This is a genomic window from Mycobacterium sp. DL (genome assembly GCF_039729195.1).
Lineage (GTDB): Bacteria > Actinomycetota > Actinomycetes > Mycobacteriales > Mycobacteriaceae > Mycobacterium > Mycobacterium hippocampi_A.
In genome coordinates this window covers 1480085-1537755 of the sequence record NZ_CP155796.1, presented here as the reverse complement: position 1 = coordinate 1537755, position 57671 = coordinate 1480085, and the positions used below count along the sequence as shown (strand labels likewise).

The 57671-nt window shown below is 62.4% G+C and carries 49 protein-coding genes (2 of these 49 running past the window's edge); 15 read left to right on the top strand and 34 right to left on the bottom strand.

Translation table 11 applies throughout. From position 1 onward, the window contains the following. Positions 1-215, top strand: the final stretch of a protein-coding gene (locus ABDC78_RS07495) for a GtrA family protein (RefSeq protein ID WP_178360954.1). It extends 463 nt beyond the left edge of the window; 215 of the gene's 678 nt are visible here — the last part of the coding sequence; its start codon lies beyond the left edge, outside the window; it ends in the stop codon at positions 213-215. Positions 216-244: 29 nt separating this feature from the next. Here the strand turns inward: ABDC78_RS07495 and ABDC78_RS07490 are convergent, their stop codons facing one another. The 6 genes from ABDC78_RS07490 to ABDC78_RS07465 all read right to left on the bottom strand — a co-directional run bounded on the left by ABDC78_RS07490 (position 245) and on the right by ABDC78_RS07465 (position 4599). Further along, positions 245-676, bottom strand: coding sequence for a TA system VapC family ribonuclease toxin (locus ABDC78_RS07490; protein WP_178360955.1), 432 nt, complete (start codon positions 674-676; stop codon positions 245-247). Then, the gene (locus ABDC78_RS07485; RefSeq protein WP_178360956.1) at positions 673-915 is read right to left on the bottom strand and encodes a CopG family transcriptional regulator; all 243 of its coding nucleotides are present in this window, start codon (positions 913-915) and stop codon (positions 673-675) included. The genes ABDC78_RS07490 and ABDC78_RS07485 overlap by 4 nt, the downstream gene beginning before the upstream one ends. A gap of 72 nt (positions 916-987) precedes the next feature. Then, positions 988-1506, bottom strand: coding sequence for a PH domain-containing protein (locus ABDC78_RS07480; RefSeq protein WP_178360957.1), 519 nt, complete (start codon positions 1504-1506; stop codon positions 988-990). Positions 1507-1745: 239 nt separating this feature from the next. Further along, entirely contained in the window at positions 1746-2252 is a 507-nt protein-coding gene (locus ABDC78_RS07475) for a hypothetical protein (protein ID WP_178360958.1), read from the bottom strand. Continuing rightward, entirely contained in the window at positions 2249-2449 is a 201-nt protein-coding gene (locus tag ABDC78_RS07470; RefSeq protein WP_178360959.1) for a hypothetical protein, read from the bottom strand. Before ABDC78_RS07470 ends, ABDC78_RS07475 begins: the two co-directional genes overlap by 4 nt. Beyond that, positions 2446-4599, bottom strand: a complete 2154-nt coding sequence (locus ABDC78_RS07465; protein ID WP_178360960.1) for a hypothetical protein — start codon at positions 4597-4599, stop codon at positions 2446-2448. The genes ABDC78_RS07470 and ABDC78_RS07465 overlap by 4 nt, the downstream gene beginning before the upstream one ends. Positions 4600-5545: 946 nt before the next feature. Here ABDC78_RS07465 and ABDC78_RS07460 point away from each other — a divergent pair. Then, positions 5546-6316 (top strand): glycoside hydrolase family 16 protein, encoded by a 771-nt coding sequence (locus ABDC78_RS07460; protein WP_347133362.1) that lies wholly within the window; start codon positions 5546-5548, stop codon positions 6314-6316. Here ABDC78_RS07460 and ABDC78_RS07455 read toward each other — a convergent pair. The 10 genes from ABDC78_RS07455 to ABDC78_RS07410 form a co-directional block, all read right to left on the bottom strand. Further along, entirely contained in the window at positions 6313-7629 is a 1317-nt protein-coding gene (locus ABDC78_RS07455; protein ID WP_178360962.1) for a lipopolysaccharide biosynthesis protein, read from the bottom strand. The two genes, ABDC78_RS07460 and ABDC78_RS07455, sit on opposite strands and share 4 nt — an antisense overlap. Beyond that, positions 7626-8882 (bottom strand): glycosyltransferase family 2 protein, encoded by a 1257-nt coding sequence (locus tag ABDC78_RS07450; RefSeq protein ID WP_178360963.1) that lies wholly within the window; start codon positions 8880-8882, stop codon positions 7626-7628. Before ABDC78_RS07450 ends, ABDC78_RS07455 begins: the two co-directional genes overlap by 4 nt. Beyond that, positions 8879-9841: a glycosyltransferase family 2 protein gene (locus ABDC78_RS07445; protein ID WP_178360964.1), complete on the bottom strand. Its 963-nt coding sequence runs from the start codon at positions 9839-9841 to the stop codon at positions 8879-8881. Before ABDC78_RS07445 ends, ABDC78_RS07450 begins: the two co-directional genes overlap by 4 nt. Next, positions 9838-10665, bottom strand: coding sequence for a glycosyltransferase (locus ABDC78_RS07440; RefSeq protein WP_347133361.1), 828 nt, complete (start codon positions 10663-10665; stop codon positions 9838-9840). Before ABDC78_RS07440 ends, ABDC78_RS07445 begins: the two co-directional genes overlap by 4 nt. 95 nt (positions 10666-10760) lie before the next feature. Beyond that, a complete protein-coding gene (locus ABDC78_RS07435) occupies positions 10761-11660 on the bottom strand; it encodes a glycosyltransferase family 2 protein (protein ID WP_178360965.1) in 900 nt (299 codons plus the stop codon). 457 nt (positions 11661-12117) lie between these two features. Then, positions 12118-13503, bottom strand: a complete 1386-nt coding sequence (locus ABDC78_RS07430; protein WP_178360966.1) for an FAD-dependent oxidoreductase — start codon at positions 13501-13503, stop codon at positions 12118-12120. Between the two features lie 9 nt (positions 13504-13512). After that, the gene (locus ABDC78_RS07425) at positions 13513-14166 is read right to left on the bottom strand and encodes an undecaprenyl diphosphate synthase family protein (RefSeq protein ID WP_347133360.1); all 654 of its coding nucleotides are present in this window, start codon (positions 14164-14166) and stop codon (positions 13513-13515) included. Positions 14167-14319: 153 nt separating this feature from the next. Then, the gene (locus tag ABDC78_RS07420; RefSeq protein ID WP_178360968.1) at positions 14320-15855 is read right to left on the bottom strand and encodes a sugar transferase; all 1536 of its coding nucleotides are present in this window, start codon (positions 15853-15855) and stop codon (positions 14320-14322) included. A 145-nt stretch (positions 15856-16000) separates the two neighbouring features. Further along, the gene (locus ABDC78_RS07415; RefSeq protein WP_347133359.1) at positions 16001-16720 is read right to left on the bottom strand and encodes a GAF domain-containing protein; all 720 of its coding nucleotides are present in this window, start codon (positions 16718-16720) and stop codon (positions 16001-16003) included. A 33-nt stretch (positions 16721-16753) separates the two neighbouring features. Beyond that, on the bottom strand, positions 16754-17821 hold the full coding sequence (locus ABDC78_RS07410; RefSeq protein WP_178360969.1) for a hypothetical protein: 1068 nt from the start codon (positions 17819-17821) through the stop codon (positions 16754-16756). A 77-nt stretch (positions 17822-17898) separates the two neighbouring features. Between ABDC78_RS07410 and ABDC78_RS07405 the strand changes: the two genes are divergently transcribed. Genes ABDC78_RS07405 through ABDC78_RS07395 form a run of 3 tightly spaced genes read left to right on the top strand, consistent with a single transcriptional unit; the run spans position 17899 to position 21041 of the window. Beyond that, positions 17899-18519, top strand: a complete 621-nt coding sequence (locus tag ABDC78_RS07405; protein ID WP_178360970.1) for a TetR/AcrR family transcriptional regulator — start codon at positions 17899-17901, stop codon at positions 18517-18519. 9 nt (positions 18520-18528) lie between these two features. After that, positions 18529-19641 carry a glycosyltransferase family 1 protein gene (locus tag ABDC78_RS07400; protein WP_347133357.1) on the top strand — a complete coding sequence of 371 codons (1113 nt, stop codon included), beginning with the start codon at positions 18529-18531 and terminating at the stop codon, positions 19639-19641. Further along, positions 19641-21041 carry a right-handed parallel beta-helix repeat-containing protein gene (locus ABDC78_RS07395; RefSeq protein WP_178360972.1) on the top strand — a complete coding sequence of 467 codons (1401 nt, stop codon included), beginning with the start codon at positions 19641-19643 and terminating at the stop codon, positions 21039-21041. The genes ABDC78_RS07400 and ABDC78_RS07395 overlap by 1 nt, the downstream gene beginning before the upstream one ends. Here the strand turns inward: ABDC78_RS07395 and ABDC78_RS07390 are convergent. The 4 genes from ABDC78_RS07390 to ABDC78_RS07375 are packed head-to-tail and all read right to left on the bottom strand — an operon-like array spanning position 21029 to position 25825. Continuing rightward, entirely contained in the window at positions 21029-22348 is a 1320-nt protein-coding gene (locus tag ABDC78_RS07390) for an O-antigen polymerase (protein ID WP_256736308.1), read from the bottom strand. The two genes, ABDC78_RS07395 and ABDC78_RS07390, sit on opposite strands and share 13 nt — an antisense overlap. Then, entirely contained in the window at positions 22345-23514 is a 1170-nt protein-coding gene (locus ABDC78_RS07385; RefSeq protein WP_178360973.1) for a hypothetical protein, read from the bottom strand. The genes ABDC78_RS07390 and ABDC78_RS07385 overlap by 4 nt, the downstream gene beginning before the upstream one ends. An 11-nt stretch (positions 23515-23525) precedes the next feature. Then, positions 23526-24638 (bottom strand): glycosyltransferase, encoded by a 1113-nt coding sequence (locus ABDC78_RS07380; RefSeq protein WP_178360974.1) that lies wholly within the window; start codon positions 24636-24638, stop codon positions 23526-23528. After that, positions 24635-25825, bottom strand: a complete 1191-nt coding sequence (locus tag ABDC78_RS07375) for a hypothetical protein (RefSeq protein WP_178360975.1) — start codon at positions 25823-25825, stop codon at positions 24635-24637. The genes ABDC78_RS07380 and ABDC78_RS07375 overlap by 4 nt, the downstream gene beginning before the upstream one ends. A 271-nt stretch (positions 25826-26096) precedes the next feature. Here ABDC78_RS07375 and ABDC78_RS07370 point away from each other — a divergent pair, with 271 nt between their 5' ends. Beyond that, positions 26097-28037, top strand: coding sequence for a hypothetical protein (locus tag ABDC78_RS07370; protein ID WP_178360976.1), 1941 nt, complete (start codon positions 26097-26099; stop codon positions 28035-28037). A 212-nt stretch (positions 28038-28249) separates the two neighbouring features. Here ABDC78_RS07370 and ABDC78_RS07365 read toward each other — a convergent pair whose 3' ends face one another. The 4 genes from ABDC78_RS07365 to ABDC78_RS07350 form a co-directional block, all read right to left on the bottom strand. Further along, positions 28250-29740: a sugar transferase gene (locus tag ABDC78_RS07365; protein WP_178360977.1), complete on the bottom strand. Its 1491-nt coding sequence runs from the start codon at positions 29738-29740 to the stop codon at positions 28250-28252. A 233-nt stretch (positions 29741-29973) separates the two neighbouring features. Next, positions 29974-30522: a low molecular weight phosphatase family protein gene (locus ABDC78_RS07360; protein WP_178360978.1), complete on the bottom strand. Its 549-nt coding sequence runs from the start codon at positions 30520-30522 to the stop codon at positions 29974-29976. 1706 nt (positions 30523-32228) lie between these two features. Further along, a complete protein-coding gene (locus ABDC78_RS07355; RefSeq protein ID WP_178360979.1) occupies positions 32229-32921 on the bottom strand; it encodes a nitroreductase family protein in 693 nt (230 codons plus the stop codon). Positions 32922-33230: 309 nt separating this feature from the next. Next, positions 33231-34439, bottom strand: coding sequence for a polysaccharide pyruvyl transferase family protein (locus ABDC78_RS07350; protein ID WP_178360980.1), 1209 nt, complete (start codon positions 34437-34439; stop codon positions 33231-33233). A 342-nt stretch (positions 34440-34781) separates the two neighbouring features. Here ABDC78_RS07350 and ABDC78_RS07345 point away from each other — a divergent pair, with 342 nt between their 5' ends. From ABDC78_RS07345 to ABDC78_RS07330, 4 genes are all read left to right on the top strand, one after another. After that, on the top strand, positions 34782-35924 hold the full coding sequence (locus ABDC78_RS07345; protein WP_178360981.1) for a methyltransferase domain-containing protein: 1143 nt from the start codon (positions 34782-34784) through the stop codon (positions 35922-35924). Positions 35925-36214: 290 nt separating this feature from the next. Beyond that, positions 36215-38371 (top strand): alginate lyase family protein, encoded by a 2157-nt coding sequence (locus ABDC78_RS07340; protein WP_347133355.1) that lies wholly within the window; start codon positions 36215-36217, stop codon positions 38369-38371. A 5-nt stretch (positions 38372-38376) separates the two neighbouring features. Then, entirely contained in the window at positions 38377-39480 is a 1104-nt protein-coding gene (locus tag ABDC78_RS07335; RefSeq protein WP_178360983.1) for a glycosyltransferase family 4 protein, read from the top strand. A gap of 1067 nt (positions 39481-40547) precedes the next feature. After that, positions 40548-40763 carry a hypothetical protein gene (locus ABDC78_RS07330; RefSeq protein WP_178360984.1) on the top strand — a complete coding sequence of 72 codons (216 nt, stop codon included), beginning with the start codon at positions 40548-40550 and terminating at the stop codon, positions 40761-40763. A gap of 636 nt (positions 40764-41399) precedes the next feature. Here the strand turns inward: ABDC78_RS07330 and ABDC78_RS07325 are convergent. The 5 genes from ABDC78_RS07325 to ABDC78_RS07305 form a co-directional block, all read right to left on the bottom strand. Continuing rightward, entirely contained in the window at positions 41400-42215 is an 816-nt protein-coding gene (locus ABDC78_RS07325; RefSeq protein ID WP_178360985.1) for a heparin lyase I family protein, read from the bottom strand. A 203-nt stretch (positions 42216-42418) separates the two neighbouring features. Next, on the bottom strand, positions 42419-43462 hold the full coding sequence (locus ABDC78_RS07320; RefSeq protein ID WP_178360986.1) for a glycosyltransferase family 4 protein: 1044 nt from the start codon (positions 43460-43462) through the stop codon (positions 42419-42421). Positions 43463-43601: 139 nt separating this feature from the next. After that, complete coding sequence (locus ABDC78_RS07315; protein ID WP_178360987.1) at positions 43602-44312, bottom strand: class I SAM-dependent methyltransferase; 711 nt, start codon at positions 44310-44312, stop codon at positions 43602-43604. A gap of 184 nt (positions 44313-44496) precedes the next feature. Further along, positions 44497-45720 (bottom strand): glycosyltransferase family 4 protein, encoded by a 1224-nt coding sequence (locus tag ABDC78_RS07310; protein ID WP_347133354.1) that lies wholly within the window; start codon positions 45718-45720, stop codon positions 44497-44499. Beyond that, positions 45717-47030, bottom strand: a complete 1314-nt coding sequence (locus ABDC78_RS07305; RefSeq protein WP_178360989.1) for a nucleotide sugar dehydrogenase — start codon at positions 47028-47030, stop codon at positions 45717-45719. Before ABDC78_RS07305 ends, ABDC78_RS07310 begins: the two co-directional genes overlap by 4 nt. A 916-nt stretch (positions 47031-47946) precedes the next feature. On the opposite strand from ABDC78_RS07305, the gene ABDC78_RS07300 reads away from it, so the two are divergent. Beyond that, positions 47947-49305, top strand: coding sequence for an O-antigen ligase family protein (locus ABDC78_RS07300; protein WP_178360990.1), 1359 nt, complete (start codon positions 47947-47949; stop codon positions 49303-49305). Between the two features lie 251 nt (positions 49306-49556). On the opposite strand, the gene ABDC78_RS07295 is transcribed toward ABDC78_RS07300, so the two are convergent. From ABDC78_RS07295 to ABDC78_RS07280, 4 genes are all read right to left on the bottom strand, one after another. Then, the gene (locus ABDC78_RS07295) at positions 49557-51035 is read right to left on the bottom strand and encodes a polysaccharide biosynthesis tyrosine autokinase (RefSeq protein WP_178360991.1); all 1479 of its coding nucleotides are present in this window, start codon (positions 51033-51035) and stop codon (positions 49557-49559) included. Positions 51036-51231: 196 nt separating this feature from the next. Continuing rightward, the gene (locus tag ABDC78_RS07290; protein WP_256736343.1) at positions 51232-52953 is read right to left on the bottom strand and encodes a DUF4012 domain-containing protein; all 1722 of its coding nucleotides are present in this window, start codon (positions 52951-52953) and stop codon (positions 51232-51234) included. Positions 52954-53187: 234 nt separating this feature from the next. After that, the gene (locus ABDC78_RS07285; protein WP_178360992.1) at positions 53188-53613 is read right to left on the bottom strand and encodes a hypothetical protein; all 426 of its coding nucleotides are present in this window, start codon (positions 53611-53613) and stop codon (positions 53188-53190) included. A gap of 290 nt (positions 53614-53903) precedes the next feature. After that, a complete protein-coding gene (locus ABDC78_RS07280) occupies positions 53904-54245 on the bottom strand; it encodes an endonuclease/exonuclease/phosphatase family protein (RefSeq protein ID WP_178360993.1) in 342 nt (113 codons plus the stop codon). Positions 54246-54369: 124 nt separating this feature from the next. Between ABDC78_RS07280 and ABDC78_RS07275 the strand changes: the two genes are divergently transcribed. From ABDC78_RS07275 to ABDC78_RS07260, 4 genes are all read left to right on the top strand, one after another. After that, positions 54370-54519, top strand: a complete 150-nt coding sequence (locus ABDC78_RS07275) for a hypothetical protein (protein WP_178360994.1) — start codon at positions 54370-54372, stop codon at positions 54517-54519. Between the two features lie 212 nt (positions 54520-54731). Beyond that, the gene (locus ABDC78_RS07270) at positions 54732-56357 is read left to right on the top strand and encodes an acyl-CoA carboxylase subunit beta (protein ID WP_178360995.1); all 1626 of its coding nucleotides are present in this window, start codon (positions 54732-54734) and stop codon (positions 56355-56357) included. Positions 56358-56403: 46 nt separating this feature from the next. Then, positions 56404-56685 (top strand): acyl-CoA carboxylase subunit epsilon, encoded by a 282-nt coding sequence (locus tag ABDC78_RS07265; RefSeq protein ID WP_178360996.1) that lies wholly within the window; start codon positions 56404-56406, stop codon positions 56683-56685. A 28-nt stretch (positions 56686-56713) separates the two neighbouring features. After that, the gene (locus ABDC78_RS07260) at positions 56714-57379 is read left to right on the top strand and encodes a nucleoside triphosphate pyrophosphatase (protein ID WP_178360997.1); all 666 of its coding nucleotides are present in this window, start codon (positions 56714-56716) and stop codon (positions 57377-57379) included. A gap of 9 nt (positions 57380-57388) precedes the next feature. Here the strand turns inward: ABDC78_RS07260 and ABDC78_RS07255 are convergent, their stop codons facing one another. Then, positions 57389-57671 carry the 3' portion of a hypothetical protein gene (locus tag ABDC78_RS07255; protein WP_178360998.1) on the bottom strand. The gene runs 80 nt beyond the window's last position, so 283 of the gene's 363 nt are visible here — the last part of the coding sequence; the start codon falls outside the window, past its right edge — the gene reads right to left on this strand; it ends in the stop codon at positions 57389-57391.

Genomic DNA, 57671 nt, shown 5'->3' with positions numbered 1-57671 from the left:
TCGTGTTCCCCGACGAGTTCGCGCGCAACCCGGAGAAGGCTCTGGAGTCCACGCTCACCGGCGGCGGCTTCGCCGAGGCGTACGAAGACGGCTACGAAGCTCGCCACCAGCACGACGACGACCAGGGCACCGTCACCCCGATGCGGCAGTCACGCCGACGGTCCCGACGTCAGCTCGGCGATTCCTCGGACCCCAGGGTGTCGAAGACGTCCTGAGCCGACCGGCGGGCCGGGCGATGATGGGCTCAGATCACGACCAGGTGGTCCGGGCTGGCGTGTCGGACAGCGTCCAAGGAGATCGACTGGTCGAGAGTCACGAAACGTCCGCCATTCGCGGTGGCGAGGGCAAGGAGATATGCGTCGGTGACCTGGCGGTGGCCGTGCAGACGCGTGTGATCGATGAGGTCTTCGTCCAGGAGACTGACCGAGCACGGCCAGTACTCGTGATGCTCGGTCGCTGCGGCGCGCGCCAACGTGCTGATCGCCTGGGCGGGCGGCACGGGGCTGGGGTATCGAGGCTGGCTGACGATGCGAACGAAGCCGTTCTGGGTGATGGCGCAGGACGCCCAGCCAGCGTGGATCTCGGCAGCTATCCACTGACGTACGCGCTCGTGGTCGACGTGGTCGCTGTCCAGCAACGCGATCAGTACGTTGACGTCCAGAAGGGCGCGGGTCACACTGCGTCTTCGTCGCGCAGTCGATCGACGAGCGCATTGGACACAGCGGGTCCGCGATGCTCGAAGGGCTCAAAGCCGTACACGCTCTTCGAAGTTGTCCGCGGCCCGGCCGTCGGTTGTTGGGTCAGCGCTTGTCGGGCCAGATCGGACAGCACATCGCCGACGGTGCGCTTCTCCCGGCGGGCGCGTTCCTTGACCGCAAGCAGGACATCTTCATCGATGGACAATGTGGTGCGCATGCATCTGATGCTAATGCATCAGATGCATGCTCCGACGAACAAGTCGCGGCAGTCACGCCGACGGTCGCGACGTCAGCTGGGCGATTCCTCGGACCCCAGGGTGTCGAAGACTTCGTGATAGAGCAGCGAGTGGACACGTTCCACTTGCGGGATGTCCTGGAACTCGAGCGGGTCCTGCGACGCTGATTCGATGATCAGCGTGCCGGTGCGCAGCATCCGGTCGATGAGGCCGTGCCGGAACTCCACGCTGTTGATCCGTGCCAGCGGGATGTCGATTCCCTGCCGGGTGATCAGACCGTGGCGGAACATCACTCGACGGTCGGTGATGACGAAGTGTGTCGTCCACCAGTTCAGGAACGGCCACACGGTGAGCCAGCCGACGAGGATGAGCCAGATCGCGCCGATGACGAGGAAGACGATGTTCTTGGCGTTGGCTTCCCATTGCAGCGTGTTGACGTAGCCGGCGACGAACGCGGCGGCGGCTGTCGTGAGGATCAGCACCAGGGCGGGGATCATCAGTCGCCCCCAGTGCGGGTGGCGATGCAGGACTACGTGTTCGTCCTTGGCCAGCACGTTCTCTGGATAGCCCACGGCAGCACTTTACTCAGCTGTGGGCGGCGGATGCGGCCCCAAAGCCAAACCTCCCAGCACAAGGTCAGTCGAGGTCGAAATCCTCCCTTATGGGCGGCAGTGGGCTGATTGGCCTGCTCCACGCGAGATCGACGTCAGGGCTGCCAGTAAGTCCAGGAAGCTCCTACTGAACAGCCCTGGTGTCGATGTGGACGCGAGGGGCGTAGCGGTACGTCCACCCCCGACGCCGAAACCTGCTTTTAGCGCCCGCCGTCGCCGGGGTTGCTCGGACGAGCCAGGTACTCGCCGCAGTCCGCCGCGGACCGCAGGGTCTGCTCCATGCAGATCGCCAGCGCGGGGTCGGGCGACGACGACACGAGCTCGCCGGGGATCAGTGACCACAGATAGGTGTCGGTGGATTGCAGTGGCACGCAGTAGGCCACCGATCCATCCGCGGTGACGCCGTCGGTGCTCAGCGGCGCACAAGGCGTGGCGATCACGGAGAACTCGGGGACCGCGACGACGGCCGGCGCCTCAGCCGGCGCCTCGGGCGCCGCGGCGGGCGATGACGCCATGGTCGTCTCGGTGGTCACCGCCGCCAGCCGGCCGCTGAGGCCCGACAGCCGCATCACGACGTCGCCGACCCCCAGACCGACGAGCAGCACGGTCACCACCCCGGTCGACACGACGACCCACAACGGCACCCGCCGCGGTGCGGGCGTGTCGTCGGTCACCGACGTCGACGACCGCTCCAGATACGTGGTCACGACGGCACCACCAGCACGACCATCTCGACGGCCGACACCAGCACCGCGGCGATCGTCAGGCAGATCGTGCTGAGCATCAGCAGCGACGTCCGCCGGTCCGGGCTCCGAACTCCCTTGCTGTCGACGGTCTGTTCGCGCCAGTACCCGGCCAGCAGATAGGACGCCGCGGCGGCGATCAGCAGCACCACCCCGATCATCGGACGCCCTCGAGCGACAGCACGGGCGCATCGCCGCGCCGCAGCACGGTGACGTCGTCTCCGTCGTACATGACCGCGTATCCCTTTTCGGTGGTGAGGATGGTGACGAGTTCGTCGATCTCCGGCGCGCTGAGGCCATACCGGAACTGCATGTACATCTCGTCTGCTGCGGTGTCGACGAGGTAGGCGGGGTTCTTCGCGACGGTGCAGTCGGCCAACTCCGTCGGCGTGGCGTAGCAGCTGTCCTCGACGTCGAAGACGAGCGGCACGTTGAACGCCGATCCCTGCCCCCAGTAGGCGATGTCGGTCGGGTCGGCGAGTTGTTGGATCTGCTTGGAGATCGACAGGGTTTCAGGTGGTGTCTGCTCGAAGCTGGTGTTGAGACCGCGGTTGGTGGTCAGCACCACCGCCAGCGTGAAGAACACGAGGAACGTCAGGGTCGCACCGGCCCGCCAGTCGCGTTTGAGCAGCGGCAGCACCACCATCGCCGCCAGCGGTGCCATCACCGGTGAGGCGTAGAGGAAGCAGCGGATCACCACCTCACCGCCGTAGCTCTGCATCAGCACCAGGCTGAACGGGGCGAGAACCAGACCGGCGCCGATCAGTCCGAATGTGCTGCGGCGCAACCGGAAACAGCCGAACAGCGCGATGAAGAACAGCAGTATCGAGGCGCCCATGCGCAGGTACTGCATGCGGCCGTAGACCGGGTCGCCGGTGATGCGGTCCGCGACTCCGGAGGTGAGGTTGCCGTCGACGCCGCCGATGTCGGACAGCACGTCGAGCAGGTGGCCGTGCCAGTAGCCGTAGGCGCCGTAGTGGAACCACGCGATGAACAGCACGATCGACGCCAGCCACAGCAGTTTGTAGCGGGTCAGGCCCAGCACCGAGAACAGTGCGAGCATCACGATGGCCACCAGCGGGGTCAGCTGGTGCGAAACCACAAGGGCCGCAATGATCATCAGCAGTAGCGCCTCGACCGCCATGGTCCAGCGGCCGTCCCGGCCGGGCACCCGGCCCGGGATCCGCCGCCAGGTCGCCCAGCCGTCGAGGACGGGCACCTCGGATCGGCGCAGTTGCCACAGCAGCACCGCCACGATCGTCGCGTAGAACTGCAGTGCCACGGCCTGCGGCGCGAAGTAGTCCTGCTGGTACCAGTTGAACAGCACGTAGACGGTCACGCCGAGCCATGCCACCCGCTGGTTCTCGGTCAGGGCCATCCCGATGGCGTAGACGGGATAGATCATCAGGATGCTGAACACCAGCGAGGCACTGGTCAGGAAGACCTCGCTGTCGGTCAGCCCGGCGATCTGCATCAGGTGCGCGGTGGCGGAGAAGAAGCCCGCCCAGCTCATCCGGGCGTCGACGGCTGCCGGCAGGGCACCGATGTCGGCGATCCAGTTGATGATGAAGCGGTGCGCGAACGCGGTAGGGAACGGCGCACTGCCGGTGGACCACGCGACCGGCATCGTCAGGTACGCCATCAGGGCGATGGTGGTGGCCGCGGTCATCGCGGGGTCGAACGCGGCGCGGCGGTATTCAAGAGCCAGCAGCAGCGTGATGAGAGCCAGGCCTACGAAGTAGTCGACGCCGAGGATCTCGACGAGACCGAATCGCCCTGCGGCGCCGGGGTTCAGCCGCAGCACCGCCGAGGCGAACAACACGGCGGCCGCGGCCAGCACGGCCACGGCGAATCTGCGTCGGCTGATGCCCTCGATCACCGTGGACACCACAGACCTGACCGGGGCGCCGTCCGCGGGGGCGGGCCGTCGAGCCAGTGCCACCGCCGCGGCGCCGGACAGGGCCAGAATCACCGCTTGGGTCAGGTGGTACTGCTGCAACCCGGTGACGATGTTCAGTTGGGCCAGAAGAATGTTGGTGGCGACCGATGTCGCAACGGTGACGCTGCCGTAGACACCGTTGAGCGGGAGACGCAACAGCGCCGCGACGGGCAGGCCGGGCATCGTCACTGCGACGAGGCAGACGAGCAGGGTGCGTACCCCGCTGGGTAGGACGTCGGCGGCTCCGAACGATGACAGCGTCATCAGCAGCAGCGAGACGCCGATCAGCACGGCCGACGCGACGAGCACCGGCCGCGTCGGGGCGGTGGAATCGACGGCGACGGTGCCGCTCTGGACGGCGGGTTCGCTCACCGCGCGGCTCGATCCGCGGGTGGGGAGGTCAAGGCGATGCACCACGTGATCAGGCCACCCGCTGACAGGAATGCGGTGCAGCAACCCCGTTGGCCAACGGTCCCGCGCCCGTCCGGGAAAGATCTGCACATAGCCGAAGCGACCAGCGCGCGGATGCGGCGTCTGACGAACACACGCTCACTGACCCCTCCTGCGCTTCGTGGTACCCGACGTCGGCCAGGCCCTCCGGCGAACCCCCATACCGTGGTCCGGCAGCTGAAAACCGGCTTACTGGACTTTGCCATAACTGCACGCTCGGGTCGAGTTCTCGGCAGTAAATGAGACATAAACAACTCTTTTTTGATGTCATGCAACGCGCAAACGACCTTCGCCATCGGGGGTATCGATCCGCTGCACCCGGTTGATGCGCACGACCCGGGGCGTCGTCGGTGCCACGCCCCGTGCGACTACCTGTAGCCTGAGGACAAATTCAGTGAGGTGATGGTGTCCAGGAAGTCGTTGGCGTTTGCCAAATCTACAAACCGACGTCGCTCTGTCGTCATCCCCGCGGACTCTGGCGAAAGGCCGGTGTGGTCGCGGACGGAGCAGTGTGACGGACCCGTGGAACGTCCGACACGAAACGTTCACCAGATTTGCTGGGCGGGCGGAGGGGACGGCGTATCTTCTATCCGATGGAAGGCGCTCAATGTCGGTGCGGCCACGACCGTTCGACGCACGATCATTACCGCGCCGGAACGGATTGTGGTGCGTGTGAGTGCCCCCGGTTCCAGCCGGGCGGCAGCGGGCTCCGCGCCCGTGTGGACCGGTTGGCCGCTCGACTCCTCGGTCGCTGAGCACCGGACCCACCCCCGCCGAACCCTCCCCCGCCGGAATTGCATTCCAGCAGGTCTTCACTCGAACTTCGGCTGCTGGAATGCAATTCCGGCGACGACGAGAGGGGCAACGCGTGTCTAGAGCCAGGCGTGCCAAGACGCCGTACAAGACCGCGTTCCTCGTCGCCACCGCGGCCGCAGTGGTGAGCTCCGGAATCCTGGTGGCCAACACCGTGCTCCCGTCGGCGACCGCGCAGGACGCCAACTGCGCCAACACCGCCGCTCAGGCGTTCAACTGGGGCAACCCCAACCGGGAGGACGGCTTCAACAGCCCGGCCTCGTTGAACGGGTGGTCGATCTATGACGGCCCGGGCCACAACGGCAACGGCTGGCGCACTCCGCTGGCGGTCTCGGTCGCCGACGGCACCCTGACCATCACCGGCGACGCCCACGGGAACTCGGGTGGCATGTCGTGGAATCCCGGTCAGCTGCACGGCCGTTGGGAGATCTGCGCGCGCTCGCTGCCGTCGGCGGAGACGTACCACTCGGTGGCGCTGCTCTGGCCGAGTGCCGAGGACTGGCCGATCGGCGGTGAGATCGACTTCATGGAGATCTCCGACCCGGCGCGCCGACACGTCGAGGGCTTTCTGCACTACGGCCCCGAGAACAATCTCGAGCAGGGCAGTGTGGCCACCGACGCCGCGCAGTGGCACAGCTGGGCGGTGGAGTGGACTCCCGAGTCCATCACGTACTTCCTCGACGGCAACCCGTGGTGGGAGACGCGCAATCAGGCCGCGCTGCCGCCGCGGACGATGCACCTGGCCCTGCAACTCGACAACTTCGGCGGCGACACGTCGGCCGGTGGTCAGACCCAGTTCGACTGGGTGCGTCAGTATTCGCTCTAGCTCACGGGTTGGGCTGAGGGCTGCGGCGTGAGCCAGGCCGGGTCGGCCTTGACGCGCCGGATCCACCGGATGACGGGCACCACGAGCACCAAGGCGCACAACCCCTCGGCCACCAGGTAGGCCCAGCCGATGCCGGTGACGCCGTACATCGACGTGGCGACCACCGAGCCGCCGATGATCATCACGGTGCCGGCGAAGCGCACGGCCATCACCACGCCGAGCTTGCGGCGCACCCGCGCGAAGCCCTCGTAGACGCCGGTGACGGCGGACAGCGGAACGAACAGCGCCGCGAGATACAGCAGGCTCTGGCCTTCGACGCGGTAGTCCCCGCCGACGAGGCCGAGCACGAACGGGCCGACGGCGACCAGGCCGAGGCCGCCGATGACGTTGACGCCCACCATGGTTGCGACCATCCGCCGGGTCAGTGAGGCGACCTTGTCGGGGTGCGCGGCGACCTCGGAGACATACGGGCTCAGGATCAGGTGCACGGTGGTGTAGAACGCGTTGACGATCGCCCAGGTCACCGCGAAGTGTGCGTTGGCGACCGCGCCGAACTGGCTGAGCACGATGAGTGGAACCACCAGCGGTCCGATGATCCAGGTGGCGGTGAGGCCGAACGACGATCCGAAGTACCGCCAGATCTCCGGCTTGCTCGGCAGCGCCGGCGGTACCAGGAACTGCGGGTCGGTCCGGAGTCGGCGCCGGATCGCCATGACCAGGACCACCACGGCCACCGCGGCGGTGCCGACCCAGGCGAGCACGATCGATTCCGCGCTAGCGGTCCAGGCGAACAGCAGCAGGACAACAAGTTTGGCGACCGAGTGCACGGAGTTCTTCATCGCCGCCCAGCGGGCCACCCCGAGACCCGCGGTGGTGCGGTCGAGCACGGTGTAGAGCGCCAGCACCAACACCAACAGCGGGTAACTGGCCAGTTGCCAACCGGATTCGAACATCGCGTCGCGCGGGCCGAACAGCACCAGCCCGATCCCGGCGAGCACCGACACCACCGTCACCACCAGGAATCCGAGCGCCAGCAGCGGCCCGGCGCGGTATCCGGCGACGGGCAGGAACCGTTCGTAGAGGGTGTCGATGCTCAGCATCGCCAGGATCGCCAGCATCATCGCCGAGGAGATCACCGCGGCGCCGACACCGACCGCTTCGGTCGGGTACAGCCGCGCGGCGGCGGCCCAGAACACCAGTCCGAGAAGCCCGGTCAGCAGGTTGGACGCTATCAGCGAGAACGTGTTGATCCGCAGGTTGCGCTGCGCGGGCGCGTCATCGCCAGCCGACGCCCTCCGGTTGAGCAGCGTCATGTGCGGGCGAGTTCGCGGCGGGTGCGCAGCCGGGCGCGGCCGTACTCCCACGCGCCGCGCATCATCATGGTCGGTGCGATGGCGTGCGACTCGGTGCCCAGGTGCCGGCGCAGGGCCGGTCCGCGGGTGACGACGACCTTGGCGGCCAGCGCCGCGGTGGCGGGGTTGCCGGCGATCTTCGCCAGCCACGCGCCGAGTCCCATTCCGTAGCCGCGCATCTGGTCCTCGAGTGACGCGTCGCTGTCGCGGTGCCGGTGCCACGCGACCGCGGCCGGTTCCAGGACGAGTTGGTGGCCCGACCTCAGCACGCGGAAGAAGATGTCGAGGTCCTCACCACCACAGGTGGGTGCCCCAGCGCCGAGGTGCGGGTCGAATCCGCCGAGCTGCAGCGCGGTCTCGCGGTCGAGCGCGAAGTTGGCTCCGGTGCCGTACTCCCCCACTGCGAACGGGAAGAGCGGGACGTCCTGGGGCGGGGAGTTCCAGTCGAACACCCGGGCAGCAGACGCGGTCGACCAGTTCACCCGTCGTTCGAACTCGGCCTGCGCCGGGGTGCGGATCTCGCCGGCAGGCACCAGCCCGGACACACACCCGACCGATCCGGCGCGGTCGAATCCGGCCATCAGCGCGGTCAGCCAGTAGCGGTCGACCACGGCATCGTCGTCGACGAACGCGACGATGTCGCCGGTGGCTGCGCGCAGACCGGTGTTGCGGGCCCGGGCGACGCCGGGGTTCGGCTCGCACACCAACCGGACCCGCGGATCGGCGTGTCCCTGCACGTGGTCGCGGGTCTCGGAGGTGGCCGACGCATTGTCGACGACGACCACGTCGAAGTCGGGATAGTCCAGGGCGAGAACGGCGTCCAATGCGGTGGCGAGCAGTTGCGGGCGGTCCCGGGTGCAGATCACCACGGTCACCGTCCGGGATCGGCGTGCGCTGTCCTCAGCCGAGCCGGCGTCCACGGCGCGGGCGACGTGCTGTGCGAGGTCGGCGAAATCCAGTTCGCCGTTGCTGATCTCGAGGTCGATGAAGCCGTGGATCCGCCCCGGGGAGCGCACCAGCAGTCGCGCGCGGCCGTACCCGTCGGCGTTGTTCAGTCGGCAGCACACCGGCTGTCCGGTGGTCTCGCTGTCGTGGTGCAGCGCCTCGACGCGGTCACGCCACACCTCGCCGATCCACACCGAACCGGGCCAGGTGGTGTGTGCCGGGGGTGTCAACACGGGCGACAACTCCAGACGCAGCGGTGTGCTGATCATCGAAAGGCTCCTCTGGCGATTCGGCGGCTGACCTTGGCAACCAAGTAACCGGCGGTGGTGACACACAGGCCGAGAACGATGACGCCGGCCCGAGACCATCCGGCGGTGTTCATCGAGGCGAGTTCGCGCAGGACCGCGCGGGGCAGGACATCGCGGACGTAGGCGCTCTCGCTGCTCAGTGCGGTGTGTCCGCCACCGAGCGACGCGACGACGGCTTTGGACAGCCCTTCGTGGTAACACCGGCGGGTGAAGTACCGCAGCGCAACGCGGTCCGGCGAAACACGATGGCGCACAGACATCTGCGGGTCGAGCAGGATGCGATGTGTGCTGTCGTGGGCGCCGATGCGGATGCAGAGTTCGGTTTCCTCGCCACCCACCGGGGTGGTGCCGACGCGGCCCACCTCGGAGCGGAATCCGCCGACGGCGTCGACGATCGAGCGGCGCAGCGACATGTTGCAGCCGATCGGGTTGCGCACTGCCGCGACGGTGGTGGGTTGGCCGGTGTAGCTGCAGCCGACGACCCAGTCGAACTCGCGGGGCATCCAGGAGGGCCGGGTTCCGCTGGGCCAGACGGGTGCAGCGTGGCCGCCGACGCAGGCGACGGTGTCGTCGCGGTAGTGGTTGAGCAGGGTGGCTGCCCAGTCGGGGTCGGCGGTGGCGTCGTCGTCGAGGAATCCGACGACGTCGCCGCGTGCGACGGACACCCCGGTGTTACGCGCTCCGGAGAGCCCCTGGGTCTCGGTGTTGCGCACGATGGTGATCCGGCCGCCGAACCGCTGGAACGCCATGTCGTACAGGTTGTTGTTGTGGTCGATCACCAGGATCACCTCGAACGCGGACGACACATCCTGTGTCAGAACCGATTCGACGGCTGCGCAGACGTCGTCCCAGCGGCGGGTGGTGTAGGCGCAGATGACAACCGACAGCGCCACCTGGGTGGTGGGGGCGGCGGCGGTCACGCCGCACCGCGCCGTCGGCGGGCGTCGCGCCGCTTGCTGATCTCGAACAGCACGATGCGTCGCAGTTGCTTGTCGAAGGCGTTGACGCGGCCGATCATCCGATCGGTACGGGTGACGCCCCACCGGCGGTCTTCGCTCAACGCGCGGACGAGGGCTCTCTGCTGGGAAAGCTGAGAGCGGGCCGCAGTCGCCGCCGAGGCGGTGTCGCTGCCGATGCGGAAGGACGCGAGCGTCCACGGCACACCGTAGAACTCGCCGTGCTGCAGCAGTCGCACCCACAGGTCGGTGTCGCTGACGAACAACAGGTCGTCGCGAAATCCGCCGCACCGCACGAAGTCTGCGCGGCGGAACATCGCGGCCACCGGCGGTCCAATCGGGTTGGTCCCACTGCGCACGATCTGCCGGACCACCCGCTCGGCGCGCTGCCGACGCGCGATGCCGCGCAGCCCACGGGCGGATCGCAACAGGGTGGTCTCGTCGTCGACGAAATCGGTCTGGACGCCGACCAGCGAGACGTTGGGGTGAGCCTCGAGGATCGCGGCCTGCACGCCGATGCACTCGGGATGGAGGATGTCGTCGGCGCACACGAGTTTGACGTACTCGCCCCCACAGAGGCTGACGGCCAGGTTGAAGTTCTCCACCATCGACAGCGTCGTGTCGTTTCGGATGACCCGAATCCGACTGTCGTCCAAGTTCTCAAGGATGTCTGCGGTCTGATCTGAGCTGTGATTGTCGACGACGACGATCTCGACGGCGTCGTAGTTCTGCGCCAGCAGGCTCTCGAGGGTGCTGCGCAGGTGACGCTCGGCTTGGTAGGCGGGCACGCACAGCGACACCGTCGGCCATGGCTGTTCTCCCGACTCTGACGACTGTTGACGTCGCGAGGCATGTCCCCCCCGTCGGGACTGAGCCACGACGGTCACAACGCGCGCTCCTCGGCGATCCGCTCGAAGGACACCTCGTGGACCGCGAGTCGGCGCCGCGACCGAAGCCGACGCAACGCGCTGAGTGGAACCACGTTGGAGACCACGTCGACGTCGGGCATCGGGGCGCTGGGCCGGGTGAATCTGACACGCAGAGCGAAGAACTCGCGGCGGATGGTGCGCAGCACCCGCAGACCGTCGCTCACGGCGTTGAGGTTGCTCTCCCCGTGGATACGGTTGGCCTCGTAGCTGTGCACCTCGGCGATCTTCATGCCGTGGGCGGCGACGCGGACGTTGATCAGCGTCTCGATCTCGAATCCGTCACCCCACTGCGGTTCGGTGGTGGCGATGTCGGGCAGGTTGATCGGGTCCAGGCAGTGCCGCCAGAACGCGTTGTAGCCGTAGCACAGGTCGGTGTACCTGGTGGTGAACAGCACGTTGACCAACGCGTTGAGGCCCCAGTTGCCGGCGCGGCGGATCCGGGTGATGTCGTCACTGCCGCCGCCGGAGATGAAGCGCGAGCCTTTGGCGAAGTCGGCGCCGGCGACCAGTGCGGCGACAAATCGCGGGATCTCGGCCGGGTCGGTGCTGCCGTCGGCGTCGATCATCACGATGATGTCGCCCGAGGCGGCGGCGAAGCCACAGTTCAGCGCGTTGCCCTTGCCTTTGCGGGTCTGGCGCAGATGCACCCCGTCGGGCCACAGTTCCCTGGCCACGGCGACCGTGTCGTCGTGAGAGCCACCGTCGACGAAGACGATCTCGTCGATGTCGGCGGGGATCCGCGCGGCGACGTGCGGAAGGTTCCGCGCCTCGTTGAGCGCGGGGATGATCACCGAGATCGTGGGGCGGGGCAGGTGAGGGGGCACCACGTCGCGAATGCTGACGGGGACTGTCATTGCGGGCTCTTCCATCGAGTTATCAGGACGTCTGGCGTTCGGATGCTCGGTCGGTTCAGCGGCCATCACGGTGCGCGCGGCCGCTTCTTGACCTTCGACCAACCCGCGACGGTTCGGCTTTTGAGTTCGCTGGTTGATGGCGCAGCTAATTCTTAGCACGTCCTCACGTCGATCGGCACCCCGGGAACGCAAGTCATGACACAGATCACACTCAGGTCACCTAGATAGATTGCCAAAATTGCTCTGCTCCGACATGTAAATGTCTAACTGTGCAGTTCGGATGCAGTTATAACCACTTCGTAAGATTTAGCCTACTGGTTGCCAAATCTGCAGTCTGTGTAGTGAAACTGAGATCCGAAAGCCCCCGGACGGCCAATTTCGGCCGCTAAAACAACCCAGTGGATGAGATTTGAGCACGCTTTTACGACGATGCTGGCACGTCAAGGAGAGACGGAAGTCACGCTTTCAGCACTCCGGACTCGTGGTAGCCACGGTCCGTGTTGACCTGCCACGGGTCCACGTTCTCGCCGAAGTATCGGCCGACGCTGCGCAAGGCGCTGAGCATCGCGTGGTCCTGGTTGTCGTAGTGGTGCATGCCGTTGCGTCCGATGGGATGCAGCGACGGGTACTCGCGCCGCAGGAAATCACGGATCCGGGCGACACTTCTCTCCCGGGCCGGGTCGTACACCGGGTACGCGAACTCGGACCGGACGATCATCACCCGTTGCACGGCGGAGTCGTCGACGCCCAGCACACGAAGGTCGGCTCGCACGACGCTCTCCAGTCGATCGTCGTCGGCGGTCCACAGTTCGCCGCCCGGACCGACGAAGTACTCGAATCCCAGGAAGGTGCCGTCCCAACCCTGCGGCGCGAGGTCCCGCGACCAGCGCCCGTAGTTCTGGATGCGCCCCGCTGTGAACGTGGCGCTGGGGGTGTACACCCAGTTGTAGGGAATGTCGTAGGACTTGCCCAGGGCGACGGCGACGGTGATCAGCGCGCGGTGCCCCAACGCCGCGGCGACGGCCTGGATGTGTCGGGGCGGTGCCGGGTCGAGGGCTTCGACCAACAACCGCAGCGGCATGCTCGAGAACAGCGCATCCCCGGACACCGTGTCGCCATTGTCGAGTTCCAGCGTCCACATCGTGCCGTCGAAGCGCACCGCGCCGACCCGGGCATCAAGAGTGGGCACCACTCCCATGCCGGCCAACGTCGACGCGGCGGCTTCCCAGAGTTGACCGGGACCGAGGCGCGGATACCGGAACACATCCTGGTCGACGGATTCCGCGGTCTTCGAGCGCCAGTCGATCGGCTTGATCCGTTGGTTCGCCCACTCGCTGGTGATGTGATCGGGGTCGGCGAGCCAGGTCTTGCGGATGTAGCCGTCGAAGAACAGGTCATACCAGTAGCGGCCGAACTCGAACGTGCCCCATTCGCGGAAGCTGGACGACTCGACCGCCTGGCCCCGAATCCTCGACCACACCAGGCTGCTGAGCCCACGCAGGCCGCGCCGATATCCCATCTGGTTCAGCAGGTCCCGCCCGACGAGCGGGTACTGCACGTAGTGCCCGTCGACGAGCATGGCCGAGCTGCGCTGCACCGAGATCCACTGGTCGGGCGGCAGCAGTGACTTCCAAAGATCAAGGACCTCTTCGCTTCTGGTGAAGAAGCGGTGACCGCCGGCATCGACGCGCCAGCCGCCGTCATCGGGTGTGCGCGCCAGGCCACCGACGTGTCCCGACGCTTCGTAGACCCGCGGCTTCGCCGCCTGTTTCGCCAACGCGAGCGCAGCGGTCAGCCCGGCCGGTCCGGCGCCGATGATCAGCGGCGTCCTACTCGCGTCCATGGTCAGCGCCTATCGGCCGTGGAGTTGGGGATAGCGCCGGAAGTTCTTGACCAGATCGTCGATGTCGCGGCCGGTCAGTTCGTTGAGCGGCGTCGTCAGGAAGACCAGGTGCGCGTATTGGCTCTGCACCGGCAGGAAGCCGCTGAGCAATTGCTCGGGAGTGGTCCGGATGACCATGTCGACATCGCCGATGGCGAACGCGGATTTGATGTCGCAGCCGTCGCGCTGGGCTTTCTCATGGGCGGCTTGCATCTCGTCGTTCGCGTCATACGCGGCAAGGACGTTGATGCGGAAACCGTCACCGGTCATCACCTTCTCCGCGGCGCACGCCGCAGCGAGGTAGTCGTCGGGCAGCAGATCCCGGTCGCCATGCAGCCGCACACTGCAGACCGCGGGATCAAAATGCTCCGGGATCAGCGACGAGAAGAAGTGGACCGATGCCGCGTAGACCCCGACCAACTCGACGTCGGTGCGGAGAAGGTTCGCGCGGCTCAGGTTGTACACCGTCACCGTCTGCACGCCGTTGCGCTGCAGCGCCAGCAGAATCTCGATGACCTTCTCCGCGCCCCGAAGGTACGCGTCGACGAAGGTCTCGTCGTTGGTGTTCGCCCAGCGTCGCAAGCCGTCGGGAATGAGACCCACGTGAGCTGGTACGTCGTACACGAGATCCCCTAGCTGATAGCGCTGTACAGCAAACTTAGTCCTACTAGCGTCAATTAGTCGATGAACAGTGAGAATCGTTCTCCGGCAGGGAAATCAACTCCCGCTGTGCCCGGCGCCGGGACGTGCACACGCAAATTCAACGGCCGACACCGCTCAGTCCTCCGCGGATTTCAGCACCGCCAGGATGGTCAGAATCAGTATTTTGAAGTCGAGATTCAGCGACCAGTTCTCGATGTAGTAGTTGTCGAACTCGGCCCGGTCGGCGATGGAGGTCTGCCCCCGCAGTCCGTGCACCTGCGACCACCCCGTGATGCCGGCCTTCACCCGGTGCCGGTCGCCGTAGCGCCGGATCTGCATCTCGAATAACTCGACGAACTCCGGCCGTTCGGGTCGCGGCCCGACCAGGCTCATGTCACCCTTCAGCACGTTGACCAACTGCGGCAGTTCGTCCAGCGAAGTCTTGCGCATGATCTTGCCGATCTTGGTGCGCCGATCCTCTCCTTCCACGCCCCCGGGTGCGGCCCCTTCCTTCAGTTCGAAGTCGGCCTTGGCCGGATCCAGCGGGCGCATGCTGCGAAACTTCAGGCAGCCGAACACCTTTCCGTCGCGGCCGATGCGTTCCTGGCTGAAGAAGATGGGGCCCGGTGAACTGAGCCTCACCAGCAACGCGAGGGTGAGGAACACCGGCGAGATCAGCAGCAGTCCGAGTGCGGCAGCCGTCCGGTCCATGGTGTGTTTGACCGCGAACTGCCATCCCTTCGGGTCGGTGCGGGTGAGCACGATCAGCGGGACCCCGCCCAGGTGCTCGACGCGGGCCCCACTGCCGACGGCGTCCATCAGCCGGGGCACCACCCGCACCTGCATGCCAAGGTTCTGCGCCAATTGGGCGGTGCGCGCGAGTTCCTCGTCGGACACCGACGACGGCGCGATGATCAGATCTCCGGCACCTGTTGCCCCGGCGGCGATCTCGAGGTTGGCGGTGGTCCCGAAGTAGGCCACGTCGAGCGGGTCCCCGTCCGCCGGGCGCGTGTCGTCGAGCAGGCCGACGGGATGCAGGCCGTAGTCGGGGACCTGACGCATCCGGGTGACGAGTTGGTGGGCGATGGGCCCGGATCCGATGATCAGCGTCGGTGTCCCGAACCGGTGCTTGCGCCGCAGATACCGCTGCATCAGCGAGCGGGTCAGTCGGACCAACGGGATCAGGATCACCGCACACGCCCAGACCCGGATCATCAGGTCGCTGGGTCGGACGTAGGGCACAACCGTCTGGCCGGTCTCGAACGGCGGCACCAGGATCAGCATGATCGTCAGCGTCGCCAGCGTGGCCACGGCAACCGAGGTCATCACCGGTTCGAACTCGTCGAGGAAACTGTGGTTGAGCCTGCGTCGGTACACCGACCGGGTGGCGAGAATGACGACAAGCAGGGGTATGAACGCCCACGAGACCAGGGCGATGTTGCGCTCTTCGACGGGCCCCGCGACCCACCACTGTGCGAACAGCACCGCCCAGAACGCCGCCCACACGTCAAGGCCCACCGTGATGGCCACGTATCCGGATTCGTGGCGTAGGCGATCCATGAAGCCGGATTTCGATTCGGCTTCAGCGCGGATCGGCGACACAGCCTTCAGGCGCGGCGTCGTGGCGCGCGTGCTGGGCGTGTAACCCGTCGTCTTGGTGTCTAGCTGCATTGCGTGGGGCCCCCGGGGATGACTCTCAGGGGTCCAACTTTAGGTGTGCTGGTGGGGTGATGCGCTCAAATCAACCGGCTGGTCACAGAATTTGCTCAAGTCGTTAGCAACGTTTAGGGACCCGAGTTTGCTACGCGTGCGCCGCTTAACGCTTTCGACTGGCCCCCGCGCTGAAGATACGTTCGGCGGCCAGTGCTGCGAGATCGGTCAGAACTTGGACGTGTCCGGTTCCCCACAGTCGCGGTTTCGTGTCGTAGACGCACAGCGTGCCGATACCGTTTCCAGCGTGGTCCATCAGAGGTATGCCTAAGTAGGCGACCAGGGTGCCGTCCAGGACCGCCGGATGGTTCTTGAACACCGGGTCAGCGCGGGCATCCTCGAGGATCAACGGTTCGCCGTTTGCCACCGCGTATTGGCAGACCGATTTGTTGAGTGGCGTCTGTCTTTCCTCTGGAGTTTTCAGATCCAAGCCGGCAGAGCTTTTGAAGAATTGCCGGTCGACGTCCACCAGGGACACCAGGGCGTAGGGCGCATCCAGGGCGTCGGCGGCAGCGCGGGTGATCCGGTCGTACACCGCTTCCTGCGGTGAGTCGAGCAGTCCGGTGGCATACAGCGAGCGCAACCGCTCCGGGTTGGTTATGGCGGCAGAAACGTCGGGCATCGCCGAAACGGCAAACACGCCCGACTCGGACAGGTGGGTCATGAGTTCGCCGAGGGCGGGGTTCTTGGCGTGCCTGAGGTCGGCGACCATCCGGGAGGCCACCGCGTGGGCGACGTAGGTGTCGACGTCTTCGCCGACGTGGAGAGCACACTCTGCGAGCAGGCGGGTGAGCCACTCGTCGAACCCGGGCACATTGCTGGTCACGGGTTTACGGTATCGGAAATTTCGCTGGACTAGCTATCGATGCCTCGGTTGTTCGAAACCGGCACCGTCGAGCCAGACTCCTGCCGGCGCGCACGGCAGTCCGACGTCACCGAGGTGGAGGATGCCCGCGGGTGCTGCGGCGACGTTGAAGACGGCGTTGACCGCAGGCATTGCAGTCATCGTGTCCCATTCGTGGTTGCCCCAGTGCTCCGGCGGGACGAATCGGATGCGGGTGTGGACTTCGGGTTCACCCTGGATCACGACCTTGTAGTGGTCATCATCAAAAACCCAGTCGCCGTTGAGTTTTTTCGTCAGGTACCACGCCACCCGCGACTCCAGGACAGTCTTACCGTTCACCTTGGCGTTCCAGCCGCCCCGAATAGCGGCGATCGTGTCCTTCTCCATGCAGAACCAACCGAGATCAACTGTCTCAGAACCAGTCTGGTGGTCGATGACAAACTCCATCTCATCGACTTCGAACCCGAGCGCCGCCGCCATGCGCTCGACGGAATCGGCGAAGGTGCTGAAACCGAACTTCGCCAACGCCGCGACTTCCGGCGTCGCCTCGGGCAGTCCCATGCCCAACGCCTGCCATGTCTCGGCGGACTCGTAGACGGAGACGTCTGCGGATTCAGTGATGGAGATCTTCTGGACGTCGCGGCAGACGGCCGTCATCGCGGCGACCATGGTGTTGATCCAGCCGGGATTGACGCCGGTGATGTACAACGAACTGCCGCCCTGCTCGCATGCCGCAGCCAGCTTCTCCTTCGTCTCACCTTGAATACCGCCGACGTTGAGGAACAAGTTCGTGCTGATGACGTCCAGCCCGCTACTGAGCAACCGGACTGCGTGGTCGAGGTCGGCCATGAACGGGGTGTACAGGACGGTATCGGCGTCCAGGGCGATGAGCGCATCGATGTCAGTGGTCGCGAGTACTCCGGTATCTGGCCGACCGCACAGTGGTCCGGCGTCGGCGCCTGCTTTGTCCTCGGAATAGGCGTACACACCGACCAACTCGAGTCGGGGGTCGTCGATGATGCCTCGCAAGCTGAGCTTGCCCACCTTGCCGGTAGTCCACTGAATGACGCGCCGCTTGTCCATTCCACCCCTGCTTTTCACCATGAGTAATTACTAGACGATTTGTCTCGTTAATGGAATGTACAACCTAGGCTGGCCACATGGAAGAAGTGCAGCGCCGTGGTCGCCCCCGCAGCCAGGCGACGCACGCCGCCATCCTCGACGCCGTACGCGACATTCTGATTACCGGCGGCTACGCCGAAGTCTCGATGGACCGCGTTGCAGCTCGAGCCGGGGTGGGCAAACAGAGCCTCTACCGCCGCTGGCCTTCCAAAGCGCTTCTGGTGGCTGAGGCGGTGACTGATGCCTACGGGCAGAGCTGGTCATTCGATCTGCCCGACACCGGCGACCTCGAGGCCGACCTCCACGTATGGCTACACCGACATGCCGCGTACCTCAGCTCAGAGCGCAACGTCGCGCTCAGCCGAGCCCTGGTGGTCGCGACAGCCGACAATCCACTGGACGGCGAGGCTCTGTACAACCAGCTTTCCGGTCCACACCACAGTGCACTGTTGGCTCGGCTCGGCAGCGCTGCAGCTGCGCGCGAGATTCGGCAGGACGCCGACTTGAACGCGGCGGCAGAGGCGCTCATCGGCGTGACTGTGTACCGCATTCTCGGTCGCGTCAGCACCATGGACGAGACGGTGAGTCACCTCGAGGGATTGGTCGCCGTATTGCTCACAGGACTGCGGGCTCAACGGTCAACCTCGCCGGCAACGTAGCCTTTGTCCGTGGATCTTCTGTTCGATGCCCGGCATGTGCGCCAGAGCGGCATCGGTACCTACATCCGCATCCAGTTGCCCCACCTGGAGGAGGCCACCGCCCGTCACGGTCTGTCGCTGGGCGTCCTGGCCGACCCCGACACCGTGCCCGATCTGCGCCCGAGCACCCGGGTGGTCCCGGCATCACCTGCGTCCGCGGCGATGTACTCTCCCGCCGAGCAGTTGGTGTGGCGGCGTGCGTTCGCTCAGGTGCGCCCCCGCGCGGTGTGGCTGCCGCACTACCCGTACCCGCTGGCCCGACTGCTGCCCGGCAATCGCCGGATGCTGACCTATGTCACCGTGCACGACACCATCCATCTGCTGCCCCGCGACATCAGCGGGCAGAGCTTGGCGCGACGCACCTATGCGCGGGTCATGCTGGGTGCCGACGCCCGATCGTGTCGGCGGATCTTCACCGTGTCCGAGGCGACGGAAACGACGCTGACGGGGATCGCGCGCTCCGCTCAGGTCCTGGTGACGCCGATCCCGGTGGACGAGGTCTGGTTCGAGCCCGCCGATCCGGCTCTGGTCCCGGTCAGCGGGCCGTACCTGTTGTATGTCGGAAACACCAAGCGGCACAAGAATCTTCCGCTGGTGCTCGAGGCATTCTCCGGTCTGGCGTCGACCATCCCGCACACGCTGGTGATCGCCGGCGGCGGAGCCTCGCTGCGGACGCTCGACGATCGGGTGCAGCGCCTGGCCGAGGACAACAGCGACCGGATCGTGCTGACCGGGCAGGTGGACTTCGGGGTGCTGCGCGCGCTGGTCGCATCGGCGGACCTGTTGATCATGCCGTCGCTGTACGAGGGCGCCGGGTTGCCGCCGCTGGAGGCGATGGCCTCGGGCACCGCGGTGCTGTCGTCGAGCATCCCGTCCCTCAGTGAGACGTGCGGCGACGGTGCCGAGTACTTCGACCCGCATGACCGCGACGGGTTGGCCGAGTTGATACGCCGGTACTGCACCGACGACGCAGCGCGGGCCGACCTGGCCGCGCGGGGTTACGCCCATGTGCGGCAACGCCAGAAGACGATCTCCCCGACCGCCGCGGCCGATGCCATCTGCTCAGATCTGGCCGGTCGCTGATGAAAGTATCCCGGCGGGCGCTGCTCGCAGGCGCTGCGGCCGCCACGGTACTCGTGGGCTGCGGCAGGACACCCGCCACCGTCGACGTCCGTGACTTCGGGGCCCGCGGTGACGGCGTCGCCGACGACTCTGCAGCGATCCAGGCCGCGGCCGCGGCGCTGCAGTCGGGCGATACGCTGCATTTCTCCAGCGGGACATACCGATTCGCGCAGCGACATCCACCCGGGGACGCCGCGGTCACGCTCACCGGTCTCACCGGTGTGGCCGTCGAGTTCGACACCGGCGCCGAGCTTCTGATGGACAATCTTGATCCCGCCACCCGCACCGGCACCAGCCACGGTCTGCTGGTGCGCGGACCGGCATCCGGAATCAGGTTGCGCGGGGTGAACATCCGGTGGGCGTCGGCGGCGACGCGGTCCTTCGGTGACGGGATCAGGGTGCAGGGCCGGCCCGGCCCGCACACCGGATGGTCCGCAGTACAGTCCGTCTCCGGAGTCACGTTGTCGGACTGTGTCGTACAGGGCAGTCCGCAGGCCGGAGTGATCATGATGGGCGTCTCAGACATCACCGTGTCCGGTCTACGGGTGGCCGACACCGGCGCGGACGGACTGCACTTCAACGCCTGCCAAAGCGCCCGGGTCGACGACTACAGCGCGGTCGACGCCGGCGACGACGGGTTGGCGCTGGTCACCTACTTCGCCGAGGCGCCGTCGTTCGACGACGCCGCGTACACCTTCGCATTCCCGTCGCTCACCGAGTGGTCCAACACCGACTTCGTGGTCACCGGCGTCGACGTCGCCGGGGGTTCGGCGAACGGGGTCCGGATCGCCGGTGCACACCGCGTCACCATCGGCGGTCTGCGCGTCGACGGGACGCGATCGGGTGCGGCGGTGATGATCGACTCGGCCGAACCCGGCGCCGATGTCGGCTGGAACTACGTCGCCAGCCGCAACGTGCGCCTCGGCGACCTCACAGCGACCCACTGCGACACGGGTTTTCATCTGCTGGCGCGACCGGGTACGGCCGGCGATCGGCAGTTCACCGACTTCGATGTCCATGTCGACGGCGCGCGGGTCGACGACTGCAGCAACTGGTCGGTGCGGGCGGAGTCGCTGACCGAGCCCCCGGTCAGCGGCCTGCGCTTGCAGAACTTCACCGTGTCGGCTACGTCGACCACGGGCGGCAACGGTGGTGTCGGGATCGGTAACGCCGAGGGAATCCTGCTGAGCGCCCTGACGATCCGGCACACCGAGTCGGTGGTGGCGTTGCAGGCCGTCAACGCCGGTCGGCTCGCCGTCGACTGGCTCAGTGTCTCCGTCAACGGCGCTGAACAGCCCACCGGGTCGCCGTGTGTGTCCCTCGACGGGTCCGAACTGGTTCCCGCCGTTCACTGCTCCTGAGGCGGACGGATCCGGGCGAGCAGCGTGCTGCCGACGGTCAGCAGCAGCAGGAAGATCACGATGCCGTAGATCAGGATCTGCACCCGCCACACTTCGAGGAAGCAGTAGGCCACCACACCCGCGGACGCCGCGATCACGGGGCTGAAGCTGAAGATCCTCGCGAAGGCGTAGCCGGCGACACCGTAGGCCAGGATGGTGTAGAACCAGCCCCACGTGCCGTACTCGGAGTAGGTGTCGGCGAACACCGAGTTGGTGAAGAAGTTCCCGGCGAAGCTCACCGAGAAGCCGTAGGTCGCCGCCTGTTTCCAGCTCTCGTCCTTGGTGATCTTGTTGAACTGCAGGAAGGTCGGCTGCACCGCCTCCAGCGAGGTCGTCACGCTGCCCGGCTTCTCCCACGCACCACGCGCCACCGCGTCGGACACCCCCAGCGACACCTGCGCCGGCACGGCCAGGTAGGCGCCCATCTGGTAGACGTTCATCTCCACCGGGTTCGAGATCCCGGCGTCGCGGTAGTAGTTCGCGTTGCGGATGTAGTTCAGCGCGGTGAGCACCCCGAACCCGGAGAGCACGATCAGCATCACCGCGATCCACGCCCGCGCCGGCGATCCGCCGCCGACACGGGGTTCGCGGCTGCGGACCCACGCGGCCAGATACACCGCACACGCCATCATCAGCGCCAAACGTGAGGCGATCATCGCGTTGGCGACCAGAAGCAGCACCGCGGTCACCATGTACGGCCACCCGATCACCTTTTTGCGCCACAGATACACCCCGATCGGCGCGGCCAGGATCGTGGCGTACCGCAATGTCTGCAGGCCGGCGAATCCGGACAGCGCATTGCTGAAGTCGTTGGCGGTCTGCTCGCTGAGTGAATCGACGATCGCACCGAGACCGCCGACCTTCATGAACGAGTAGCCGACGCCGACGGCACCGGCGATGAGCACCACGAAGAAGTAGCGCCGCTCGAACCAGGCGGTGTTGGTGCGATCGGCGGCGGTCGCGGGCCGGGACCGGTGGGTGCCCCACCAGAACCCGACCATCGACACCATGACGATCGCGCAATACCAGAGCAGCAGAAGGGAAATGCCGCGGCCGCTGACGTGCGCCGGCGCCGAGAATCCGGTCAGCGCCTCCGACATCGCCTGGGATCGGTCGAGTTGGTGGCGGGCGGTCAACAGGTACCACGCCAGAAAGGATCCGATCACCGGGGCGAGGATGAACACCGCAGGGGTGAACCACGCCGGCGCCCGACCCGACATCCCGCTGTTGCGGATACCGGATTCCAGGTCGGTGTCGGTGAGCGTCATGCGCTGAACCGGTCCCGCACCCGACGCAACCCGAAGGCCGCCGCGTAGTCGGGCGCACCTCTGACCGCGGCGAGGTGGTAGAGCACCGCGGTGATCATCTCGGCGACGACAAACGCCGCGAAGATCGCTGCCGGGGTCTGCACCACCACCAGGAAGCCGACGCTGATCACCAGATAGATGACCGTGCTGGCACCGCGGATCCAGAACACCAGCACGGTTCGGCCGGCCTTGCGCAGCGCGGCGAACGGCACCGTGGACACCAGCATGCACGCTTTCCACAGGCACGCCAGCAGCAGCGCGGCCGCGCCCACCTCACGCCACGCCGGCCCGAAGACCAGGCTGCCGAGTCCGCCGAACGCAGCCACCAGCACCACGACCATGCCGACGACGAACACCGCGACGAACAACCTGAGTTCGCCGCGATGGCCGTGGGCGAGCAACCGGTACCTGCCGTAGGCCAGGATCGGTTCCAGCGCGCCCGCGACGGTGGAGATCACCCGGAACGTGACGGCGGCCAGCGGTCCGACCATGACCAGGACCAGCGAGGTGATCGCCGGCTGAACGGCGCCCACCACCGCCGTCTCCGCGGTGACCCAGCCGGACCGACGCACATCGGGCGGAAAACCGGAGTGCAGCAGCGACTTCCGCGGCCGGTAGCGGACGAGGACCGCCAGCAGCGCTCCCACGGCAAGCACCCGGACGCTGTGCGGGTTGTCCTGGTCGGCCATCCACAGCGCGATCACGCTGGCGACGATCAACGTCGTCGCGGCCAGGCCTTCGCTGCGCCACTCGCCGCTGACCACTCCGATCGAGCGGGCCATCAGCAGGCCGGTCATCACCCCGATGGCGCTGGCCATCAGCACCGCCGACGCCGCGACGGCGGGCCCGAACACCAGCAGCGCGCCGCCGATGACGGCGGCCGCCACCACCCACCACGGCATGATCGGCTCGCCGGTGGCGCCGGGGGTGGCGAGGCGTCCCTCGACGATGAACGCGTTGAACAGTTGCGCGACGTACACGCCGACGACCAGTGACAGCGCCAGGACGCCCTGTGTCTCGATCGGCGCGATGCGGGCGTAGATGGCGATGAAGATCGCCGGGTAGACGTTGAGCGCCAGACCGGCCGCGACCTGCACCGCGGTGTGCAGGTGTCTGCTGTCAGGCACGGCCGGACCGGTCAGTCATGGCTCGAGAGCGCCTGCGTGATGACCGCGGACATGTTGTGGCGGAACGCTTCCGGTGAGAATTTCTCGGCGTGGGAGCGGATCGCGACCGGGTCGAATCGGCTGCTGTCGAAGGTGGCGAGTTGTTTGGCGAAGCCGCTGACCACGTCGGCCTCGCTAGCGTCGAAGACGAAGGTCCCGGTGACACCGTCGACGACACTGTCGAGTGCGCCTCCGACACCGAGGGCGATCACCGGTGTGCCGCACGCCATGGATTCGACGGGGGTGATGCCGAAGTCCTCCTCCCCCGGCATGACCATCGCCTTGGCGCGGCGGTACAGGCTGCGGAACTCCTCGTTCGACACCCGACCAGCGAACGTGACGTCGCCGCCCTCGGCGAGCCTGCGACATTTGGCGGCGTCGCGGCCGTCACCGGCGACCACCATCTTCACGCCCGCTTCGACGGCGGCGCGGATCGCGATGTCGGGGCGTTTGTAGCCGACCAACCGCCCCGCCAGTAGGAAGTAGTCCTCGCGGGTCTCGGTGGCGTCCGGGGTGTAGAAGTCGACGTTCACCGGCGGGTGGACGACCTGCGCGTCGCGATTCCACTGCCGCAGGATCCGTTGCGCTACAGCCGAACTGTTCGCCACCACGGACGTGATCTTCGGGGCGGCACTCAGTTCCGCCTTGATCGCGAGCCGGGCCAGCACATCGAGCGCCAGATGGCCGGCCCGTGATGTGGCTTCCTGACGGCGCATGTTCTCGTCCCACGCCCACCGCGCCGGGGAGTGCACGTAGACGACCGTCGGCGTGGACGCCGCGGCCTCGACGGCAGCCACCGCGAACGCGTGGTGGCTGATGACCACCGCGTCGACGGACCCGAAGTCGCGGCGCCGCAACCACCCCGGCACCATCGGCAGCAGCGGCGCGTAACTGCGGTAGCCCGCCATCCGGTAGGCCCTCGACAACTCCCCGGTGCGCACCTTCGATCCGAACGAGGCGTCGACCCGCGGGTCGACGATCGGAATGCTGATAGGCGCGTCCGGCCACTCCCGGGACAGTTCGGCGACGACGTGCTCGGACCCGGCGATCTCGGTCAGCCGTTCGTGGACGAGCGCAAGCCTCACTTGGCACCCCGGCCGTTGGTGAACACCGCCACCACCGGCGCGGAACTGGAGGCGCGCACCGAACGCAGCGCCAGCGTTTGCGCCACGGTGTCCTCTTCGATGCGGGCCACCAGCACGATGTCGGTGGCGGCGCCGATGACCTCGGGTGTCACCGCCGGGTCCCCCACCGCGCCGCCGGCGATGACCTGAGTGGTCGCCGATTCGGTCGAGCCGGGCGACGAATGCAGTCCCGACGACAGTGCCGCAGGCTGACTTTCGGCCGCCGCGGTCTCCAGCAGCGACGCCACCACCGCACTCCCCGACGACGATGACGCACCGACAACGAGGATCACCCGGGAGGGCCCCGGGGACGGACATTGGGCATACAGCGTGCGGGCGAGGCGCAGCTGATCGTCGGTCCAGGCGTCGCGGGCCGGAATCCCGAGGTCGACGGCAGGCAGCAGCACGCCGTCGACGCCTTCGGTCAGCGTCTTGACCACCGAGCCGCGACCCGACCGGCGTCGCCGGGCCAGCAGCAGCGCCACCGCGCAGCCGCCGCCCGCCAACCCTCCGAGCAGCGCGCCGATCACCCACTGCTGGGTGCTCACCGCGTTCGGTGTGGGCGGCTGCACGACGTCCAACGTGGCGGCCACCGCGGCCTGCAGTTCGACGCTCTCGCGGACCCGTTGCAGCTCCTGCATCCGCACCGGGTCCGCGCCGTCGGCCTGCCGCCACCCCTCCAGCGCGGGCAGGATGGTCCGCAGCTGCGCGTCGGCGCGCTGCTCGAGCTGTTGGCGGTACAGGTCGATGGCGGCCTGCACCGTCCGGACGGCGTCATCGTCGGAACGGGCGCTGTAGCTGATGGTGATCACCGAGGACTCGCTGGCCTGGGCGACGTTGAGCGCCACCGACTGGTCCTCGGCCATCTTCCGGGTGACGGCCTCAGCGAACCCGTCGCCGGTCAGATAGGCGATCTCTCCGGCGACGAAGGTGGCGGTGTTGTCCTGATTGTCGGGGGTGATCTGGCTCGCCCCACCGGCAATGGCAGTCAGATCCGCGGGTGCCTTGAGCCGCAGAAACGCCGTTGCGGTGGTGTCGGCCCCCAATGCAGCAAACGCCAGAGCGCCGACGAGCGCCCCTGCGATAACGCCTATGACGGCACCGATCAGTAATTTTGTTGCGACTAAACGCGATTCCAGCGACGACATGGTCGCAATCGCAGACGCCGGCACTTTCGGCGCGTTGGCGGACAATTCTGCGGCACTCCATCCTGGATTCGCGATGCGCTCCATATGTTAGTTGCGCCAAGGGGATTAGCCGGGCCAGACACCAAGATTGAGTTTCAGCCGATATCCGCACCGCGCACGGTCGGCGGCGCGTTTTCCGCGTTGCACTGCCGTTTGCCGGGTAATGTTCGGCGCCAGGAAGTGATTCGGGAATCTCTCACTCGGGGCGGTAATGGCGGAGTCTTTTCAAATCATGGCGATCCGTCGGGCAACCAGCCTGCTGCTGTCGGTGATGCTGATCGTGGCACTGGGCGCGCCTCACGTCGCGCACGCCGAGCCGCTGAACTCCGACCCCGCCGCCGGCCCGGACGTGTCGCTGCCGTGGACCGGCTTGGGCCTGCCCGACGAACTCACATTGGTCGGCGCCAACACCAGCCAGGGAGTGTCCCTTCCCGTGCCGTCCGGGTTCACCGCCACCCGATTGCGTGGACTCCTCAACTCCCCAGTCGATTTCGGTGCCGGCTTCGTGGAGATCACCGACAGCACCGGCAGGTTCCTCGCCACGGTGAACCTGCCCGAGGTGGTCCCGGAGCAGGTCGTGGTGCCGTTCGACGTCGACATCTCCGCAGCGCAGGTCAGGGACTCCGAACTGGGACTGTCGTTCACGGTGCGCCAGGCCGGCATCCCGGTCCAGGAACGGTGCGGGCTCGGTGAGCGTCTGCTCATCAGCGATCTGGCCGCGGTGTTCGCCGGGGTCGAGCAGGCCCCGACGACGATCGCGTCGTTCTTCCCGCCGGTGCTGCAGCGGGTCACGATCTACGCACCGGTCGACGCCGACGACGCCGAGCAGCAGGCCGTTCTGACGTTGGCCTCGGCGGTGGCGCGGATGTACCGGCCGCAGACGACTGCCCTCACCGTGGTCACCCAACCGCGGGGCGCGACGCCTCCCCCGGCGCCGCAGCTCACGCGGGCCATCGTGGTCGAAAACGGTGATGCGGGAATCACTGTCGTCAACCCGGACCGGGCGGACGTCTTCCTGAAGGTGACCGGCCGCGGCGGCGAACTCACCGATCAGGCGTCGCTGGTGGTCAACGAGTTGCAGTCACTGGCGCAGGTGTCGACGGTGCGCGTCGAACAGGCCGGCTCCAGTGCCAATTCCGAGGCCGACGAGATGACGTTCGAGGAACTGGACATCAGCGGGGAGAGCACGGTCCTGCGGACGGCGAGTCTGGCGGTGGGTGTCGACCGGTCTGCGTTGGGTGCCCGCATCGACGGCTTGACGGTGCATCTGCTGGCCACTCATACCCCGGTCGCGGACCTGGATTCGGCGAGCATGACGGTCAGCGTGGGGGGCCAGGCGGTGCACACCGCGGCGCTGGACAACACCGGCCAGGTGGATGCCACTTTCGAGGTTCCCGGTGAATTTCTCAGGCAGCGCATCAATTTCGACTTCGACCTGACGTTCAGCCCGCGACAGGTGTGCAGTCCGACGATCGCGCCGATGACGTTCCAGCTCGATCCCCGGTCGACGCTGACGATGCAGCGCGGCGGGCCCGCCGGTGACGGGTTCGCCGCGGTGCCCTCGGAGTTCAGCCCGGAGTTCCTGGTGGCGCTCGACGGCAGTAACCCGAACCAACTCGACTACGCGTCGCGGGTGGTCGCGGACATCGCGCGGCTGACCGGTTCGCCGCTGACGCCGCGGGTGGTCGACGTCAGCGCCGCGGCCGACGCCACCACCGCTGCGTTGATCGTCGCGAATTCCGCGACGATGGAGCGGACGTCGGTGCGCGCGCCGGTCGGCGGTGAAAGTGCCGATGTCGCGGTCGATCTGCGGAACCAACTGCGCGCCGACATCAACAGCGGGCTGGGTTCGATCCAGGTTTTCGCCGACCAACCCCGCGACCGCACGGTCGTCCTGGTCACCACCAGCGGAGCGTGGTCACTGCTCGATCCGCTGCTCGGCTACATCGATCAACTCCCCAACGGCTGGTCGAGTCTGGATGGCAACGTCATCGCGGCCGGCCCGGAGGGCACCGTCACTCAGCTGTCGATCGGGTCGAGCGACGATGCGGCGGCGGCACCCCAGGAGGAGGCGGGCCTGCCCACCTGGCTGGTGATGACCGCGGGAATTGCGGTGCTGGCCTTGGTTGTTCTGGGGGCGGCATTGTGGTGGCGCCGGCGTGGGAGTGCGTAGCCGGAGGAGCCCAACGCCGCAAGCTGTTCCGCGGGGTGATGTGCTTGTGCGCCGGCCGATTGTCGACGGGTACGCGAAGCCTGCGACAACGGACCAGCATTCCGCATCGCCGCAAGTATGGCGGCCGCTAGTCGAATGTTGTTGGAAAGGCGGCGGAGCAATCGCAAGCCAGCGAGGCAGAGCCTATCCCCCGGCTGCAGACCGCTTTCGGCTCAGTAAGCGCCGGAGTGGCCGAGCATCGCCTTGACTGTCCGCAGGGCGATCAGCAGGTCGGAGATCATCGACCAGTTCTCGACGTAGAACATGTCCAGCCGAACCGAGTCCTCCCAGGACAGGTCCGATCGCCCGCTGACCTGCCACAGGCCCGTGATGCCGGGACGGACGAGGAGTCGCCGCCTGGCGTAGTCATCGTAGGACTTCACCTCGCTGGCCAGCGGCGGACGCGGTCCGACAACGCTCATGTCGCGTTTGAGCACGTTGATGAACTGTGGCAACTCGTCGATGCTGTACTTGCGCAGGAACTTCCCAACGGGAGTTACTCGAGGATCCTGGCGGATCTTGAACAGCACCCCGCCCTCGCTCTCGTTGAGCGAAGCGAGCTTGCCGACCATCTTGTCAGCACCATCGACCATGGTGCGGAACTTGATCATCTCGAATGGATTGCCGTCCAACCCGATCCGTTCCTGGCGGTAGAAGACCGGCCCCTTGCTGGTGAACTTCACTGCGATGGCAACAGCCAGCAGGATAGGCAGCCCAAATAGCAGCACCGAGCCGGAAAAGACAACGTCGAACAACCGCTTCTGAAATCTCTTGGCGCCGTGATATTGCGGCTTCTCGACGTGGATCAGTGGCAGGCCACAGACGGGCCGCATCTGCAATCGCGGGCCTGCGACATCAACGACGCCTGGGGCGACAAGAAGGTCGATGTCGAGCTTTTCAAGCTCCCACGACAAGTCTCGGATTCCTCGGCCGTTAAGCCGCTCGGTTGCAGTGACAGCGACTGCATGACTGTTTGTGGCGGTGACGGCCCCGACAACGTTGGATTCATCGCCGAAGGTGGGTATGGTCCCGACACCCGGAATCTCAAGCTCGGTGCGCGGGATTGGGCCGGGAATGCAGGCGCCGACCACCTGATACTCAGACTTCGGCTCGCGTGCGAAAGACTGGGTCAGATCACGCACCGCTGAGGCGCTCCCGACCACGAGCACCCGAGTGATGCAACGTCCCTGCGACTGACGTACGTGCCGGATCACCAGACGTGCGAGGTACCGGAACAAGATGAGGAAGGTGATGCCGGCTGGCAGCGCAATCACGAGATATCCGCGCGCAATCTCGAGCTTGAAGAGCATGGAGACGATGGCTACGCCGCCGAAGACTGCGAGCGTGGCCAACACGACGCGCCGGTATTCTTCGGCGCCCGTGCCGATGACGCGTGGAGAGCGAGAGTGATTGATCGACAGCGCCGCAAGCCAGATAACGGCGATCGCGACCGACACGAGCGCGTAGTCAAGGTAGCGATAGGTCGATACCTCGCCGCTCAACCCACCGAAACGCAGCCACTGTGCGAGGCCCACCGCTAGTGCAACAGCGACCACGTCGATCGCTACAAGTCGCCGCGCGTACCCTCTTTGCCAAGCCGGTAGCTTGGCCGGAATCGTAACGATGTTTGCTGAAACTTCCAGCCGATCGTTTAGCGCCGTCATATGTCCCCCCAGACGTTCTCCCCTTAGCCTGGAACTTTAGCCCACAGGTTGTGGACTTCTCAACCGGAACGGAGATGTTCGCTCAGCAACGCAGGAAAGACGCTCGGTCCGCTGATCTCCCGGTATCTGCCGCGCACGTTCAACGGCTGGAGAGTGACACTGCAGTCGAGAGCGTAGCCGCCGAAACTTTCAGAAGCCTACGTAGCCGACTTTGTTTGTTCGCGCCTGCGAAGCTAGTCCGCCCCGCGGACGGAAACCCTGCGGCAGAGCTCAAGTATCGGTTGAATCTGGTCGGAAATTTGAGACCCAACCGCTGCAAAAACGTCCGCACTCTGACCGATTGGGTCGGCGATATCAGGCGATTCGCCTGCAACCAATTGGGGGCGAAGCGCCACGAGGTCGCCAATATCCCGCGCGTTGAACTCGGACACGAGGCGCGCGGCCTCGGTCAAAGTGAATGTTCTGTGTAGCAGTCGTGGGGCGACACCCAGCACCGTGTCGCGGTGAGCCTTTGTCATGGTCAGCACGAGATCCGATCCGGAGGCGATCTTCGGTGTGAGCTGTCGCGCCATAAAATTGCTGGATTCGCCACCCAACCTTTCTAGGATCAGGGCTGCGTCATGATGAATCGGGTGGGCAATCACCGCGCGCGTCCCAGCGCTCGAAGTTCTTAAGTTCGGGATCCGAAGACGTGCGCCGTACGCGGCAGCCAGTCGCTCTGCGGTCGGCGACCGGCAGATGTTTCCAGTGCACACAAACAGTACGTGCAGGGCTTGCTCCATTCCTTAGGCAGCGAACAGTCGTGGTGTGGCGTTTCGCTGGCGCTTCCCCTCAGTATCCGCGACTTCACGGGCGCTCTCTGCGCTTTTCGGGCTACACGTAAAGGACGCGCTGTATAGACGCCACCAATCTGGTGCATGATGCCAGTGTGTCGCTTTGTCTGTCTGCCGTCAGGAACTACACAGGCGGAAGAAGACATGGCATGCAGATTTAGTGGTGGCTCCTAGTTGCAGTCCGATTCGACCCGCAACTCAGTCCTAATCGCTGAGAAGCCACGTGCCGACGCGAACCACTTACCCGACTCGCGCGGTGGAGCTGTGCTGCGATTATTCACCATGTCCTCGAACTTGATGAACTCGCACCCATTCAGCGGCGAAGAATAGTCCGTTGGGTTGCTGTGCAGTGGCACCAAAGCCGTCAAAACCGACGCCGCACGGCCCCCCAAGCCAAGACCGATCTTGTAAGTTCCCCGACCATCAATCCGACCTGCGCTCCGGCGGCGGCCGCCACCAGTGTTCCCCAGGTTACTGCCGCTAACGAGACGGGAAAGCATAGAAGCTTGAGTGTGGTCGCAACCCGCAGCTCGCCGTTTGCGCGAAGGAAATAGCCCGCCCCCGTCGCAATCCCCATAGCACCCAGCGCAAGCGCAGTCGGCAGCACAATCGCCTTCGCTGCCGCGGCACTTTCTCCGAGCAGCAAAACTAAGTACTCTTCGGGCACGAGCAGCCATATCCCGCACGCTAGAGCGCTGACAAAACAGAATGCGGAAAAGACGATACAAATGCGGACCGCCTCCACGCGGGCCCCCACCGCAACCCTCCGGACTAGTACAGTCGCAACTGGGCCGCCGGTCCCTCGCATAACTAGCGTGACCGGCATTACTAGCGTTTGCGCTGCCTTCAACGCGCCAGCCGAGCCTATGCCAGATACCGCCGATACAAACAGAATAACGAACTGCGCCAAACCCGCAGTCACCCCAAAGTCTGTGGCAAATGTAAGCCCGCCACGCCAACGGGAGCGTAACCACGTGAACCCCATTCCGAGTCGCATTCTAAGACGGAAAATCACGATCGCACCTGCGGCGTGAATTCCCGAGGCTGCCGCCCAAACCGAAAGGTACCCCATCACCGTAGGTTCTGAATTCGTCACGAATACAGCGCCACCTATGACTGCTGACAGCGCCAAGCAGTCTAATAGCAACGCCGCAAAGTGCCTGCGTGCAGCCACCAAAGCAGTGCGGAGGTGCTGCTGTAACGAAGTTGGCAATAAGAGCAGAGCCACCCCAAATAAAACGCTTTGTATCAGGCTGCTACTAAGAATTTGATGGGCACAAATCGCGGCAAGGAGCGCGACAATTGAGAAGAGCGACGCAATTATCAGGACCGCCGTCGCCGATCCGATAAGCATAGGGCGGGCTGTATCCGGTGCGTAGCTTTCCCGAGAAAATAGGAAGACGTCCGCGGTAAAGCTTCGCGTCGTCCCGAGCAGCAATCCCTGGACCGCCAAAGTCACCGCGAATACACCCAGCGAATCGGCGGTCTGCGTGCGTGCGACGGCAATAGTGAGAAGAATCGAAGCAAAACCTGCTACGACCTGCGCAGCGACGGAAGCGAAAATTACAGCACGGCTTCTGATTTTGATCGTGCGCCCTCTGATATCGATGCTGTCATCCTTTCCACACCTACAGCGCACGTCGTTCGTTCAGCATTCAATCTCTAGATACGATGACTTCATTCGTTTGCCGCCGTGGTGAACGCGCAATTCGATGCCCGGGCCGGGCATAACCAATTGCAATCATCATGATGATCAACTCATTGTCCGGAATGCCAAACTCTTTCCGAACCGCGGAAGCCTGCTTATTTCGCACGCTCATGTTAAGCATGCACGAATCGACTCTGAGTGCATGAAGCGCCCACACAAGCGACATGGAAAAGATGCCGCCCTCGATCCAAGGCTGATTGCGCTCACCTGCTGCCGAGAACATACGGGTGTCAACGGTAATCAATCCCACAACTGGGATCACGTATCGGAAGCCACTGTTGCCGTTCTGATGCGCAAGGATGCGGGACACATCATCTCCGCGAAAGAAACGGACTCGCCAGGCTTGCCTGTTGCATACCGATGGAGACTGCAGTGCTAAAGCAACGGCGCGGGTTAAAGTTTCGTCAGGTACCTGAGCTGAATCAAAATCACGCACGCTACGCCGTGATCGAAAGAATCCGTCGACATCGTCGATTTTATGCTCATGATGTTTGGCTACTGGTGCAATCTCGTCCGAGATGACACCGTCGCTGTTCCAGCGCTGAAGTGCCCGCTGCGCGCTCTCGGCTAGCGCAATCACATCGTCCACCGCGACGTCGTCGCGGCCCACAAGGATGTTGCCTTCGATGCGCTGTGCCACTGCGGCTCCAAAGGGACGCTTTGGTTTTGGCAATGCCAAACCCTTCTCGATCCGGTGATAGTCCTTTATTAGCTGTGCCTCCAGATTTGTCGAACCGACTGAGGCCCGGCATATCATCTCACCGGGGAGATAGTGCCGGGCATACCTGCGGCGGTCTGAACGGAACTCTGAACCCAGGACGAGCCGACTACGCAAGCTCAGAAGTGCTGACACGGCACGCGCGGGAAGGACGCGTTTCACAAGACCCTTCATGCTTGCTCTGTCCCCCCACTCCTAGACGCTTTGATAGCACTGCTGATGATCGAGGGATCACCACACGAAATTTTCATCAGACTGCAACACCACCCCAGGTAATTTTTGCGTGATCTGCGCACGAATCTTTTCATTCATCCCGTGGAGTTGAAGAATCCGCTCGACCGTAGCGGCGCCTAGGCTCGGGCCCGTCTGAACCACCAGCTCTTCCAAGTCGAACAACGCAAGCATTCCTTCAACTTTTCCTTGGGAGCCGAACACGATCACGGGAGTACGCATAGTCAGCGCAAGGATCGCCAGGTGCATTCGTCCGGTTATGACAAGCGTCGCGGTAGCGGCTAACGCCTGCACCTCGTTGGGCTCCAAGACGCGATCAACTAGTTCCACGCTCCGGTCCGCGACTAACTCGAGCACCTCTCGGGAAGCTGCAAGATCGTCGTCGCCTTCCCGAAACACGTGTGGGACCATAATCACCTTGTAACCGAGCAGTAGGAGCTCACGGATTATTGGGACGTACTGATCGGACAACCCGTGCCTTTTGCGAAGCAGCCCACTGACATTCAGAAGTGCCACGGGCGAGGAACCCGGCGGGCTACCTGAGCTGATCGACGCGCAACAGCATCGATGTCTAAGTGAGAAAACTGTGTCAGGGACTAGGCGAGCGGCGATACCCGCAGCGGTCAACCGGTCGAGCGAATATTTGTCTCTCACGTACAGAGCTACCTGCCCGCTCAGCCTCCGGTAGGCACGCTCGATAACTGGATGCGGAGCAGGGCTCCAACTGAACCCGATGATGCGAGCTGGCGTGCCGAGTCGCAACGCCAGCCTAAGCGCTTCCGTCCGAGACCAAGCCTCACGAAGGTTGTAAGCCCCGTCCAAAATGTCGGCGCCAATAACCACGAGCGCTTCGGAATGGCTTACCAGTTTGCCGAACTCGCGGATCCGTGAAGGTGTGACTTGGGGTCGACCTTGAAAGAGTCCCTCGAGCACATGGACTTCGACGCGACTGGAAACGTCGTCAGGCACCGCGAGTGCACAAGGTCGCGGCATCACGACCTTGATTGGCCCGGCCGTATTTCGCAAGAAGGACTCGAACATTGCCTGATCACCGATGTTGCCGCCACCGAACGTCGTGATGAGCAGCACCCCACGTCGTTCGGCGTCAGAGTCAGGTCGCACGGTCCGGTACCAGCAACCCTCCAGCCAGCGAAACAACGCCGTGTCCGCAAATTGCCATAACCGCGCCTTGATGGACGAGTGCCACACCCGAAGACTCCCCCTGATCCAGCCAACGCTCGATCCTTGTCTGCCGCTCCCGCGAATTCCCCTGGTCGCTCGGTCACGATCGAACCGACAAGTCCGGATCGTACTCGTCATGGCGCATCCGCACCTGCCCGCTGTCGCCGAAGAAGGTTGAGCAGCCCGTGCAAGCCCGGGCAACCCTCCCAGCGATCACCAATCGCGTTGGTAACTCGCAGGTTGCGGTGAATGCGGAGGGGCTGGCGTTTGCTTGCAGGTCGACAGATTACTTGGCGGGATCGCCGGCTCTGTCTGGCTCGGCATCAGTGAACGACGTCGTGATGCTCTGATCGAACCTACAATTGACATGTGATCGAGGGGGCAGGCGTCGAGGGCGCCATCATTCAGCGTTCTAACGGGGGATGGGAAGCGCGGATCAAATACATTAATCCAGCGAGCGGTCAGGTAGAACAGCAATCGTTTTACAGGAAGACGGAAGTCGCTGCGCGCGCCAAGTTGAGTGATGCACGCGAGCAGCTTGCGGCTGGCGAGCCGATCAGTGACGCAGCCGACCTCCAGATCGATGAATGGCTCCTACCCATCGCCAAAGGCGTCGCGTCCTACATCCCAGGGCTGTATCAACTACGGTCCCGCCGACGTCATCAGCAATCGGCCAGTGCCAGATATTGCTACGAGGTGTGGATGCGACACCTAACCATGCTCGTCGAGCACAACCGGACGCCCACCCCTGAGGCACTGGCCGAGTTGGGTCCCGGCGGATCCCTTGGAGTGGGACTGGCCGCACTCCTATCTGGCGTCGACAAATATTACGCACTGGATATAGTTGAGTACTCCGAGACCGATTTGAACCTCGCACTGCTCAGCGACCTTGTCGACCTGTTTCACGCCCGAACGCCAGTCGATTTTGGTTGGCTCTCGGAATCTAAAGTTTTTCCAGGGCACATTCTCACGAATGATATCCTCGCAGAGACGCTAGCACCAACTCGGATAGACAACATTAGGCGTGCGCTAACATCCCAGATCGGAATTGCAGGAAGGATCACAGTCCAATACATAACGCCGTGGAACGATCCAGCTGTAATACAAGAGTCACAGGTCGACCTGATTGTGTCACATTCCGTGCTGGAGCATGTCGACGATCTGCGAAATACTTACGATGCGTTCCGCAAGTGGCTACGACCAGGCGGCCATATGTCGCATCTCATCGATTTCTCAAGCCACGGACTCACCCGTTCATGGAATGGTCATTGGCGGTACCCCGAGCTCGTGTGGAATATGGTTGTTGGGCACAAGCCGTATCTAATTAATCGTCAACCATGCTCCACACACATAACACTGATGACCGAGCGGGGCTTCGAAATCACCACCGACCGCCGACACCGCATCGTGGGTATCCCCCGAGATAAGCTAGCGGCCCGCTGGCAAGGCTTGGATGATGAGGACCTTAGATGCGCCAGCATGTTTGTCCAATCGAAACTGCACAAGCATTGAGTGGTGTATTGGCGCCAACATCTGGATCAAGGAGCGAAGCGCCCGGTATTGCCACTCTTACGATAGCGCGGGATGCTAGCGGACCTGAGTTTCTGAAAGAGTACGCGTTGAGATTTGACGTTGAACACGCCGTCGATTTTGTCGAAGAAGCGGTGGCACCCAACCAGGATTAGTATCTCAATGACATCTGTTGACGCACATGGCTAACGCCAAGCCGTCCTTAATCAGTCGTCCGCCCGACAGGCAGGGTGCCATCATCACTGCACGTGAGGCCGAAATTAGGAAGTACAATGGTGAACTCAAAGCTCGCGTGGTATGGGCGCCGGCTACGGACAATGCAGACGCGTGAGATACTTTGGCGCGCTGGCCGGACATTCTTGCCAACAAGTGCTACAGCAGTAGATGGCGATTTGCTTACGGGTTGCGATTCGTCACAGGATTGGGAGCACGCACTCGAGCGGTTTCGCCTTGGCGTTGACCGGCCGAGCTTGCTTGATCAAGTAGGGGCACAGTTGGTCGCAGGCCAAAGTACCGAGCACGTCTCCAATGTTGTCAAAGCTGCACAAGCGGCTTCGGAGCAGACTTTCCAGTTCTTCGGATACCCTCCGACAACGATCAGCGGAACTCTAAATTGGAACTGGGACCCGATAGCTGGCGTTCAGTGGCCCTCACTTCCCTCCGAGCGGATAAACCACCGTATCGCTGCGGGCGACGTGAAATGGATCTGGGAGCTAAACCGCCTCCAACATCTGCCGTGGCTGGCACAGGCTTGGCTTTTCACCGGAAATGAGCGCTATAGCAATAGTGCGTTTGAACAGCTCGACAGTTGGATTATCCAGAACCCGCCCGGTCAAGGTATCGCATGGCGGGGGGCTTTCGAGGCCGGGATACGGGCGATCTCCGTTGCCGTCGCGTTGCAAGGACTGCGCGATTCGCCGCACCTCACGGTGGAGCGATACCGAGAGATCGTAAACCTAATGGCACATACCGCGCAGAAGTGTTGGCGCGAGCGATCCCGATTCAGCTCCGCTAACAACCACCTGGTGGGCGAGATGGCAGGGCTTGCAGTCATCGCAATTATGATGCCTGAGCTCAAAGGGTCTGCAGACTGGGAACAGTTGGCGGTCGAGGCTTTGTGTTGTGAGGCGTCGAAGCAGATCCTGCCTGACGGTTCGGGAGCCGAGCAAGCGATCGGCTATCAGATGTTCACGGGAGAGTTGCTGCACCTGGTGGCAGCGTTGCTGGTAGTACGCGATGATCGTGCCCCCCAACGTATCGTGAATGCACTATCGCGTAGTAGCGCCTTTCTAGCGGCTGCTGTGGGCTTCGACGATCCAGATCCGCGATATGGCGATGACGACGAAGGCTTTGCGGTGCGACTGGGTCCAGCTGTCGCAAGAACGATCCGGCATCACCTAGGAATCCTCGCAGCGTTTGAGTGGGGCGCTGCAGGTGCTTACGCTGCTACGAATTCTGTTGACGCTGAATGGTTCAGAGCGATATCGCCATCACACTCCGTGCCTAGTTCACTAGAAGACTCCACTACCAGAGCCACGAGTTCGACCGCGCAGCATTTCGCTAAGGATGGCGGGTTGGTGATCCTTCGTTCCGAAAAACGGCGGATCACTATGGATGTCGGGCCGTTGGGCTACCTGTCGATCGCCGCCCACGGCCACGCGGATGCTCTGTCAATCACTCTGAGCGACGCCGGCCACGACATTATTGGCGACCCGGGCACCGGCAGTTACTACGGACATCCAACCTGGCGCGAGGTGATGCGTGGAACCAGAGCCCACTCAACCGTTACCGTCGATGACAGCGATCAGTCGACATCAGGTGGCCCCTTCCTGTGGTCGCGCCACGCGAAGACAAGTATCCGTCGAGTGGATCTTTCAGAGGGATTTGTTGACGCCGAGCACGACGGGTACCGCCGATTACACGGGGATGTCGTCCACAGGAGGTGGCTTATTGCACCCCCCAACGAGCGTGCGTCCCTAGTCATTGATCAATTGACCGGCCGAGGCGCCCATCAGATTCGAACCACTTGGCCCCTACATCCAAGCCTAGACATAACTTATGTCGAAGGGGGGCACCTTTTGCACCGTTCGGGTTCACCGATATTTCTGCTTCTTCAGTCTGCTACCACCACACTAATTTGTGACGATGTGCGTGGAGACGAATCGCGAAACTTGGGATGGTGGTCCGAACGGCTTGAGACTCGCGTGCCTTCTTGGTGGCTATGCACTAACTCCAAAGTCGAACTGCCCTTGGCTGTAGCTACACTGATTTCACCGACCGACGGAATACACACAAGCCGTCTTCGACTAAACTGGCAGGGCCAAGAAATCAGGGCTAATTGGCTCGAGGACGAGCGCGAACGAGCCATAACCCTCTTCTTGGACAGCTCTACGGTCGTTTTCCACGATTCAGACGAACTGAGGCGTTGAGACGAATGGCACTATCCAAGTCTAGCCGCCGAGACCTCGGCCAGAAAAAGGCAACTAGACGCGCACTGTGGGTCTCCACCAGCCTTTCGACACATGGCGGCATCGCAACTTACGTACGAAATATGCGCGGAACTACTCTCTGGCTCGAATGGGATATCCACCACATTGCGACGCATTGCAATGGATCCGCGCTGGCGCGTCTGGTGATATTTCTCAAGGGTCTGGGAAGATTCGTGTACGAGCTCTCTAGGCAGCGAGTTAGCGTTGTCCACATCCACACCTCGTCGTATGGCAGTTTTGCGCGGAAATCGATCCTGACCTGGATTTCAGCACTTTTTCAAGTTCCAGTGATACTTCACGTACACGGATCGGAGTTTCACCAATTCTTTGAGAAGGTGCCAAAGCCAGCCAAACTTTTTATTCGCGCGACCCTCGAGAGAGCCGATGCAGTTATAGCTCTGGGAGAAATTTGGGCTAGGCGACTTGAGCTAATTGCGCCCGATGCGAACATCGCAGTTGTGCCTAACGCGATTCGGCTAAGTCCGGTGGTTGATCAATCGGATCGCGATCCAATCCATGTCTTGTTTTTAGGCGAAGTTTGTGAGCGGAAGGGAACTTTCCTTCTACTTGAGTCTTGGGCCCGACTATTTGAAAATTGCCCTTCGGCCCAAGCGAGGTTATCCATCGTCGGCAACGGAGATAATGAGCGCGCCCACAGTATCATCAACAAACTGGGAATCAGAGACTGCGTGGAAGTACGTGGATGGCTATCGCCTTCAGAGGTGCAAGGACTCCTTGCAAACACCCAAATACTCGTCCTTCCCTCGCTGAACGAAGGCCAGCCTATGGCAATACTGGAAGCAATGGCGCGAGGAATTTGTGTCGTAGCCAGCAATTCGGGCGGTATCCCGGAGATGTTGGGCGATGCGAGCGGGATATTGGTCGATCCGCTCGAGGTTACCTATTTAACTCAAGCAATCGAACGCGTCATAACCGACCATGAAGCGCGTCACCTGGTCGGTACTGCCGCACGCGAGCGGATCGAAAAACATTTCAATATAGACATTGTTTGCCGCCAGCTAGATTCTCTATATCACGATGTTAGTTGAATATCGAACAGCAACTCACTCGCATATGACAGCGGGACTGAGCGTCATTTTGATGATGTTGGATGTCGGAGGTGACCGAGTTGACGCTAGGCGCTGTCGATGCCTGGACTGCACGCATCCGAGTAGTCGGGCTGCAAGTCCACTGCGCATTATCCTCGACAACCGCACCATAGACCCACGCGCGTGCAATGATTATCGACGAACCCACGATCCACAAATGACACCCGCTCAGCGATGAATGTACGACCCTGGGCACCGAACCAGGCAATCGCACGCAAACTCTCGCCAGCACCGGGGACCGCGCCCCGAATCGGTAGCGGATCTCCCGAACCCGGTCGTGTGGCCGATGCGCTGCCAGATCAGCTGCTCAAACCATCCACCTAGCCCTCGTGGCGGACCCTGGAATCGCCCCTGAAACAACACCGCACCCGCCAGCGCCCGACAATTCCTCAAACCACAAGCTATTTTCTGCCCGCAGTGGCCGATCAAGGGGGTAATGGTGTCTGTAGTCACGCAAAAGTACACACTGATGGCCAGTGGCTACTAGGCCCCGATGTTGACGGTGAAGGCGCCCACCAATCTCCATCACCACCGGGGAGTTCTATTGCAATCTGCGAAGGACCGAATGGACATTGTTTCCGCCCACCACAAGATCGGGTCGTATCAAGCCGCCGCCGCCGCCGGCCGATCGGTCCCAAAAACACGATGCGGTGGCCGACCTGGTCTCCGAACGCGTGGAGAAAACCAGACGGCCGGATTTCGGCCAAGCGGCTGCTGCCCGAAGCCTGAGACGCCGGCTACGAGGGTTCTCACCTTAGCTTTCGGCCGCAGGTCGCGGAAGCAAAAGCATTGTGGTGCAGTACTAATCACCGTCGGCGGCGCCCGCGGCATGGGAAACGGCCGGCTATCTGGTGGTCGACTGGGCCCAAGCCGCACCGGGCTGTTCCTGTTCGGCGCTGTGCTGGCGTTCCCTCAATGGCGGTTCGCCCGCTTCGCCACCAACGAACGGGCCTCCCCCCACGCTGCCGTTAATCGCACTGGCCGCCAGCAGTGGTGCCCTATCCAGAGTGCCGGCCGACCGGATGGCCTGCCGCCAGGGCGGTCTGGTCGCCGACGTCGTCATCGCGGCCGCGGGCTACGTCCGATTGGCCGGCCACTACGAACGAGCGCCCGACTTATGCCACCCTAGCGACCCGCAGTCGATGGGTACCGTCGAGAACGTCTGCGGCCACGCCCGGGAAGACCTGGCCGTGCGCTCGCTAACCGAAGCCGCCGTCACCTGAACCCCGCTCACGCTGCCCCCATGCCAACGCCGCTGCGCAGGCGTGGTGCGCGAAAGTCAACTTCGCGACCCCTTTGGAGACCTGTGCGATCCTCGACGGACGATTGATCATCGGAAGTGAACTGCTGCAACCCTTGCCATCGCTACGCTTGCAGATGGCGCATCGTCGGTGTTGCGCGCAAGGTCAACCGACTGTCCTACATCCGGTAGGGGTCGGCCCGTTGCTCGGTGCCGATGAGATTGATCGGCACCACGGTAATCGTGGGTCATCGACCACGGCACCAAGCGTCGTGCTCAAGCATGCGACCGGGGTGATCCTTGGCCGAACACGAACTCGTCGCACCCTGTGGCGTCTCGATCCTCGGCGACCACGCCCCCCTCGAGTGCGAACCAATCAGGACCACTCCCGTCAGTCAGGTCGCTTGGCCGGAATGCTCACCCCAACGTTCTAAGCGAAGCCAGCGGCCACCGCCATTAATGGCGTCAAATTATCCGGACGGGAAAGCGAACTTTTTCGCGTCCGGAATTAAACTATTCGCCATTCAGTCGAATGCCCCGTGCCCAGCGGTTATCGCGCTATATTTCTAAGCAATGCTCTACCAGCTGCGATGCCAACCCGCCATCAATAAATCGGCAACTACGAACTTGGCGCAACTGAGCCTAGCGTCGTGCCAATCTTCACATCATCAAAAAACACTGCACCGGGCAGCGTTGCTTTGGGATCGCGATAATAACCGACCTTAAAATAAGACACTCTGTCAGACACTACTTCTGTCGGGTACAAAGTCGGCACCGGTGGAACTATACTGCCGCTCTCTACGCCATTGATCCATACTTCCACTAGGCAATCTCTAGCCACCACCGAGAATTTCACATGGACTACCACGTCCGTCCACTCACCGCGGGGCATCAACCCGAGGTCGAGCGACCAACCTTTCTGCCAGGGGTTGTTGCCATTGTTTGAAAGGCTCCAGCGCGCAGCACGATCGGCTGATGACGCTGCATAAAATGCCATCGGCGGGGGCACCTTGTCATAGCGCCCCGTGCCACCCATGTACGTCTGATGCCACTGACCACAAACCTGCCAAGGGGCCTCAGGAAACTCATCGGGAAAATACACAGACCACCGGTAATAGAGGTCGGAACCTTCCGTACCTACAAAGGGAGCATACCCGTACCCCGGCACCGACTCGCAGCGATATTGCGACTCAGAAAGCTTATAGGCGCACGCATATTGAGAGCTTCGAGATCGGGTTGGAGCTGTCACGATGCGAGGTGCGTTACTGCCACCAGCCAACTCGGTCTTTGCGTATTGACTGGTATCTCCAGTTTCGAAGTCCCCGTTGAAGAGCGTAGAAGACGACCCTGGCGCCTCTGCGCGCGACGCTGGTGTGGGCGTGCCGAGCGATAGAACTCCGATCCCACCTAGTAAAAGTACCGTCCGACGATCCATCAATGAGCCCAATCAATTCTTTCAGAATGACGCCAGAGTGTGGAGGAAATTCTTACTGCCTGTGACAGAACGACTCTCAAAGGCTAGCACAACGTCTCCCATAAGGCGCCGTCAATATACAAAGACCAGATCCCGCAGCGCGTTCTAGCTGGTCAACTCTTATGGTACGACCATCCTTGCGCCCGGTGTGACGCAAAAGAGTGCTACGCAGATTGGAGAACGGATTCAAAAATTTCAAGAAGTCTACTTGCGGCCAGTTCCGGCGAAAAGCGGGACATAAAGTAAGCTGACGCCCTTCGCGACTGCGCCTCAATTTCGGCTGGTTCCGCTAGACGATCCATTGCGCGGGAAAGGCCTTCGACGTCGTCAATATCGATCGGGCACAAACCATCAGGCTGATATTCGGCAAGTCCACCTGCTGTGGAAACCAAAGTGGGGACGCCAAGCTGCAAAGACATCACCTGAACGCCGCTTTGGGATGCCGTACGCGAATGAACCACAGAAGCTCTCGCTCTCGACACTTCGCTCAAGATAGTCTCGTATCTGAATGCATCTTTTACCCATCGTGCATGGTTGGGTAGCGCGCATTGGATCTCGCCGTCACCAAACAAAATCAATTCGTCGCCGGGCCAGCATCCGCCCCTGGTGTGGGACTCCCATGCGGCGAAAACCACCTCGTGGTTCTTATATGGTCGCTGTCGGCCGATAAGCACCACGTTCCGCCGTTCGGTTGCAGGCACGCGCTCAGGAATGAGGGCTAGCGGCAAATCACTGGTCAGCGGGGCCACGTAGAGTCGAGATTCGGCCACGGTCTGCCTACTCCGCACGCTCTCAGCCACATAGTTGCTAAAAACAATGGTAGCGGCCGCTCGGTCGTCCCAGCGTTCGAAGAACGCACGATTCCACCACGGCGCCACATGCGTCGAGTCGTGGGGCACGTCGTCGTGCAACAGGCGAATTCGCGGCGCCAAATCTGAGAAGATCCGCCACCTCGGGTCCCTCAGGAATTCGGTTACGATCACATCTGGGTCAAACCGCCTAATTTGTCTGTAGGCCTTAGAAACTCTCCACCAGTCGGCAGTCGGAATAGGTCGACCAAGAAGTACTACTTCGTACTCTCTTGCCTCATCAGATTCGGGGTGCAGATCCGAAGTTACGAGCAATACTTCAGCCCCGAGCGCTCGGAGACTCTCGACGTACGTACGCGCGAGCGGCCGCAGGCCGGGCGACAGCCAAAGGACGCGCACTACACGAGCTCTTGGGCGCTACAGGCCAAAATGCTCCGCAACCAACAGGGAGCGTCGCCTGCGGAGGCAAATTCAGAGGCGCAGCGAGCCGTCCCCATCCGCACTGGGCGGAACGGGTAAGCGCCGCGATAACCGAGTGTCATGAGCGCCGGGCCGAAACATACACCGATGGCGCGGCGACGCCGCGAAGGGCGTTCGAACATATTGCGGCCAGCAGCACCTTTGGGATTCGGCCGCCGTATTTGAACTGTAGATAATCGCCGGTTAGTACGCTGATACCATCGAAATGGCGTTCAACTAGCGCCAACAATTCTCGCTCGGAGAAGCCGGCGTGAGCCCCAAGTTCGTTTCGAAACTTTCCTTTCACTCTAGCTTTATAGTCGTTGAGATTCCACTGCATCTTTTGCACCAAATTAGCGTCAAAGGAGCCTAGATATCCTACTGCGCGGTGCCGATTGGGCGTTCCGATATAAATGAATCCATTTGGGCGTAGAACCCTGGCAAGCTCGCGCAGACTTGCAGCCGGGTCGCTGACGTGCTCGATCACGTGATGATAGAAGACGATATCGAAACTACTATCGGCAAAGGGAAGGTCGAGAACACTGCCTACTTGAAGCTCAAAATCGTCGACGCCCGCAGCCCACGAGTCGATTGGATCCCAATGCTGCGCCACGTCCACCCCTGTGACCTTTACGTCAAGTTCTTTCCGGATGTACAGCGCTTCATGACCTCTACCGCAACCGGCAACGAACACACTTTCAGGGTGCAACAGGGATTCTGTCGATCGAACGGTGCGGCAGAAATGTTCAGCACCCGCGTGGGATTCTTCACGCGAGGAAGTTATGGCCATGCTGTGTGTGCTCCTCTGATCGATTTTGCAGTACGGATTAAGGACTTCGGTCAGCCGGCTGACCAGCTACCTCGGATGGGACATGGTGCTGCTGCACACTGAATGGCGTCTTCTTTCGCGGACGGAAGATGATGCTACGCATAACGTTGCCCTATACAGAACTAGACCTTTACCAGGCCCTACGCTAGTCATCGTGATTGATCTTCAATGCGCTATACGCGGCCAGGAGCTTAGGTACCTCGTATTTCCACTCCAGTTGGTTCTCTACACGCCAGCGACCTAATGCGCCCATTTGTGCGCTGCGTTCAGGATCCTCCAGTAGTTCAACGATTTTGTTTGCTAAATCCTCCGCGTCGTTTCTTGCGGCGTACAGCGAAGCATTTCCAGCGGAAAACCGCCCTTCCGTCAAATCAAACTGAACAATAGGCTTGCCAAGCGCCATATACTCCATAATCTTGTTCATGGTCGATTTATCGTTCATCTCATTGGCTACATCGGGGTTAACGCAGACATCGGCGGTGTTCAGGATGTCCAGAAGTTCGTCGTCTGGTACTCTCCCGGTGAAAGTGACGTAGTCCGCCACGTCCAGATCAACCGCAAGGCGCTGCATCTCGGCTAGCGCTGTGCCGCCGCCCACCAAGCCAAAATGAATATCCTTGCGACCAAGGCTGTGGACGATGTGGCTTGCCGCTTGCAGCAGGTAATCGATGCCCTCTTGTTTGCCCATCACTCCGACATACCCGACGAGGTAGCGTCGACCGTGTTTCAACTCTAAAACTGGCCTTCGAATTTGCATACGGTCCAACTTTGGGCCGCTACGGACTACATACACATTGTCTGGACGCATTCCGCCACGCTCGATGGCGATGCGACGGTACGACTCGTTTGTTGCTATCGACACATCTGCCGTTCGGAAAGTGGAGCGCTCCAGCAGTACCATCAAGCGCCAAAGCAGGCCACGGCGACCAAACTTCGCTTCATATAGCTCTGGATTGATGTCGTGGTGATCGAACAAGAATTTGGTGCTGTGAACCAACTTAAAATAGCCACCCACCAGAAAGAGCAAATCGGGCGGGTTGCAGGCATGGACGACATCAAACCCACGTTCGCGCCTTACCTTTGCAGCCAAACGAAACGTATGCCATAGCGCAGTCGCATATTCGACAAAGTAGCTGAAAGGACCGTCGCCCTCATTTGGCAAGGAATATCGATACACGTGAACATCATCAATTACTTCATGCAGACTTTCATAACCTTTGCCTGTTGGGCACACAATACTCACCGTCCAACCGTGCGCCTGTAATGTCGTGGCTTGTTGCCATACCCGACGGTCAAACGGTGATGGTAGGTTTTCGACCAAGATGACGACGCTGCCGACAGGGTTGCCGCCAGCTGTAGTAGCACTCACCAGCATATTCCGTCGTAGTTGCCGCCACTTGCTCGGCCAGACGCGCGGACGAAGTCGACCACTGTCTGATCGGGACGAGCGCTGTCGACCGCGGCACTGAACTCAGGGTCACCGTTCCCAATAACGATTGTATCGGCGAATTCTAGGACTTCTTTTATGGTCGAAACCATTAGCCGCGATATATGTGGAATGAGATTGAGTATGTAATCACGATTTGCGCCCGTCAGCGCGGCCATGTTTACGGCGCCGTCATATAAACGTAAATCGTAACCCTTCCCCAGTAAGTGCTCTATCACGTCGACAATTGGCGACTCGCGCAAGTCATCTGTCCCACTTTTGAATGCAAATCCTAGCACTCCGACCTTCCGCTTTCCTTTCGCGGTTATCATTTCGATAGCGCGTGCCACTTGGCTCCTGTTCGAAGGGAGTATTGAATTGAGCAATGGCACATCGAGATCGAGATTTCGAGCTTTGTAGGTGAGCGCGCGCACGTCTTTTGGCAAGCAAGATCCGCCGAAGGCAAACCCAGGCCTCATGTAATAGGCGGAAAGATTCAGTTTCGTATCCTCGCAAAAAATTTCCATTACGCGCCTGCCATCTATACCGACGGCCTTGCTTACGCTTCCTATTTCATTGGCGAACGCTACCTTCAAGGCGTGCCAATTATTATCGGCGTACTTAACCATTTCTGCTACGTCGACCGACGTGCGGATGAGTGGCGCGTCCAATTCTCCATACAACTGTGTCAGCACCTCACCGGCTCTTGGATCGGTTTCGCCGATCACAGTTTTCGGTGGATGATAATAATCCCATACAGCGGTGCCTTCTCGTAGAAATTCAGGATTATTACAAACGCCGAAATCCACACCAGCCTGCTTTTTTCCGGATGCGCTCTCAAGGGTCGGAATTACTACGTCTCGCATACTGCCGGGCAGCATGGTTGACCGCGCGACTACTACGTGATATTTGCTTTTGCCGCGCAACGCTTCGCCGATTTCTTCGCATACACGACGCACATGACTTAGATCCAGGTTACCGTTCATTTGGCTTGGCGTTCCGACGCAAATAAGTGAAATATCACTTTCATTCACCGCATCTTCGACGGACGTAGTTGCCCGAAGGCGTCCAGACTTGACCTCGTCTGCAATCATATTGCCAATGTCTTGCTCCACAATCGGCGAAACGCCCGAGTTGATGAGGTCGACCTTTGTCCAGTTTGGGTCGACGCCAATGACATTGTGCCCATCTGCTGCCAGACAGCCGGCAGATACAGCACCGACGTACCCCAGGCCAAAAATGCTGATGTCCATGAAAATGAGTCCCCCCTAGGTGCGGGCGATTGCACCCCAGCATCCGCACCGCGTAGACAACGCTAGCTTGTGAGACCGAAACGCGCACCTGCGCGTAGCGCAGAATCGACTTTCGCACTGATCACACTTCCACCCAGTTTCGACCGTCAGTGCCTCCCACCACCGACTCCCAACCGATCCGTCCGAACGCCTGAAGGGCGTTCGGGCATGCCCACCTTAGATCAACGTCGGCGGACGCTCGCCGTGACGCGACTTCGGGCACTATCCGGATTGCCGGCGACGGAGAAGCCGCACGCATTCAGAAACGGAGCATCGAGTTATGTCAGACGCCGCCCATAAGTACCGGAGCTAGGCTCTGCGCCGATTGGTAGCAAACCGTGGATGACGTCGGCACACTTCGACTTGGCCTAGGTTGGAGTGCCCTGCGACTTCCTCCTTGAACTCGAACGATTAATCTTCCTCGCGGCCGCTCGTTCGGGGCTCAAAGCGGCCGACAGACGGCGAACTCCTGTACCATCAGTGACGGGGTAAAGCTGACCGCAGGTTCGGTGCTTGAGGCAATTTCCGCGGTAGGCAGCACATACATTCGGCCGTCCCGGGGGAAGCATTTTGCTATCTACGACTGACCTAGCTACTCGCCATACGCCTGTGATGCTCGGTCTCTTGGAAGCGACGCAGTACCGATTGGGATGCCACGCCACGCCGGCAGCGAACTGCGGACCGGATCGCGTTGCAGCGGCCACCGAGTCGCAAGCTTGCACGCCTAAGCTGGCCTCGAAGGCACAGGCACATTCGTATGATTGCTATACGCCACGACTCGCGACCGTCCGAATAATGGCACCCAGTTCGGCTGGAAGTTCGTGAACGCCCCCCTCCGCGCCATCACTCTGTCAAGGGTTTCACGGGAGATCTACTCTTGACGACCACAGTGGTTTTGGCCGGCATGTTCGCTTTGGGCCTCGCGATATTAGCGCTGCCTGCGCTTGGCTACCTTCGGATAACGACCGCTACGTTCCTCTTTGCCGCTGTAGTTGCGCCTTTCCCGATAATCGTGTGGAGTCCCGAAATACCTTCGGTAACGGGAATCGCTCACAACTCGCTAAGCGTGACCACCTATACTTTGACACTTTGTTTTCTGACCCTCGGGCTAGTTCGGCAGTGGAAGCGGAACGCGTGGTTGATGGCGTACGGGCTTGCGATCACTGCATACTTGCTGATCGGCCTCCTAACCGTATGGAGCGGGGCCGAGGCGCAGTGGGCTGGGGCGATCCACTGGATGTTCGCGCTGTTGGCGCTTGTTGCGGGTTATCAGTTTGGTTGGCAGCTGACACCTTATTTTTATCGCCAAGTAATCGGCCTCCTTTTAGGACTCTTTGCGATAAATGGGTTGTTATGTATTGCTCAGCTCGCTGGGTTGCCGGTGAGCCTATTCCCCGCCCAGTACATCGACAACATTGCGGACGGGCGGCCGATCGGTTCATTCTCGCACCCGTCGACCTTGGGTAAATTCGTCCTGATTTCGTTGATATTGGTATTGCCAGCTCTGCGAAGCTCCGACTACGTAAGTCGGCGCCTTGCTTGGGCATGTGTGGGCCTTGCTGTGCCGCTAGTTGCCTTGACGCTTGCCCGCGCGAACCTGACCGCAGTCGGCATAGCTATTTTGTTGTGGCTTGTCTTCGAAAGTAATAGCTGGACAAGAAAACCATTGCGGGTAGCACTCCTCTTGTTGGTGTTTGCGCTCTCCGCCCCAATAATCTCCGCGACTCTGGAGAGATTTTCCACGGACCCGGGCGGCGGAGACCGGGGGCGCATTTATCGCGCTGGTTTGGAACAGATCCAATCAAATTTCTGGGCAGGAACTGGGCCAAATTTCTACGTCGAGATTGTTGGTCAGTGGGATCAAATGACAGCCTGGGGGTACCCGCTTCACAATTCCTTTCTATACCCAGTAGCCGAACTAGGAATTATCGGAGGCGTCCTTTTTATGCTTCCAGTTTTTGTCGTCGGCGCTATCGCGGTGGTCGATTGTGTGGGAAGCACTAGTCCATCGCCGTGGTCGAAAGCCTACTTAGTTACGTTCCCGGGCATGATGATTATCGCGATGACCGGATGGGGCATGCTCATCGGAAGTACGCTGTGCCTTTGGTTTTTCGCGATAGGATTGTGCGCTGGCGGTATCACACAAAGGAACTCGGGTCTGTTCCCGTCGACGGATAGCGTGTCGCCTTCCGTCGGGCAATCGTTGCCGCGATTTGTCTCTGGCCAGCATCATTAACCTGGGGAAAAGTACAATTGCCCATTCAGCAACAAGTAACATAGCAGTGCTGTTATAGCGATTAACGTAAGAGTCACAACAGCAATCGGAAAAAAGTCGAGGTCGCGTTTTGGCCTTGGACGATTCTTCATCGACTCCCTAGCTGTGGAAACATTGTGTCGGAGCAAAGGGACTACGGCCCTGCCGTGTGTTTCCTGACGATCAGCAGAATAGGCACTTCTTGCCATTTCTATCGCCACTGTAACCTATGCCTACTCTGTCGCCTCACGTCTGCGCCTTCGTCCACCCTGCTCCACGACCTCGGGTGCCGGTCCTGGTGGCATGGGTGGTGGCGACGACTCAGACCGGAGTTCCCGGGCAGAGGACCGTCGGACACCTTCCTCTCCGTAGTAGCTATAGCTGTAACTATAAGATGAGTTCCCACGAGTTGGCATCATTGTGAACACCGCGCCTAGCAGTGGAGCGCCTACGCTTTCAAGACTTCCCACTGCGTGGGTAAGCTGCTCGCGTCTTGTCTGTCCAAATCGTGCCATTACAAGCACACCGTCTGCGCCAGCAGCGAGAATGGCAGCATCGGTCACAGCCAGGAGCGGTGTTGAATCCACGATGACGTAGTCGAACTTTGCGCGGAGTTCGCCCAGCAACTTTCTAGCTGATTGTGAGCCTAGTAGCTCACTTGGGTTGGGGGGAATGGCACCAGAAGTTAGGACAGTGAGGCCGGGAAAGCGTGTCCTTTGCAATGCCTCTTCAAGAGTCGCTGCACCACTCAATACAGTACTGAACCCCACCGGTTGTACGAGGTCCAGATACCTATGCAACATCGGCCGCCTCATATCACCGTCGACCAGCACAACCTTGTGCTCAGCTTCGGCCAGTGCCAGGGCGGTGTTAATTGCCGTTGTAGATTTTCCTTCATGCGGCATCGAGCTTGTCACGACTATCACGCGTGGGGGGTTGTCGACCGCTAAAAACTGCAGATTTGTGCGAAGTTTGCGAAATGCCTCAGCAATGGCCGAGTTATCGCTGTCGAATGATATGGCCGGCTGCTTCCGACGTTCCTTGTCGAGCGGAATGCTCCCAACGATGCCGGCTCCGGTTATTTCTTCAAGATTTCCTCGATCCTTGACTGTGTTGTCGAGGACATCGCGGAGTATCGCAAGGCCGACTCCCAGGAGCACGCCGGCGGCAAGTCCGATCGCGATGTTTCGCATCGTTTTCGGTACCACTGGGTCGCTAGGGATCGATGCGCGCTGCTCCACAACTACCCGGGAATCTGGGGGAGAACCGTCTTGAGGCATCTCTAGTTCACGTACCATTGCGACAAATTCATCGGACAACGTATTGGCAATATCCCTTGCCCGCACTGGTGATTCGTCGAGAACCTCGACGTCGATCAAGACTGTATCTAGTTTCGCACTCGCTTTGACGTTCTCCTGCAATTGTGCCGCCGATATGTCGAGGCCAAGTTTGTCGATGGTCCGCTGCGCCAGGGTCGTTCCCATGAGCAGTTCGGCGTAGGACAACACACGCTCTTGCGAGAAACGGTTCCCCTGATAGGTCTCAGCCAACGTTGAGCCTGCTGCGGTGGACACGAACAAGCGGGTTGAGGCCTCGTACTGCGGAGTAGTGAGCATGCTAAACGACACTGCCCCAAGCACCGCGACGGCTATCGTCACGCATACGGTGATCCACCGGGCGCGTAATAACTTTACGTAGTCTTGCAGGTTCAACGCGACCCCTTTGCCGTCAATTGCCTCTTGGCCCGCTCGATATTCCATCCGCCGCGATCGATGTCGAGAGTGTCTGTGTTACTCAGGCGAGGGCGACTTCCAGTTATCTCGAGCGTCTTGGCACCGATGTTGTGTGAGTGATGGCGTCGACCAAGGAAGGAAGCCGGGATGTGTTTCAGTCCTCTGCCCGCAAGGCTCAACCCATGCACTCAGGCACCATCACCTTCGGGACGACTGTTTCCACCAATGGCTGGCTTGGCGCTCGTGGTTTTCCCGGCGCAGTTGGCTCTGACATCTGGAAGCTGACGTCAGCGGATTGCCCGGGCGGAATGATGACTTGCGCCTCGAAAACGGGATGTCCGCGTTCCGTATTCACGATCGCCGGCACCCGCTCACCGTTGAGGATCACACTCGACAGTTCTGCGCCTTGGGTCGCGAACAGACGCACTGATGTGATGTTCGTGCCTTTCGGCACCTCGATCAGTAGCTCGGGAGCAAGGCCCACAGCGCCGGCTACATAATCCGGCAGTGGCTCATTGGGCACAGTATTGGTGAGTTTCACATTAACTGTGGAGGATCGCGTTTCACCGTTGCACTCATCTGCGGCGTATTCGATCTCGGTCCTCAGGTAGTAATCGAGCTTGTTCCCGCCGAGGTTGTTGATGACCACCGCAGCGTACGGAGCTGCATCACCCGGAAGCACATGGGCCAACGAAGTCCCTTCAAGCAGTTCCTGCTCTTCTGGCACCGCACTCCAAACGGCGATGCGACGTTCGCCGACAGCCTTGCCCAGGGCGTCCATCAATTGCCGAGGTGACCGCACCGAACCCGTCATCTTGGTAACGACAGCGTTGGCGATGTCTTGCAGGTACTGCTTCCGCGCTACTTGGTCGGTGGGGAAACGACTGTAGGCCGTGGATTCGGTTAATTCGACGACATTGTCCCTCGAAACAACCTCGCCGTCCGGCATCGTCACCGGCCCGACAGCTCCGAGGATGTAGCTCAAAGCCACTGGGTCGATGACGATTACGCCGTCCACCTCCACGCCGGTCTGCTCGGCGAACATGCCCTTCCATATCTGAGCGGCATAAGGAAAGTGCGGGCTTAGGTTGCTGTTGCGGAAGTCTGTGAACGGTTGGGCATAGCCGTACTGTTGGTCGTATTCAAGCCCGAGATCGACGGCCGTCAACGCGTCAGCTAGATCGGTGTTCGGAGCCAGGGTGTCGACGGTGGGCACGCCGTTGTCGAATCGAAGGATCCCATATCCGCCGAGCAGTCCACCGGTTCCACGCGCTTCAGCGTTAGTCTGGAAACCCATGAAATAGGTACGTGGTCCGTCTACGCCCATCATCGACGGAACCAAGCGCGCTGCCAAAGCGGCATTCTCGATGACAGAGGTGATACCGGAAATCTGGCCCTGCAGTTCGGTACGCGCATCACTCATGAGCGACACGTATCGGGGATCCGAGATCGCAGCGGCATCGCCGTTGAGACGTGTGGCGTTGGTGGACAACTCGCGCAGTTGGGGTTCTTGGTTGCGGAGTAGGTCGACGTCTACCCGACCATCTTGGTATAGCCGTTCGGGGGAGATCGCAACGCCGACGTCGGCCGCGGGTCTTAGAACGTCTGCCGCGAGACCAAGGACAACATCGGTGACCTGTTGGCCAGTTTTGAACGGGCTACCCAGCCACGGAACTCCGGCAATGATGTTCCATGCCAGGGAGTGGGTGGCGTCGCGGGCCGCCTCTGCTCGAACAAGCGCATCGTCGGCTGACTGCGACGCGGCCTCCGTATTTCCCTCTAGTAGGGCCTCTTTGGCGTCCTGAGCACTAACCCGGGCTTGCTCCAGGTTCGACTTGGCTTGGAAGGCGCCGACTGCTGCCCAGCATCCCAACCCGAGCACGACAAGAACCGCCAGCGCAGTTCCCCAAAGGAATTCGCGGCGACGGACCAACCCAGGGAGCCGTCGCCGGCCTTCGTCGTAACCCGGTTCTGCGTCGTCGCTGTCCTCGCCATTGGAATTCTGATCAGATTGGCGTCGCGGAAAAAATCGCACTCAGAGTTCCCTGTGAATAGTTGAAGCCTGCACGTCAATGGCACGACGCACAGGCTTCAGCTCTATAGATGTGATTTCTGGCCAGCGCTCAGGTCGCTAGCAGGCTCCCCGCGTCACCGTTCCGTACGGTCCGGCGGATATTCCCTGACCGTCCCTGCAGACGCTGAAGGAGAGCTCGCCGAATGCTGCTCGCCGCACCTCAAGTTGCTCAATCCTGTTCTCCCAGAATGAAGCGAAGATCGAATCGGGATTTCTTGCCAACCTCGATTCATACCTCGCGATTGTGGTATCCGTCCAGTGGGTGGCGGTCCTGGTCAAGCTGGCAGCAATCTGAACCGAGGTGACCTGGAAGAACCAGATGAAATCGCCAGGCGCCTGAGGAAGGTCGCCGGCGATCTGTACAGGAGCAGCCGGAATCTCCACTGCGGGAGCAGCGTTCGCGGCGGCGGGAGCGAAGGCGGTGGTGGCGGCAATCGCAACAGCGGCGGCACCCACCTGGAATTTAGTCGTGATGGCAGTCATTTTGGTCCCCCCAAAAGTTTTTTAGTTCCCCTGATGTTGCTGGAAGCTTCTCAGACTCCCCGCACCCTGTCAACTGGAACGCCCGGGTTCGCCGAACTTTTTCCGCAAAATCGAAAAAACGCATGACCAGCGGGTCTCCACCTTCAGCTACGCCATCCGAGGCGCCAGCAGGAACGCCTGCGTACCCCCTACGCAACATCCCGACATCACCCTATCGAGTGTTTGCTGGGGAGTTATCTACCAACCATTTCCTCAGGATGGAGGCTTTTCCAGGGGTATAACGATGGTGGCTAAGAGTGCACGGTGATCGGCGGTGCGCAGAGAGATCGTTTGATCGAGGCCACCGAGGCGTTCCGCGCCAGCACAAGATCGATGTTGGTGAGCGGGGGTACCCACGGATACGAGGGGTAGGTCGGCCCCGGTCCGGAACCCGTCTGCGCGAAAGCATCTCGGTACCCGTCGCTCAGCAGTTGTCGAAACTGCCGCATGCTGGGAGTGCTGTTGAAATCGCCCTCGACGATGACGGATCCCTCCCCCGCCTCTACGGCGAGGCCCTCCATCCGGCCTTTCGCGGCAGTGATGCCCGCCCGCCACCCGCCGAAGGCTCTGCCGTAGAAAGTCAAAGGGTTCATGACATGCACGCTGGCGACGACGGGGGGCGACCTGGCCGTCTGAGATGTGAACCATGGCCGCCACCATGCTTCCACCTTTCAGCGGCGCAATCACCTCTGTCCTGCTTACTACCAACGTATTTGGATGCCAATCGCAACCGCCAAGACCACCACGGCGATCACAGAGGTCGCGACGCGGCGGCCCAACACCGAGAGCACCAGAGCGACCGCGGCCAGAACCACGGCACACGGCGCACTCACCGCCACCAGGAGCGCGATGTTGTTAGTCAGGTGAAGCTGGCGGACGACGAGGGAAACCGACGCGTTTGTGAGAGCCAGAACCGCCACCCAGCGGCCGAGCCTGCGACGCAAGCGGCGATGCCTGCCGGATGAGAGGTGTGTCCTCCCCGCACGGAGTGGCGACATCACACGACCATCTCGACTTTCTAAGGGACTCGTAAGGGCCAATCGCGACGGCCGATCTCTGCGCCGATACCATCAGTTCCCATGACCAGCGTGACTGAGCCTGCAGCCGAGCACGAGATCGACATCCACACCACCGCCGGGAAGCTGGCCGATCTGCGCAAGCGCGCCGAGGAGGCCCTACACCCGGTCGGCGAGACCGCCGTGGAGAAGGTGCACGCCAAAGGCAAGCTGACCGCCCGCGAACGCATCCTCGCACTGCTCGACGAGGACTCGTTCGTCGAACTCGACGCGCTCGCCAAGCACCGCTCCACCAACTTCGGCCTCGACAAGAACCGCCCCACCGGCGACGGTGTGGTCACCGGCTACGGCACCATCGACGGCCGCGACGTCTGCATCTTCAGCCAGGACGCCACCGTGTTCGGCGGGTCCCTCGGCGAGGTGTACGGCGAGAAAATCGTCAAGGTCCAGGAACTGGCGCTGAAGACCGGCCGCCCGCTGATCGGCATCAACGACGGCGCCGGCGCCCGCATCCAGGAGGGCGTCGTCTCCCTGGGCCTCTACAGCCGGATCTTCCGCAACAACATCCTGGCCTCCGGCGTCATCCCGCAGATCTCGCTGATCATGGGCGCCGCGGCCGGCGGGCACGTCTACTCCCCCGCGCTCACCGACTTCGTCATCATGGTCGACCAGAGCAGCCAGATGTTCATCACCGGACCCGACGTCATCAAGACCGTCACCGGCGAGGACGTCACCATGGAGGAACTCGGCGGCGCCCACACCCACATGGCCAAGTCGGGCACCGTGCACTACGTCGCCTCCGGCGAGCAGGACGCCCTGGACTACGTCCGCGACCTGCTGGGCTACCTGCCCCCCAACAGCTACGCCGAGCCGCCGCGCTACCCGGCGCCGGCCCCCGGCCCGATCGAAGAGGGCATCACCGACGAGGACCTCGAACTCGACACGCTGATCCCGGATTCGCCGAACCAGCCCTACGACATGCACGAGGTCATCACCCGCATCCTCGACGACGACGAGTTCCTCGAGGTGCAGGCGGGTTACGCCGGCAACATCATCGTCGGGTTCGGCCGCGTCGACGGCCGTCCGGTCGGCATCGTGGCCAACCAGCCCACCCAGTTCGCCGGCTGCCTGGACATCAACGCCTCGGAGAAGGCCGCACGGTTCGTGCGGACCTGCGACTGCTTCAACATCCCAATCGTCATGCTGGTCGACGTGCCGGGCTTCCTGCCGGGCACCGAGCAGGAGTACAACGGCATCATCCGCCGCGGCGCCAAGCTGCTCTACGCCTACGGCGAGGCCACCGTCGCGAAGATCACCGTCATCACCCGCAAGGCCTACGGCGGCGCGTACTGCGTGATGGGGTCCAAGGACATGGGATGTGACGTCAACGTCGCCTGGCCGACCGCTCAGATCGCCGTAATGGGCGCCTCAGGCGCGGTGGGCTTCGTCTACCGCGGCCAACTCAAGGAGGCGGCCAAGAACGGTGACGACGTCGATGCGCTGCGCCTGGAGCTGCAACAGACCTACGAGGACACTTTGGTGAACCCGTACATCGCCGCCGAGCGTGGCTACGTCGACGCGGTCATCCCGCCGTCGCAGACCCGCGGCTACATCGGCACCGCACTGCGGCTGCTGGAGCGCAAGGTCGTGCAGACCCCGCCGAAGAAGCACGGCAACATCCCGCTCTGATCACCAGCGATCTGGGGTAGCACCAACACTTCTCTGAGAGGCCGCAATGGACCACACCGCCGACATCGTCGAGGTCTCCGACCCGCGGGACATGACGATCGACGACCCGCCCGCCCCGGACCCGCATTTCCACGTCGTCAAGGGTGCTCCCACGACGGAGGAGATCGCCGCCCTGGTGACCGTGCTGGCCGGTGCCGGCGGTGGCGCCGCCGGCCAGCCCGGCCCACAGGAGCTCAACCTGTGGGGCCACCCGGTGGACAAGCTGCGCTACAACACCTCCAGTTGGCAGCGGGTGACCTTGCTGGAGCGCACGCATATGCGGCGATGAGCGCTCGCGCGAAGAGCAGACGGCAGCGATGACCCGGGTCGTCCTGGGGTCGGCATCGTCGGGCCGGCTGCGGGTGCTGCGTCAGGCCGGCATCGATCCGCTGGTCATCGTCTCCCACGTCGACGAGGATGCACTGCTCGCGTCATTCGAGCCGGAGACTCCGCCCGAGGCGGTGGTGGCCAAGCTCGCCAACGCCAAAGCGCTCAGCGTCGCCGCCCAACTTCCGGAGGATGTCGCCGCGGACTGCGTGGTCATCGGCTGCGATTCGATGCTGTACCGGGACGGCGAGTTGTACGGCAAGCCAGGTTCCGCAGTGGCCGCGCGCCTGCAATGGCAGTCGATGGCCGGCACCACCGGCCACCTGCTGACCGGGCACGCACTGCTGCGGATCACCGCGGGGGTCATCACCCACACCGCAGGCGATACCGGCAGCACCACAGTGCATTTCGGCGAGCCCTCCGAAGAGGAGCTGACCGGCTATGTGGACAGCGGTGAACCCCTAGATGTGGCAGGCGCATTCACGTTGGACGGCCTGGGCGGATGGTTCATTGAGAAGATCGAAGGCGACCCGTCCAATGTCATCGGGCTGAGTCTGCCGGTGATGCACCGCTTGCTGCGCAGCGCCGGGTTGTCCGTCTTGGATCTGTGGACCTCGTCGCATTGTGGTAGCCCAGGCACTGCGCCTGGGCCTTAAACCAGCAAGCTATCGGCAGCTAGCTTGGTTGAAGCGCTTGACGTAAAGGATGACCCTCTTTGTCGACTGAGAAATCGTCCCGCCCGCAGACGGCGTCTGCGAGCAGACCGCCCAGTTCGACTGGTTGATCACCTCTTGGCCGTTTCTCAGATCGATAAGTCGCAGGTCGATCTCGGCGTCGCCGGTCACATCGCGAACAGCCTTGACGGCCTGGCTCAGCACCGTATTTCGCACGTTCGGCATCACCCAGACCTCGGTGGGCGCCTGCGGCGCAACCACCACCGGCGCCGCC

What these genes read in the sequence shown, in the direction of transcription:
- ABDC78_RS07325 (WP_178360985.1), bottom strand. Translation starts at nt 42,215, where the DNA reads ATGGATCGTCGGACGGTACTTTTACTAGGTGGGATCGGAGTTCTATCG.
- ABDC78_RS07270 (WP_178360995.1), top strand. Translation starts at nt 54,732, where the DNA reads ATGACCAGCGTGACTGAGCCTGCAGCCGAGCACGAGATCGACATCCAC.
- ABDC78_RS07430 (WP_178360966.1), bottom strand. Translation starts at nt 13,503, where the DNA reads ATGGACGCGAGTAGGACGCCGCTGATCATCGGCGCCGGACCGGCCGGG.
- ABDC78_RS07455 (WP_178360962.1), bottom strand. Translation starts at nt 7,629, where the DNA reads ATGACGCTGCTCAACCGGAGGGCGTCGGCTGGCGATGACGCGCCCGCG.
- ABDC78_RS07360 (WP_178360978.1), bottom strand. Translation starts at nt 30,522, where the DNA reads ATGGAGCAAGCCCTGCACGTACTGTTTGTGTGCACTGGAAACATCTGC.
- ABDC78_RS07315 (WP_178360987.1), bottom strand. Translation starts at nt 44,312, where the DNA reads ATGGCCATAACTTCCTCGCGTGAAGAATCCCACGCGGGTGCTGAACAT.
- ABDC78_RS07305 (WP_178360989.1), bottom strand. Translation starts at nt 47,030, where the DNA reads ATGGACATCAGCATTTTTGGCCTGGGGTACGTCGGTGCTGTATCTGCC.
- ABDC78_RS07390 (WP_256736308.1), bottom strand. Translation starts at nt 22,348, where the DNA reads ATGACGCTCACCGACACCGACCTGGAATCCGGTATCCGCAACAGCGGG.
- ABDC78_RS07370 (WP_178360976.1), top strand. Translation starts at nt 26,097, where the DNA reads ATGGCGATCCGTCGGGCAACCAGCCTGCTGCTGTCGGTGATGCTGATC.
- ABDC78_RS07275 (WP_178360994.1), top strand. Translation starts at nt 54,370, where the DNA reads ATGCCAATCGCAACCGCCAAGACCACCACGGCGATCACAGAGGTCGCG.
- ABDC78_RS07405 (WP_178360970.1), top strand. Translation starts at nt 17,899, where the DNA reads ATGGAAGAAGTGCAGCGCCGTGGTCGCCCCCGCAGCCAGGCGACGCAC.
- ABDC78_RS07280 (WP_178360993.1), bottom strand. Translation starts at nt 54,245, where the DNA reads ATGAACCCTTTGACTTTCTACGGCAGAGCCTTCGGCGGGTGGCGGGCG.
- ABDC78_RS07375 (WP_178360975.1), bottom strand. Translation starts at nt 25,825, where the DNA reads ATGTCGTCGCTGGAATCGCGTTTAGTCGCAACAAAATTACTGATCGGT.
- ABDC78_RS07435 (WP_178360965.1), bottom strand. Translation starts at nt 11,660, where the DNA reads ATGACAGTCCCCGTCAGCATTCGCGACGTGGTGCCCCCTCACCTGCCC.
- ABDC78_RS07335 (WP_178360983.1), top strand. Translation starts at nt 38,377, where the DNA reads ATGGCACTATCCAAGTCTAGCCGCCGAGACCTCGGCCAGAAAAAGGCA.
- ABDC78_RS07420 (WP_178360968.1), bottom strand. Translation starts at nt 15,855, where the DNA reads ATGCAGCTAGACACCAAGACGACGGGTTACACGCCCAGCACGCGCGCC.
- ABDC78_RS07285 (WP_178360992.1), bottom strand. Translation starts at nt 53,613, where the DNA reads ATGACTGCCATCACGACTAAATTCCAGGTGGGTGCCGCCGCTGTTGCG.
- ABDC78_RS07395 (WP_178360972.1), top strand. Translation starts at nt 19,641, where the DNA reads ATGAAAGTATCCCGGCGGGCGCTGCTCGCAGGCGCTGCGGCCGCCACG.
- ABDC78_RS07410 (WP_178360969.1), bottom strand. Translation starts at nt 17,821, where the DNA reads ATGGACAAGCGGCGCGTCATTCAGTGGACTACCGGCAAGGTGGGCAAG.
- ABDC78_RS07340 (WP_347133355.1), top strand. Translation starts at nt 36,215, where the DNA reads ATGGTGAACTCAAAGCTCGCGTGGTATGGGCGCCGGCTACGGACAATG.
- ABDC78_RS07450 (WP_178360963.1), bottom strand. Translation starts at nt 8,882, where the DNA reads ATGATCAGCACACCGCTGCGTCTGGAGTTGTCGCCCGTGTTGACACCC.
- ABDC78_RS07485 (WP_178360956.1), bottom strand. Translation starts at nt 915, where the DNA reads ATGCGCACCACATTGTCCATCGATGAAGATGTCCTGCTTGCGGTCAAG.
- ABDC78_RS07260 (WP_178360997.1), top strand. Translation starts at nt 56,714, where the DNA reads ATGACCCGGGTCGTCCTGGGGTCGGCATCGTCGGGCCGGCTGCGGGTG.
- ABDC78_RS07470 (WP_178360959.1), bottom strand. Translation starts at nt 2,449, where the DNA reads ATGATCGGGGTGGTGCTGCTGATCGCCGCCGCGGCGTCCTATCTGCTG.
- ABDC78_RS07265 (WP_178360996.1), top strand. Translation starts at nt 56,404, where the DNA reads ATGGACCACACCGCCGACATCGTCGAGGTCTCCGACCCGCGGGACATG.
- ABDC78_RS07365 (WP_178360977.1), bottom strand. Translation starts at nt 29,740, where the DNA reads ATGACGGCGCTAAACGATCGGCTGGAAGTTTCAGCAAACATCGTTACG.